Annotated in this window: 41 protein-coding genes and 2 pseudogenes (2 of these 43 running past the window's edge); 26 read left to right on the top strand and 17 right to left on the bottom strand. The window is 62.6% G+C overall.

The genetic code is table 11. The features are described 5' to 3' along the window. From DCO45_RS08740 to rpmH, 5 genes are all read right to left on the bottom strand, one after another. Positions 1 to 106, bottom strand: partial view of an ABC transporter substrate-binding protein gene (locus tag DCO45_RS08740; protein WP_116925470.1) — the 5' end (the start) only. Its footprint begins 1478 nt before the window's first position; the window shows 106 of its 1584 coding nt (coding positions 1-106); it begins with the start codon at positions 104 to 106; its stop codon lies off the left edge, out of view. Positions 107 to 238: 132 nt separating this feature from the next. Continuing rightward, the gene (gene yidC, locus DCO45_RS08735) at positions 239 to 1939 is read right to left on the bottom strand and encodes a membrane protein insertase YidC (RefSeq protein WP_116925469.1); all 1701 of its coding nucleotides are present in this window, start codon (positions 1937 to 1939) and stop codon (positions 239 to 241) included. Next, positions 1936 to 2220 (bottom strand): membrane protein insertion efficiency factor YidD, encoded by a 285-nt coding sequence (gene yidD / locus DCO45_RS08730; protein WP_084635722.1) that lies wholly within the window; start codon positions 2218 to 2220, stop codon positions 1936 to 1938. Before yidD ends, yidC begins: the two co-directional genes overlap by 4 nt. Further along, positions 2217 to 2699 (bottom strand): ribonuclease P protein component, encoded by a 483-nt coding sequence (locus DCO45_RS08725; protein WP_116925468.1) that lies wholly within the window; start codon positions 2697 to 2699, stop codon positions 2217 to 2219. Before DCO45_RS08725 ends, yidD begins: the two co-directional genes overlap by 4 nt. Before the next feature lie 59 nt (positions 2700 to 2758). Beyond that, a complete protein-coding gene (rpmH, locus tag DCO45_RS08720) occupies positions 2759 to 2893 on the bottom strand; it encodes a 50S ribosomal protein L34 (RefSeq protein WP_084635723.1) in 135 nt (44 codons plus the stop codon). A gap of 445 nt (positions 2894 to 3338) precedes the next feature. On the opposite strand from rpmH, the gene dnaA reads away from it, so the two are divergent. The 8 genes from dnaA to DCO45_RS08680 all read left to right on the top strand — a co-directional run bounded on the left by dnaA (position 3339) and on the right by DCO45_RS08680 (position 12038). Further along, positions 3339 to 4880: a chromosomal replication initiator protein DnaA gene (dnaA, locus tag DCO45_RS08715; RefSeq protein ID WP_116925467.1), complete on the top strand. Its 1542-nt coding sequence runs from the start codon at positions 3339 to 3341 to the stop codon at positions 4878 to 4880. 129 nt (positions 4881 to 5009) lie between these two features. Beyond that, entirely contained in the window at positions 5010 to 6128 is a 1119-nt protein-coding gene (gene dnaN, locus DCO45_RS08710) for a DNA polymerase III subunit beta (RefSeq protein ID WP_116925466.1), read from the top strand. Between the two features lie 118 nt (positions 6129 to 6246). After that, positions 6247 to 8823, top strand: coding sequence for a DNA topoisomerase (ATP-hydrolyzing) subunit B (gyrB, locus tag DCO45_RS08705; protein ID WP_116925531.1), 2577 nt, complete (start codon positions 6247 to 6249; stop codon positions 8821 to 8823). A 496-nt stretch (positions 8824 to 9319) separates the two neighbouring features. Continuing rightward, positions 9320 to 10156 (top strand): hypothetical protein, encoded by an 837-nt coding sequence (locus DCO45_RS08700; RefSeq protein WP_207788059.1) that lies wholly within the window; start codon positions 9320 to 9322, stop codon positions 10154 to 10156. 113 nt (positions 10157 to 10269) lie between these two features. Continuing rightward, positions 10270 to 10680, top strand: a complete 411-nt coding sequence (locus tag DCO45_RS08695; protein ID WP_116925465.1) for a DUF2251 domain-containing protein — start codon at positions 10270 to 10272, stop codon at positions 10678 to 10680. Between the two features lie 19 nt (positions 10681 to 10699). Continuing rightward, entirely contained in the window at positions 10700 to 11032 is a 333-nt protein-coding gene (locus tag DCO45_RS08690) for a hypothetical protein (protein WP_116925464.1), read from the top strand. 94 nt (positions 11033 to 11126) lie between these two features. Then, entirely contained in the window at positions 11127 to 11414 is a 288-nt protein-coding gene (locus tag DCO45_RS08685) for a GNAT family N-acetyltransferase (protein ID WP_116925463.1), read from the top strand. 201 nt (positions 11415 to 11615) lie between these two features. Next, complete coding sequence (locus DCO45_RS08680; RefSeq protein WP_165841159.1) at positions 11616 to 12038, top strand: DUF2007 domain-containing protein; 423 nt, start codon at positions 11616 to 11618, stop codon at positions 12036 to 12038. A gap of 70 nt (positions 12039 to 12108) precedes the next feature. Here the strand turns inward: DCO45_RS08680 and DCO45_RS08675 are convergent, their stop codons facing one another. Then, positions 12109 to 12924: a LysR family transcriptional regulator gene (locus tag DCO45_RS08675; protein WP_116925461.1), complete on the bottom strand. Its 816-nt coding sequence runs from the start codon at positions 12922 to 12924 to the stop codon at positions 12109 to 12111. A 129-nt stretch (positions 12925 to 13053) separates the two neighbouring features. On the opposite strand from DCO45_RS08675, the gene DCO45_RS08670 reads away from it, so the two are divergent. The 10 genes and pseudogenes from DCO45_RS08670 (at position 13054) to DCO45_RS08625 (ending at position 22520) form a co-directional block, all read left to right on the top strand. Beyond that, positions 13054 to 13785, top strand: a complete 732-nt coding sequence (locus DCO45_RS08670) for an SDR family oxidoreductase (protein WP_116925460.1) — start codon at positions 13054 to 13056, stop codon at positions 13783 to 13785. A gap of 399 nt (positions 13786 to 14184) precedes the next feature. Further along, a complete protein-coding gene (locus tag DCO45_RS08665) occupies positions 14185 to 15147 on the top strand; it encodes a LysR family transcriptional regulator (RefSeq protein ID WP_116925459.1) in 963 nt (320 codons plus the stop codon). Positions 15148 to 15264: 117 nt separating this feature from the next. Continuing rightward, positions 15265 to 16248 carry an ABC transporter substrate-binding protein gene (locus DCO45_RS08660; protein WP_116925458.1) on the top strand — a complete coding sequence of 328 codons (984 nt, stop codon included), beginning with the start codon at positions 15265 to 15267 and terminating at the stop codon, positions 16246 to 16248. Between the two features lie 41 nt (positions 16249 to 16289). Beyond that, on the top strand, positions 16290 to 17033 hold the full coding sequence (locus DCO45_RS08655) for an ABC transporter permease (RefSeq protein ID WP_116925457.1): 744 nt from the start codon (positions 16290 to 16292) through the stop codon (positions 17031 to 17033). Positions 17034 to 17053: 20 nt separating this feature from the next. After that, entirely contained in the window at positions 17054 to 17821 is a 768-nt protein-coding gene (locus tag DCO45_RS08650) for an ABC transporter ATP-binding protein (RefSeq protein ID WP_116925529.1), read from the top strand. A 13-nt stretch (positions 17822 to 17834) separates the two neighbouring features. Beyond that, positions 17835 to 19139, top strand: coding sequence for an FAD-binding oxidoreductase (locus DCO45_RS08645; RefSeq protein WP_116925456.1), 1305 nt, complete (start codon positions 17835 to 17837; stop codon positions 19137 to 19139). 40 nt (positions 19140 to 19179) lie between these two features. Further along, positions 19180 to 19542, top strand: coding sequence for a RidA family protein (locus DCO45_RS08640; RefSeq protein ID WP_116925455.1), 363 nt, complete (start codon positions 19180 to 19182; stop codon positions 19540 to 19542). Between the two features lie 100 nt (positions 19543 to 19642). Further along, positions 19643 to 19933: pseudogene (locus DCO45_RS08635) on the top strand (aldo/keto reductase); the annotation flags it as partial. A 330-nt stretch (positions 19934 to 20263) separates the two neighbouring features. Next, positions 20264 to 20788, top strand: a pseudogene (locus DCO45_RS08630) (aldo/keto reductase); the annotation flags it as partial. 472 nt (positions 20789 to 21260) lie between these two features. After that, positions 21261 to 22520, top strand: coding sequence for an Ig-like domain-containing protein (locus DCO45_RS08625; protein ID WP_133248109.1), 1260 nt, complete (start codon positions 21261 to 21263; stop codon positions 22518 to 22520). A 256-nt stretch (positions 22521 to 22776) separates the two neighbouring features. Here DCO45_RS08625 and DCO45_RS08620 read toward each other — a convergent pair whose 3' ends face one another. Next, positions 22777 to 24798 (bottom strand): IPTL-CTERM sorting domain-containing protein, encoded by a 2022-nt coding sequence (locus DCO45_RS08620; protein WP_133248108.1) that lies wholly within the window; start codon positions 24796 to 24798, stop codon positions 22777 to 22779. Positions 24799 to 25398: 600 nt separating this feature from the next. On the opposite strand from DCO45_RS08620, the gene DCO45_RS08615 reads away from it, so the two are divergent. The 5 genes from DCO45_RS08615 (at position 25399) to DCO45_RS08595 (ending at position 30595) form a co-directional block, all read left to right on the top strand. Beyond that, positions 25399 to 26358 carry an MBL fold metallo-hydrolase gene (locus DCO45_RS08615; protein ID WP_116925452.1) on the top strand — a complete coding sequence of 320 codons (960 nt, stop codon included), beginning with the start codon at positions 25399 to 25401 and terminating at the stop codon, positions 26356 to 26358. A gap of 5 nt (positions 26359 to 26363) precedes the next feature. Continuing rightward, a complete protein-coding gene (locus DCO45_RS08610) occupies positions 26364 to 28073 on the top strand; it encodes an FAD-dependent oxidoreductase (protein ID WP_243419293.1) in 1710 nt (569 codons plus the stop codon). Next, on the top strand, positions 28070 to 28279 hold the full coding sequence (locus tag DCO45_RS08605; RefSeq protein ID WP_165841158.1) for a DUF2783 domain-containing protein: 210 nt from the start codon (positions 28070 to 28072) through the stop codon (positions 28277 to 28279). Before DCO45_RS08610 ends, DCO45_RS08605 begins: the two co-directional genes overlap by 4 nt. Before the next feature lie 118 nt (positions 28280 to 28397). After that, positions 28398 to 29726, top strand: coding sequence for an MFS transporter (locus DCO45_RS08600; protein WP_116925451.1), 1329 nt, complete (start codon positions 28398 to 28400; stop codon positions 29724 to 29726). A gap of 104 nt (positions 29727 to 29830) precedes the next feature. Further along, complete coding sequence (locus tag DCO45_RS08595; RefSeq protein WP_116925450.1) at positions 29831 to 30595, top strand: LuxR C-terminal-related transcriptional regulator; 765 nt, start codon at positions 29831 to 29833, stop codon at positions 30593 to 30595. A 173-nt stretch (positions 30596 to 30768) separates the two neighbouring features. Here DCO45_RS08595 and DCO45_RS08590 read toward each other — a convergent pair whose 3' ends face one another. After that, on the bottom strand, positions 30769 to 36066 hold the full coding sequence (locus tag DCO45_RS08590) for a DUF5979 domain-containing protein (RefSeq protein ID WP_165841157.1): 5298 nt from the start codon (positions 36064 to 36066) through the stop codon (positions 30769 to 30771). A 1065-nt stretch (positions 36067 to 37131) separates the two neighbouring features. On the opposite strand from DCO45_RS08590, the gene DCO45_RS08585 reads away from it, so the two are divergent. After that, positions 37132 to 37380: a TIGR04438 family Trp-rich protein gene (locus DCO45_RS08585; RefSeq protein ID WP_116925448.1), complete on the top strand. Its 249-nt coding sequence runs from the start codon at positions 37132 to 37134 to the stop codon at positions 37378 to 37380. Between the two features lie 180 nt (positions 37381 to 37560). Next, positions 37561 to 39009 (top strand): SLC13 family permease, encoded by a 1449-nt coding sequence (locus DCO45_RS08580; protein WP_116925447.1) that lies wholly within the window; start codon positions 37561 to 37563, stop codon positions 39007 to 39009. A 46-nt stretch (positions 39010 to 39055) separates the two neighbouring features. On the opposite strand, the gene DCO45_RS08575 is transcribed toward DCO45_RS08580, so the two are convergent. Beyond that, positions 39056 to 39310, bottom strand: a complete 255-nt coding sequence (locus DCO45_RS08575) for a hypothetical protein (protein ID WP_116925527.1) — start codon at positions 39308 to 39310, stop codon at positions 39056 to 39058. A 635-nt stretch (positions 39311 to 39945) separates the two neighbouring features. Between DCO45_RS08575 and DCO45_RS08570 the strand changes: the two genes are divergently transcribed. Continuing rightward, a complete protein-coding gene (locus tag DCO45_RS08570; protein WP_116925446.1) occupies positions 39946 to 40860 on the top strand; it encodes a LysR family transcriptional regulator in 915 nt (304 codons plus the stop codon). Positions 40861 to 40961: 101 nt separating this feature from the next. Here DCO45_RS08570 and dld read toward each other — a convergent pair whose 3' ends face one another. The 8 genes from dld to DCO45_RS08535 all read right to left on the bottom strand — a co-directional run. Next, the gene (gene dld, locus DCO45_RS08565; RefSeq protein WP_116925445.1) at positions 40962 to 42716 is read right to left on the bottom strand and encodes a D-lactate dehydrogenase; all 1755 of its coding nucleotides are present in this window, start codon (positions 42714 to 42716) and stop codon (positions 40962 to 40964) included. A 25-nt stretch (positions 42717 to 42741) separates the two neighbouring features. After that, a complete protein-coding gene (lldD, locus tag DCO45_RS08560; protein ID WP_116925444.1) occupies positions 42742 to 43878 on the bottom strand; it encodes an FMN-dependent L-lactate dehydrogenase LldD in 1137 nt (378 codons plus the stop codon). A gap of 61 nt (positions 43879 to 43939) precedes the next feature. After that, the gene (lldR, locus tag DCO45_RS08555) at positions 43940 to 44716 is read right to left on the bottom strand and encodes a transcriptional regulator LldR (RefSeq protein WP_116925443.1); all 777 of its coding nucleotides are present in this window, start codon (positions 44714 to 44716) and stop codon (positions 43940 to 43942) included. Between the two features lie 66 nt (positions 44717 to 44782). Continuing rightward, positions 44783 to 46465 carry an L-lactate permease gene (gene lldP, locus DCO45_RS08550; protein WP_116925442.1) on the bottom strand — a complete coding sequence of 561 codons (1683 nt, stop codon included), beginning with the start codon at positions 46463 to 46465 and terminating at the stop codon, positions 44783 to 44785. An 862-nt stretch (positions 46466 to 47327) separates the two neighbouring features. After that, complete coding sequence (locus DCO45_RS08545; protein ID WP_133248107.1) at positions 47328 to 47735, bottom strand: hypothetical protein; 408 nt, start codon at positions 47733 to 47735, stop codon at positions 47328 to 47330. Positions 47736 to 47738: 3 nt separating this feature from the next. Further along, complete coding sequence (locus DCO45_RS22635; protein ID WP_133248106.1) at positions 47739 to 48428, bottom strand: hypothetical protein; 690 nt, start codon at positions 48426 to 48428, stop codon at positions 47739 to 47741. A gap of 7 nt (positions 48429 to 48435) precedes the next feature. Further along, the gene (locus DCO45_RS22630; protein WP_133248105.1) at positions 48436 to 49113 is read right to left on the bottom strand and encodes a hypothetical protein; all 678 of its coding nucleotides are present in this window, start codon (positions 49111 to 49113) and stop codon (positions 48436 to 48438) included. A 2-nt stretch (positions 49114 to 49115) separates the two neighbouring features. Next, positions 49116 to 57671 carry the 3' portion of a putative Ig domain-containing protein gene (locus DCO45_RS08535; protein WP_165841156.1) on the bottom strand. Its footprint extends 1155 nt past the window's final position, so the window shows 8556 of its 9711 coding nt (coding positions 1156-9711); the start codon falls outside the window, past its right edge; its stop codon occupies positions 49116 to 49118.

Raw genomic sequence — 57671 nt, 5'->3', positions numbered from 1 at the left:
TGTCATTGGCACCTGCCCAGCGCAAGGTGGCTGCCTGGGCCGCGCCCGCACAGAGCAACACCGCCAGCGCCAGCGCGCTAGGTCGAAAAACCGATACTTTCGCCATACCTGAACCCCTATTTTGTTGAACACATTTTCAAACAACTCATGCTAACGAAAAAACGGTCGCTAATGCGACCGTTTGGGAGGTGTATCCGGGAATGCCCGCCTAGGCAATCCCTGCATTGACAAATGCTGGCTACTTGAACTTTGGCAGATTGAACTGCGGTGGCACACCCATGCGGGTATTGATGATCCACTGCTGGGCAATCGACAGCACGTTGTTGGTCAGCCAGTACAGCACCAGACCGGCCGGGAAGAAGAAGAACATCACGCTGAACATCAGCGGCATGATCCACATCATCTTGGCTTGCATCGGATCCGGTGGTGCGGGGTTCAGCGCCGTCTGCAGCAGCGACGACAGGGTCATCAGCACGGGAAGGATGAAGAACGGATCGGGCACCGACAGGTCATGGATCCAGCCGATCCAGGGCGCATTGCGGATTTCCACCGACGACAGCAGCACCCAGTACAGCGCGATGAACACGGGAATCTGGATCACGATCGGGAAGCAACCGCCCATGGGGTTGACCTTCTCTTCACGGTAGATGCGCATCATCTCCTGCTGCATCTGCTGGGGCTTGTCCTTGAGGCGCTCACGCATCTCCATGATGCGGGGGTTGATCGCCTTCATCTTGGCCATCGACGCGTAAGCCTTGGCATTGAGCCAGTAGAACGCAATCTTGAGCAGCAGCACCAGCGCCACAATCGACCAGCCCCAGTTGCCGATGAAGCCGTGCAGCTTGTCGAGCAGCCAGTACAGCGGCTTGGCCAGAATCGTCACCCAGCCGTAGTCCTTGACCAGTTCCAGGCCAGGGGCGATGGCTTCGAGCGTCTTTTCGATCTGCGGGCCCACAAAGAGGCGCGCATCGATGGCCTTGCTCTGGCCGGGAGCGATCTCGCCCAGGTGGGTGATCTCGCCGACCGAGTACAGGTTGGTGCCGGCCTTGCGCACATAGATGTCGCGCTGCGTGCCCTGGGGCAGCAGCCAGGCGCTGGCAAAGTAGTGCTGCACCATGGCCACATAGCCGTTGTCCGCTGCCTTGTCCACGCTGTCGGTCTTGCCGTTTTCGATGTCCTTGAAGTCGACCTTGTGGTACTTCTTGGCCTCGGTGTAGACGGCCGGGCCGGTAAAGGTCGAGTAGAACGAGGATTCGCCAGCGGGCTTGTTGCCGTCGCGCGTCAGCTGCAGGTACAGCTGGGGGTTGACCGCGGCCGAGCCGGTGTTGACGACTTCCTGCTTCAAGCCAATGGCGTAGTCGCCGCGCTTGAGCGTCCAGGTCTTGACCAGCTTGACGCCGCCCAGGTCAGGCGACTCGAACACCACGTTCAACTCGTTCTGGCCCTCGGCCAGCTCGCGCGGGCCGGGCTTGAGGGTCATCGCGGTCTTGTGGGTCGGGAAGTTGCCACCGATCAGACCCGTCTGGGCCACGTAGACGCGGTTGGCGCTCTCGTCGAGCAGCTTCACGGGCTTGGTCTTGTCGTCCTGGTCGGCGTACTTGAGCAACTCGGCACCCACCAAGGATGCGCCTTCGCTGTCAAAGGTCAGGCGCAGCAGGTCGGACGCCACGGTCAGCTTCTCGCGTGCAGCAGCAGGGGCTGCCGCATCCGCAGCAGCCGTGCCGGGCACGTTGCTGGCGTTCGCAGGCGCCGCAGGGCTGGCGCTGGCAGCGGGCAGACCGTTGTCGGTGCTGACTGCATCTGCAGGCGCCTGGGCCGTCACCTCAGGTGTGGGGAAGAATGTGGGTTTGCGACCATTGTGGATTTGCCACTTGTCCCAGAGCAGGACCAGGGAGAAACCAAATATCACCCACAAGATGGTGCGGCGAATATCGTTCATGAAGACTTCTCAGAGGGGGAAGAGGATGAATCGGCGGGAGTCACCAGACGACTGAACCAGCGCGGATGCGCGGGGACCGGATCGTGGCCGCCCTCGCACCAGGGATGGCAGCGCACCAGGCGGCGCACCGTCAAATAGCTGCCCATGGCAGCACCGTGCTGTTCCAGCGCCTGCAATGAATAGGCAGAGCACGTGGGCTCGAACCGGCAGGCAGAACCTAGCCAAGGGCTCAGCAGCAGCCTGTAGCCGCGCACCAAACCCATGAGCAAGCGTTGCATCATACGCTAAGCACCTTGGCGCCTTCGCTGCGCTCGGCTTTGGCCGGCTGGCTGTTCTTGTGCGCCCGGGCAAACAGCTGCATCAGCTCGGCACGCACCGCCTGCTTGAGCACGTCGGAGCTGGGGCTGATGAACTGCTTGCGGTCGAACGTGCTGCGCAAGCGCACCACGTGGGCGGCGGCTGGCAGCTGCGCCTCATGCAAGGCAGCGACGGCATAGATCTGCCGCTTGATGGCGTTGCGGGTGACCGCGCGGCGCGCCCAGCGCTTGGGCACCATGGCACCCAGCCAGGTCGCCTCCAACGCAAAAAGAGCCTGCGACCCAGCCTTGACAGCTGGATCACCAGGCCCTGATGGGGCAGCAGCGCTGCCCGAGGCGTCGGCAGACAACACCAGCCTGTGCAGCGCAAAGTGCGCTGTACGGGCGATGGTGCCGCCTGCCATGGCGGCTTGGAATTGAGGGCGAGTCTTAAGGCGATGCATAAGTGTCACCCACTGGTGCACTACCTGGCACCCGAGAGGTGCCCGTCACCCTGTCAGCCTTACAGGCCCAGACGCTTGCGGCCCTTGGCGCGGCGTGCGTTGATAACAGCGCGGCCACCCTTGGTCTTCATACGGACGAGGAAACCGTGGGTACGGGCGCGGCGAACTTTGGAAGGTTGGTAAGTACGTTTCATGATGCAATTCCTAGAGAGGCTTGGTTCCGGTTTGTTGGCCGCTTGCATCCAAAAATGAACACAAAAGCAACCAAGCTCAAGCCCTGCTCAAGCGCAACACCGGTGAAATAGTGCGGTCCACCCCCATGGCAAGGACACAAGGTCTGTTGCCAGCGCGAGGGGACACGCGCGTAAAATTCGCCCTGACATGCAGGGAAACCGCAAATTATCGCAGTGTTTACTGTCCTTGGCAATTACTTGGCTTTGTCCTCGGTTTTTTCTGTAATATGCGCAGACTTTTGCCGAGTCTGCGGCCAGCCCATCGAGGAAACCCGAGCATGGGGTTTGTGCAGACCAGTCCGTTGTGTGGATAACTTTTGCACAAGCTACAATAGGCAGCCGATCAACCTTCCCCCTTATCCACAACAACAACAGCGTGGGGGATGAATCTTTCCGTGGGATAACAATGGATGAAGCCAGCCTGGGCCAAGGTTTGTGGCGTGCAGTTGTAGAGCAACTCGCCCAAGAAATGCCCGAGCAACAGTTCAACACCTGGATCAAGCCGCTGACCGCTGTCGTGTCGGACGACTTGTCCAAGGTCACGCTCTATGTGGCCAACCGTTTCAAGCTCGACTGGATTCGCGCCCAATACACCGGCCGCCTGGCCGCCATGCTGGAGGAAACCTACGGACAACCGGTGGCCATCGAGTTGGCCATTGCCCAGCGAGATGCGGCCGTGCGCACCGTCGTGCGCCCACCGGTGCGCAGCGGTGGTGCGCTTGCAGCGTCGGCTCAGGGCAGTGGCACCTCGTCAGGCATGGGCCTGGGGCCGTCCTACGGGCCAGCTAGCCGCAACCCCGGCCAGGCTGCCGCCAACGCGGCCGAGCAGTACCGCAACAGCATCCAGATCAGCGACGCCAGCCCCGCGCCCCATACGGGCCAGGCCAGCAGCGCCGAGGGTGATACCGGCAATGCCAGTGGCAACTTCCGCAACCGCCTGAACCCGGTGCTCACGTTTGACACGCTGGTCGAAGGTACTGCCAACCGCATGGCGCGCTCGGCGGCCATGCATGTGGCGGCGTCTCCCGGACATCTGTACAACCCCTTGTTCATCTACGGCGGCGTTGGTCTGGGTAAGACCCACCTGGTGCATGCCGTGGGCAACAAGCTGCTGGCCGACAACCCGGACGCCAAAGTTCTCTACATCCATGCCGAGCAGTTCGTTTCGGATGTGGTCAAGTCCTACCAGCGCCGCACCTTTGACGAGTTCAAGGAGCGCTACCACTCGCTCGATCTGCTGCTGATCGACGATGTGCAGTTTTTCGCCAACAAGGACCGCACGCAGGAAGAGTTCTTCAACGCCTTTGAAGCGCTGCTGGCCAAGAAGAGCCACATCGTGATGACGTCCGACACCTATCCCAAGGGTCTGGCCAACATCCACGAGCGCCTGGTCTCGCGCTTTGACTCGGGCCTGACGGTGGCTATCGAGCCGCCCGAGCTGGAGATGCGCGTTGCCATTCTGATCAACAAGTCGCGCGTCGAAGGCACCGAGATGCCCGAGGAAGTGGCCTTCTTCGTGGCCAAGAACGTGCGCTCCAATGTGCGCGAGCTCGAAGGCGCGCTGCGCAAGATCCTCGCCTACTCGCGCTTCAACCAGAAGGAAATCTCCATCCAGCTGGCGCGCGAGGCGCTGCGCGATCTGCTCTCGATCCAGAACCGCCAGATCAGCGTGGAAAACATCCAAAAGACCGTGGCGGACTACTACAAGATCAAGGTCGCCGACATGTACAGCAAAAAGCGCCCGGCCAGCATTGCCCGTCCGCGCCAGATTGCCATGTACCTGGCCAAGGAGCTGACCCAGAAAAGCCTGCCGGAAATCGGCGAGCTTTTTGGCGGCCGCGACCACACCACCGTGCTGCACGCGGTGCGCAAGATCGGTGGCGAGCGCCAGCAATTGACCGAGCTGAACCAGCAATTGCACGTGCTGGAGCAGACCCTCAAGGGCTAGCCGATGGAATTTTTTGATTTCGCCAATTGCCTGCGCGCCGCAGGCACAATGGCAAATGGGACAGGTGCAGAGGGGGCTCCGTGCACAACTGCCGTCCACAACAACACCGCAATTTGACAAGAGGTTGAAATGATTGTTCTGAAGGCCACACAAGACAAAGTCATCGCAGTACTGCAGTCGGTCGCCGGTATTGTCGAGCGGCGCCACACTTTGCCGATTCTGGCCAACGTGCTGATCCGCAAGACCGGCAATGCGCTGCAGCTGACCACCAGCGACCTGGAAATCCAGATCCGCACCACGGCCGAGCTGGGCGGTGACATGGGTGACTTCACCACCACCGTGGGCGCGCGCAAGCTGATCGACATCCTGAAGACCATGCCCAGCGACCAGACCGTGAGCCTGGAGACGCAGCAGTCCAAGATGATCCTCAAGGGCGGCAAGAGCCGCTTCACCTTGCAGACCCTGCCGGCAGAAGACTTCCCGCTGGTGCAGGAAGCACCCTCGTTCGGCCCCGTGTTCAGCGTGCCGCAAAAGGTGCTCAAGGACCTGATGGGCCAGGTCTCGTTCGCGATGGCTGTGCAGGATATCCGTTACTACCTGAACGGCATCCTGTTCGTGGCCGAGGGCAACACGCTGAGCCTGGTGGCCACCGACGGCCACCGCCTGGCCTTTGCCAGCGCCACCCTGGATGTGGAAGTGCCCAAGCAGGAAGTGATTCTGCCGCGCAAGACCGTGCTGGAGCTCCAGCGCCTGCTGTCGGACGCCAGCGGCGACAACCAGCCCGTCATCGAGATGCAGTTCGCCAGCAACCAGGCGCGCTTTACCTTTGCCGGCATGGAGTTCGTCACCAAGCTGGTCGAGGGCAAGTTCCCCGACTACAACCGCGTCATCCCGCGCAACCACCCCAACAGCATCACGCTGGGCCGCGCGCCACTGCTGGCCAGCATGCAGCGCACGGCCATCATGACCAGCGACAAGTTCAAGGGCGTGCGCCTGACCATCGAGCCCGGCACCCTGCGCATTGCAGCCAACAACGCCGAGCAGGAAGAGGCGGTGGATGAGCTCGACATCGACTACGGCGGCCCGGCCGTTGAAGTCGGCTTCAACGTCACCTACCTGATCGATGTGCTCTCCAACATGGGCCAGGACATGGTACGCATCGACTTTGCCGACAACAACAACTCGGCGCTGATCACCAACCCGGAAAACGACACCTTCAAGTACGTGGTCATGCCGATGCGCATGTAAGCCACGCAGGCGACCCGCGCGCCGGTTTGCAGCAGCAGGCCGGCGCAGCACCGAGATTTATTTGATTCAAAGACATGGCAGGGCGCCGCGCCCGCCAGTGCAGTACCAAGGCAGCTTCATGACCGCAGAAAACCAGCCGGAACAATCCCCCAGCACGCCAGGCCCCGATGCCAGCGGCTATGGCGAAGGCGCCATCCAGATCCTGGAAGGGCTGGAGGCTGTGCGCAAACGCCCGGGCATGTACATCGGCGATACCTCGGACGGCACCGGCCTGCACCACCTGGTGTTTGAAGTGGTGGACAACTCCATCGACGAGGCCCTGGCCGGCTATTGCGACGACATCCTGGTGACCATCCACGCCGACGGCTCGCTATCGGTGGTGGACAACGGCCGGGGCATTCCCACCGGCGTGAAGATGGATGACAAGCACGAGCCCAAGCGCTCGGCCGCTGAAATCGCGCTGACCGAGCTGCACGCCGGCGGCAAGTTCAACCAGAACAGCTACAAGGTCTCGGGCGGTCTGCACGGCGTGGGCGTGTCCTGCGTGAACGCGCTGTCCATCAAGCTCAAGCTCATCGTGCGCCGCGAAGGCCAGGTGCACCAGATCGATTTCTCGCGCGGCTTTGTGCAAAACCGCCTGGTCGAAGTGGTCGACGGCGTGGAAGTCTCGCCGATGCGCATTGTGGGCGCCACCGAGAAGCGCGGCACCGAAGTGCACTTCCTGCCCGACCAGGAAATCTTCAAGGAAAACTACGAGTTCCGCTACGAGATCCTGGCCAAGCGCCTGCGCGAGCTGTCCTTCCTGAACAACGGCGTGCGCATCCGCCTCAAGGACGAGCGCGATGGCAAGGAGGACGACTTCTCCGGCGCCGGCGGCGTGCAGGGCTTTGTCGAGTTCATCAACGGCACCAAGAAAGTGCTGCACCCCACCGTGTTCCACGCCGAAGGCAGCCGCCCGGCCGAGACCTATGGCGGCATCCCCGGCACCGAGATCGGTGTCGAAGTGGCCATGCAGTGGAACGACGGCTACAACGAGCAGGTGCTGTGCTTTACCAACAACATCCCCCAGCGTGACGGCGGCACCCATTTGACCGGCCTGCGCGCGGCGATGACCCGTGTCATCGGCAAGTACATCGCCGACCATGACCTGGCCAAGAAAGCCAAGGTCGAAGTCACCGGCGACGACATGCGCGAAGGCCTGTGCGCGGTGCTCAGCGTCAAGGTGCCCGAGCCCAAGTTCAGCAGCCAGACCAAGGACAAGCTGGTCTCCAGCGAAGTGCGCGCGCCCGTCGAGGACATCGTCGGCAAGCTGCTGACCGAGTACCTCGAAGAAAAGCCCAACGACGCCAAGATCATCTGCAACAAGATCGTTGAAGCGGCCCGCGCCCGTGAAGCGGCCCGCAAGGCCCGCGAAATGACGCGCCGCAAAGGCGTGCTCGACGGCATGGGCCTGCCCGGCAAGCTGGCCGACTGCCAGGAAAAAGACCCAGCGCTGTCTGAAATCTACATCGTCGAGGGTGACTCCGCAGGCGGCTCGGCCAAGCAAGGGCGTGACCGCAAGTTCCAGGCCATCCTGCCGCTGCGCGGCAAGATCCTGAACGTGGAAAAAGCCCGCTACGAAAAGCTGCTCTCCAGCAGCGAAATCGTGACCTTGATCACCGCGCTGGGCACCGGCATCGGCAAGGTGAGCGAAGACTCGGGCAAGAGCAGCACCGACGACTACAACCTCGCCAAGCTGCGCTACCACCGCATCATCATCATGACCGATGCGGACGTCGACGGCGCCCACATCCGCACCTTGCTGCTGACCTTCTTCTACCGCCAGATGCCCGATCTGGTCGAAGCCGGCCACATCTACATTGCGCAGCCGCCACTGTACAAGGTCAAGAACGGCAAGGAAGAGCTGTACCTCAAGGACGGCCCTGCCCTCAACCAGTTCCTGCTGCGCGTGGCCCTGCAAGGCGCCAGCGTCAGCACCGGCGGCGCCAACCCGCGCACCATCGATGGTGAAGAGCTGGGCCGCCTGGCCGGCATGCACCTGGCCGCCGAAACCGTCATCGACCGCCTCTCATCCTACCTGGACGCCGAAGCGCTGCGCGCCATCGCCGACGGCGTGCAGATCCGCCTCGACACGCTGGACGACGCCATGGTCTGTGCCCCGGTGCTCGAAGCCAAGCTGCGCGAGTTGACCACCACCGGCGTGCCCGCCGAGGTCACGGGCGAGCTGGACCCGCACACCGAAAAGCCGATCCTGCGCATCAGCCGCCACCACCACGGCAACATCAAGAGCTCCATCCTGACGCAGGAGTTTGTCGAAGGCCAGGACTACGCGGCGCTGGCCGCCGAAGCCCAGAACTTCCACGGTCTGCTCGCCGAAGGCGCCAGGGTCACCCGTGGCGAAGGCGAAAAAGCCAAGATGGAAAAAGTGACCGACTTCCGCCAGGCCATGCAGTGGCTCATCAGCGAAGCCGAACGCACCACCGCCCGCCAGCGCTACAAGGGCCTGGGCGAAATGAACCCCGAGCAGCTGTGGGAAACCACGATGGACCCCCAAGTCCGCAGCCTGCTGCAGGTCAAAGTCGGCGACGCCATCGAAGCCGACCGCGTCTTCACGATGCTGATGGGCGACGAGGTCGAGCCCCGCCGCGACTTTATCGAGACCAATGCATTGCGGGCGGGGAATATTGATGTGTGATGGGTGTCAGCGGTCAAAGGTGGCGGCGCTGTTTTAGAGCCTCCCTCTTTTGACGGATACTTCGGACTAGTCAGAAACCTCCATAAAACAGCCGCGAAAGCGGCTGTTTTTGCGTGTGCTGGCGCGCTCGCGATTCATGCCTGCTCTCGCAATCTGCCTGCGACTGACAGACTGGGATTTCCATCAAACCCGAACTACTATCCAGCCATAAATCCTAATGCACTAGGATTTTTTATAAACACTGAAGAAGAATAAAGATCCTATTTTGCTAGGCATTTTTGCAAACGTTATCAATGCCTTTCCATAATTCCTAGTCAACCAGGAACTATGAAGCTCGACATCAAGTCTTCGTCAGACCTTGGCCATGCCGTCCGAGCCATGCGCAAAGCCTCCGGTATTCGGCTGGATGGTCTCTCCGGCATCGTTGGTATCAGCAAGCAGACGACGTCCAATCTGGAGCTACACTGCTCCCGACCTCACTCCCCGCCCTTTCGCCTTGGCCCAAGCACCCCACAACCGCGCCGCCCAGCGCAAGCGCAAGTCCAGCTGGTCATCGCTGCGCATGCCCCAGCACATGGCATCCACCCTGCAGAAAAAACACTGGCTGCGTCTGCATGGCCTGTGCATGGGGCTGCTGGTCTTGCTGGTGATGTGGGCGGTCACGGCAGCACTGCTCCATTCCGGGGTGACATCGATGGCGCTGCGCTATGCCATCAGCCTGGGCGTGGGCTATGCCGTGTACCTACTGGTGCTGCGGCTGTGGGCGGCCTACCTGGTGCGCAATGCCTATGCGCGCAAGCGCGAAGACTCCTGGGCCGATGGCATCGACCCGGTGCCCGATCTGCACGTAGACAAAGGCGCGCCCGATTGGCAGTCAGGCGGGGGCGGCAATTTTGGTGGTGGTGGGGCGTCAGGAGATTGGGCGGAAGTGGACCTGTCGTCGACTGCATCAGGTGCTTCCAGCTCCTGGACCGATGCCGTCGATGTGGTCGATATCGGGGGCGGCGATGAGGGCATCATCATCGTGCCCATCCTGGCGGTGTTTGCCGCCCTGCTGCTGGCCTTCTTTGGCTTTGGCGCGCTGCTGTGGCTGTACTTTGGCGTGGATGTGCTCCTGACCGTCGCGGTGGAGCTGGCCTTTTCGATGATGACCGCCCGCGCCCTGGTGGGGGTCGAGCGCGCAGGCTGGCTGGCCTCGGCCGTGCGACTGACCTGGAAGCCGCTGCTCGGCGCCCTGGTCTGCGCCGTGGCGCTGGGTGCGCTGGCAGACTGGTGGGTGCCAGAGGCCACCACCTTGCGCGAAGTGATCGCCCATATCCGGGGCACGCGATAACAAGGGCCATAGCGCTGGCTACCTTGGCCTACCCAGCGCTGCCATAAAGCCAGTTTATGCTGGTCCTTTGCTGGCCGCCACGGCTTCCCTCTCATTCATGACAAGGACTGTTCATGCCCATCGTCGTTACCGCCCAGAGCACCATCCAGATCGGCGCTGCCGAGCCTCTTCAAGGCAATGCGCCCGAAGGCAGCTATGCGGCCGTGTTTGAAGACGATGGCGACACCGCCTACTTCTATGCGCTGGATTTTGCGAACGCCGAGCAACCCATCCAGAACGCGCTGCACATCTACAACGTAGCCGATGTCTCCGACAAGCACCTGCCGTCCGAGGTGACGATTGGCTGGTCCACCGACGGCAGCAAGGTCGTGCTGCTGATCAATGGCAACCCGCATGCCGTGTTTGATTTTGCGGCCAAGCATGGCTACTGCCGCACCGCCTTTCCGCCGCCTGATGCAGATTCCGGCTGGAGCGGCCATGACTGGACGGACGACACCATCGAGCTGTTTGCCACCGAAGCCTGAGACAACGAGGAGCATCGCCATGCACAGCCACCAGTTTGACCATTGGCCCTTTGCCGATGCGCACAACACCGCCAGCTTTTCTACGACCAAGGTGGTACGCGAGCATCTGCCAGTGTTGATGGTCTCGCATGATGCCGATGGGGCTTGGCAGTTTCTGGATGCCAGCACCGACGAGCCCGGCGAGGCCCTCCTGGTCTGCATGGCTTGCATGTATGAGCGCGACCAGAGCCTGGAACAAATCGCAGACCTGCCACTGGGTTGGAGCGCCTGGCGCCAGGAAGTGGGCGGCACCTGGGAGCGGTTTGAAAACCCGCCTGAGGACGACGACGAAGACGCAGACAGCACGGATTGAAGCCCCAGGCATCAGCGCCCTGCTCCAAGCCACCTCCACCGCCAGGGCTGCCGCCATCCCTTATTCTTGGGGTTTTGTTCAACCCAAGGCCCGCATGCCCTACACCGTCCAACACGAAGAAGCCGATTCCAAAGGCGCGTTCTTTATCAACCGCGATGCCACACGCGTGGCTGAGATGACCTACAGCCGCACCAATGCCACGATGATCATCATCGACCACACGGAAGTGGATGATTCACTGCGCGGCGAAGGCGCAGGCCGCCAGCTGCTCAATGCCTTGGTAGCTTGGGCTCGCGAGACCCATACCAAGGTGCTGCCACTGTGCCCCTTTGCCAAGGCCCAGTTCGCCAAGGATGCGTCGCTGCGCGACGTGCTGTCCTGATACGCGGCCACACGCTGCATCGCGCCAGCCAGGCAATGCAGTGCACCATCGTTACCAATGCAAACCAAGCGGGTGTCGCATTTATGCATTCACCGTCAACGATGCCGAACAAGGGCCTGTAGCATCGCTGGCAGGCCCCATTTGCAAGCGCAACGCGCATTGATTCGCTCCATTGGCCGCAACTTCAGGCCTAGGAGGGGCATGGATCAGGAAGTTCGATTTATCACGGTGGAAATCCACGACAGTGCCTGGCAAGCCCATGTATGCCGTGCATTGCTGGAATCAGAAAACATTCCTGCCTATTTGCGCAGCGAACACCACATTGGTCTGCAATGGCCCATGTCGCGGGTACTTGGTGGCGTGCGCGTTGTAGTGCCTGCGCACCTGCTCCACCAGGCGCAGTCTTTGCTGGCCGAGCGCGACAACGGTACGCTGGAGCAAGCCTTGGAGCATGACTATCCCAGTGACGTGCGGGTATGCAAGCGCTGTGACGGCACGGAGTTCCGGCGCAAAACCCCTCTGAGCGCCGCATTGGCCACGTTTTTGATGCTCTGGCTGTGGTCAACACCGTTCCCGCCCGGCAAGGAATATTTCTGTAAGCAATGCGGGGCCATGGCACCATAAGACATGCGGATGGCGCGGCGCCCATGCGTCATCCTCAGCTGCGGCGATAGCCATGACGGCACCGCTCGACTCAAGCCCCCAACACCCCATCCCGCAACTGCGCCAGCGCCCCATTACCCAGCGCCTGCGCGTTGTAGCACAGCCCAATGCGGCGTTTGAGTTCCAACTCCAGCGGCTGGGTCTGCACGCCCGGGTTTGCTTGCGCCAGGGATTCGGGCACGATCGCCCGGCCCACGCCGGCGGCGACCAGGTCCAGCGCCAGCGAGAAGTTGCCGGCCAGTGCGGCGGGGGTGTCGGCGCGGCTGCCGTAGATCGGCATCAGGCGTTGGTGGCTGGCATGGGTGGGGCAGACGATCCAGTCGGTGGCGAGGTCTTGTGGGGTGCCCGCTGCGTTGTCTGGCAGCTGCGCTTGGGCCGGCAGGGCCAGCACATAGCGCTCGCTGAGCAGCGGTAAAAACAGCTCGTCCTCGCAGCGCAGCTCTTCGCTGGCCAGGCGCGCATCGCCCTCGCACTGCGCCAGCAGGTGCAGCTGCAGGCCGGGCACGCAAGCACGGGCGGTGGCGGCCAAGTGCTGCACGGTGCTGCGGGCCACATCTTCTTCGACGCCAATGGTCAGGCGCGCACGCGCGCCGCGCTGGCGAAAGCGCTGGGCCAGGTCATCGGCCTCGGCCACCATGCGGCGCAGTTGGGGGTAGAGCGCGCGGGCGTCGTCCGTCACCTCCACCCCCCGCGCCTTGCGCACAAACAGCGCCGTGCCCAGGGCCTCTTCCAGCAGGCGGATGCTGCCTGACAGCGCCGGCTGGCTCAGGTGCAGGCGCTGCGCGGCGGCGGTGATATTGCGCTCTTCAAAGACGGCCACAAAGGCGCGGAATTGGCGATAGTCCATCACAAGCCATAAGTAAAACGCATGAGTGAAAGAAGAATAAACCATTTTTCAAACACCATACGGCGGAAATACACTGCATTTTGTACCTATTCATCAGAAATATCTATCTCTTTAGAAAGCCACAACCCTATGCAAAACCGCCAACCCCTGATCGTTATCACCGGTGCCAGCTCGGGCATTGGCCTGGCTACCGCGCAGCTGTTTTCGTCGCTGGGCCACCCGCTGCTGCTGCTGGCGCGCCGGCTCGAGCCCATGCAGGCGCTGAACCTGCCCGACACGCTGGCGCTCTCCGTCGACGTGACCGACCGCGCCGCACTGGCCGCCGCCGTGCAGCAAGGCGAAGCGCGCTTTGACCCGGCCGATGCCATCGTCAACAACGCCGGCGTCATGCTGCTGGGCGAGATCACGCGCCAGGACCCGGACCAGTGGGACCGCATGCTCGACGTGAATGTCAAAGGTGTGCTCAACGGCGTGCATGCCGTTGCCGCCGGCATGGTGCAGCGCCAGCGCGGCAGCATCATCAATGTGAGCTCGGTCGCCGGCCGCAAGACCTTCCCCAACCATGTGGCCTATGTCGGCACCAAGTTTGCCGTGCATGGCCTGACGGAGAACCTGCGCGAAGAACTCGCTGCCCACCATGTGCGCGTGACCACCATCGCCCCCGGCGCGGTGGAGACCGAGCTGCTCGGCCACACCACGGATGCAGCCATCAAGTCCGGCTATGAGGACTGGAAAACCGCCATGGGCGGCAAGGTGCTGGCGGCCCAGGATGTGGCCAACGCCATCCACTACGCCTATGCGCAGCCGGCCGGCGTCTGCATTCGCGAAATCGTGCTGGCCGCAACGCGCCAGCAAGCCTAAAAGCTCCGGCTCCACCCCGGCCACAGCCTCCATCGCCGCCAGCATGTTGCGGCCTTGGAGGCTTTTTGTGGACGACTGAAGATGCCCCACCCAAGCGAAACTGATCCTAAGTATTAGTTTTAATTAAGTTGTTATCAAAATCTCCGCTTAATGGCTAGTATTTGTAGAAATACTAATACTTAACGACCCTCTGTAAAACTCCCTGCCGTGGTCTGATCGCGGGCTCGGGCGATCCGCTGTGTTGTCTTTCTTGTCAATAGCGCGCTATTGACTGCAAAAGACGCCTTGCGCCTCATCCCGATCCGCGTCCATCCCGCTTGGCGAGGGTTTTGCAGAGGATCCTTAAAAATCCACCGCAAAACGCCTCAGCTGCTGCAGTGGATCCACAACGGAGACGACATGAAGACAACCTCGGGTCTCGATGTGCGCGCCTTGAAGATTTTCGAGGCCGTGGCGTCTTCGGGCAGCCTGTCCAAGGGGGCGGCGGCGCTGGGGGTCACGCAATCGGCGGTCTCACAGACGATCACGCAGATCGAGGCGATCTTGCAGACGCAGGTGTTTGACCGCTCGCAGCGGCCGTTCAAGCTCACGCCGGCAGGCATTGCGCTCAGCCGCCGGGCCGGGCAGATTGTCGAAGACATGGAGCGGCTGGTGGTGCATGTGCGCGATGCCGACCTGGCCAGCCGCCCGGCAATGCGTGTGGGCATGATCGACTCCTTTGCCGCCACGGCAGGGCCGGCCATCGTCAAGAAGGTCACCGAATCGGCCAGCCAGTTGCTGCTCTGGTCGGGCCTGGCCAACAGCCATGCGACGGCGCTGATGAAGCGCCAGCTCGACCTCATCGTCACGACAGACACGCTCGATGACATTGACCACATCGTGCGCCGCTCGATCTTCTCCGAGCCCTTTATCGCGGTGATCCCCAAGGTGCGCGAGAAAGAGTTCAAGAACGCCGACCTCACCACCTTGATCGAGAAGATGCCGCTGATCCGCTTCAGCGCCCGCTCCCACTTTGGCGCGCTGATCGAGCGCCACCTGCGCCGCCAGGGCTTCACGCCCCGCCCCTATCTGGAGATCGACACCTCCGACGTGGTGATGGCCATGGTCGCCGCCGACCTGGGCTGGACCATCACCACCCCCATCTGCCTGCTGCAGGGCCGCACCTACAGCGGGCAGATCACTGCCATTCCGCTGCCCGGCGCCAGCCTGCACCGCACCATCTACCAGCTCTCCCGGGAGGGGGAGTATGTAGACATGGCCGAGAACTGCTTCCAAGTGAGCAGAAGCGTCATGGAAAACGACATCTTTCCCGATGTACGCCAACTGATCCCCTGGCTCAGAAGCGGGATCGCGCTGAGCTAGCCCGCCCTTGCACAAGCCGCTGTCCATGGCTGGGATGCCGCCGCATCCGCGCCAGGGGAGTGTCTTGTCCAGCGATTGGCCAGCTCTTTAAAAAACAGGAAATCCAAGGAGACACATATGACCCTCAACCGCCGTTCTTTTATCCAACAAAGCGCCGCCGCCTCATTGGCCAGTGCGCTGTCGCTGCCCAGCTGGGCGGCCGATGCGACCGTCAAATACGGGGGCTCACCCTGGCTGGGCCACTACCCCGCCCACCTGGCGATGGCCGAGGGCTATTTGAAGGAGGTGGGCATCACGCAGGACTGGCAGTCCTTTGCCACCTCGTCGGCCCGCATGAGTGCGTTCATGTCCGGCGGCGTCGATATCGGCTGCGCCGGCATTGTCTCGGCATTGGCGCTGATGTCGCGCGGCGCCAAGCAGTTCGCGATCATTGCGATTCCGGAAAACTTTGGCCGCGTCGAAGGCCTGGTCGCCCGCAAAGGCATCGACTCCGTGGCCGATCTCAAAGGCAAGAAGATCGGCGTGACCTTTGCATCCAGCACCCACCTGCTGGTGCTCGATGTGCTGGAGCAGGCGGGCATCAAACCGGGCGGGGCCGATGTGCTCAACATCCCCGGCCCGGAGCTGCATGGCGCGATCAAGACCGGCCAGATCGATGCGGCCGCTGCCTGGACCCCGCACTTTGACAACATCCTGCGCGAGCCCGGCGTCAAACTCTTGGCCGATGACTCGCAGTTCAGCCTCTACAAGTCCTTCAAGGTCACGCCCGGCCCCGATGTACTGCTGGTGCGCCGCGAGTTTGCCGCCAAGAACAGTGAGCTGGTCAAGCGCTACCTGTCGGCCTACTTCAAGGCCAGCGATCTGCTGCGCGAGCAGCCCGAGAAGGCCTCGCAGGCGCTGCTCAAGTTCACCGGCCTCACCATGAAGGAGCAGATGTCGGCCGTCACCGGCTCGGACTGGTACCCACAGGCCCAGCAAAAGGAGCTGCTGACGGGCGAGTTTGTGCAAGGCCTGCAAAAGCTCGCCGAGATGCTGGTCAAGCACAAGCAGATTGACAAGGCCCCGGTCGTCAAAGACTGGATTGATGCCTCCTTTGTCTGAAGGCCGGAGCACACCCCGTGATCGCCAAACCCCCTTCTTCCATGGCGCTGGCCGCCACCAGTGCAGCCTCCGTGCTGCTGTTCATCGCCGTCTGGGAGGCCGTGTGCCGTGCAGGCCTGGTCGACCCCATCTTTCTGCCCCCGCCCAGCGCCGCGCTGGGCAAGGCCGCCGCCATGCTGAGCGATGGCACCTTCTGGCCCCACATCCTGGCGTCTGCGCGCCGGGTGATGATCGGCTTTTTGGCGGCCACCGCCGTCGCCATTCCGCTGGGCATTTTTCTGGGCACCTCGTCCTACGCCCGGGCGGCCTTTGATCCCATCCTGTCGTTTCTGCGGCCGCTGCCATCGATGAGCTGGATTCCGCTGTCCCTCTTGTGGTTCGGCATCACCGAAACGCAGAAGTACAGCATCGTCTTCATGGGCTGCTTTGCGCCGGCGATGGTCTATGTGATCGAGGCCACGCGCAATGTCGATCCGCTCCTGGTGCGCGCCGCGCAAAACCTGGGCGCCAACCGCTGGCAGGTGATGAAGGAGGTGATCCTGCCGGGCAGCCTGTCGCAGATCCTGAGCGGCTTCAAGGTGATCCTGGGCCTGGCCTGGACCTGCGTGATCGCCGCCGAGCTGGTCGCCGCGCGCGAAGGGCTGGGCTTTCTCATCATGAATGGCAAGGAGTTCTTCCAGACCGAGGTGGTCGTGCTGGGCATGGTGCTCATCAGCACCACGGTGCTGATCACCGACTTTTTCTTCCGACTGATTGAAAACTGGGTACTGAGGTGGAAACAATGAACGCGCAACACAAAGGCCCGATGATCTCCATCCAGGGGATCGCCAAGCACTACGGGGATTTCAAGGCGCTCGAGCGCGTCGATCTGGAGATTGAAAAGGGCGAGTTCGTCGTGCTGCTGGGCGCCTCGGGCTGCGGCAAATCCACCTTGCTCAACCTGGTCACCGGTTTTGACAAGCCCACGGCCGGGCGCATCGTCGTCAACGGCCGCGAGGTCAACAAGGTCGATCCGCACTGCGGCATGGTGTTCCAGCAGTACGCGCTCTTCCCCTGGCTCACGGTGCTCGACAACGTCGCCTTTGGCCTCAAGATGAAGGGCATTGCCAAGGCCGAGCGCCTGCAGGTGGCGCGCCGCTTTATCGACATGGTGGGCCTGCAGGGCTTTGAGGACAAGTACCCCAATGCATTGTCGGGCGGCATGCGCCAGCGCGTGTCCATCGCCCGGGTGCTCGCCAATGACCCGGACGTGATCCTGCTCGACGAGCCCTTTGCCGCGCTCGATGCGATGACGCGCCAAGTGCTGCAGGACGAGTTGCTGCAGATCTACGAAAAGAGCAAGAAGACCATCATCTTCATCACCCACTCCATCGACGAGGCGCTGCTGCTGTCCACCCGCATGCTGATCATGAGCGCGCGGCCTGGCCGCGTGGTCACCGACATCCGCAACGACCTGCCCATGCCGCGCAATGCGCAGGTGCAGCTCTCGCCGCGCTACAACGAACTCAAGGGCCAGATCTGGGACACCGTGCAGTCCGAGGTCATGCGCAGCCTGCAGGCCACCCGCCACTAACCAACACCACCCCATGTCCAAGCAACCTACTTTCCCGAGCTACCAAGCGGGCTCGGGCTGGAATACCTTGCTCCCCAAAAGGCAGGCCCACACGCAGGCGCCCACGGAGCGGCACTTTGATGCCATCGTCATTGGCGCCGGCGTCACCGGCCTGGCCGCTGCCCGTCGCATTGCTGAGCTCGAGCCCCAGGCACGCGTGCTGCTGGTCGATGCCAGCACCGTGGGCGACGGCTCCTCGGGCCGCAACTCGGGCTTTTTGATCAACCTGCCGCACAACACCGGCATGTCCGGCCATGGCAGCCCCATCGAGGTGGCGCGCAAGCAGATTGCGCTCTACAACACCGGTCTGGCCTGGCTCAAATCGCTGATCGACCAGCACCAGATCGGCTGCGGCTGGAACCCTGTGGGCAAGTACCACGCAGCCGCCACGCCCGATGGTGCCGCCCGCCTCAAAAGCACGCTCCAGCAGTACCAGGACTGGGGCGTCGCCTATACCGAGCTGGAGCGCGATGCCTTGCAGCAGCAGCTGGGCACCACGCACTACCACTACGGCTACCACTCGGACAACAACGTCTTTGTGCAGCCCGCCGCCCTGGTGCGCGGCCTGGCCGACAGCCTGCCCGCCAATGTACAGCTCTGGGAGGGCGAGCCCGTGCTGTCGCTGCACGAGGGCAAGCCCCACCGCGTGCGCACCGCCACGGCCGAGCTGAGCGCCCCGCGCATCGTCATCGCCAACAACGGCTTTGCCCGCAAGCTCGGCTTTGCGCGTGACCGCGTGTTCACCATCTACACCTACGCGGGCCTGACCGAGCCGCTGGACGAGGACGAGCTGAAAAAACTGGGCCCCGCGCCGGAATGGGGTGTGATCCCCGCCAACCGCCTGGGCACCACGTTGCGCAAGGTCGCGGGCGGGCGCTTCATGGTGCGCAGCTCGTACTCGTACGACAGCGAAGAGCCGCTCGCCGAAGTGCGCCAAGCGCTGCAGGGCTGCTACCAGATGCGCTACCCGCAGATGCGCTCGCATGCGCTGCCGCTGGTCTGGGGCGGCGTCACCGCTCTCACCCGCAACGGCGCGCTCTACTTTGGCCAGGTGGGCGATGGCCTCTACATTTCCATCGGCTGCAATGGCGCGGGCATGCTCAAGGGCAGCATGTTCGGCAAGCTGCTCGGCGAGATGGCCTGCGGCCAGCAGTCGCCCCAACTGGCCGATGCGCTGGGCTTTGAGCGCCCCAGCTGGCTGCCACCCGAGCCGCTGCGCCGCATCGCCGTGGTCAGCACCATCCAGTACCAGAAATACAAGGCCGGCATTGAGCGCTGATAAAGCACCCGCCTTTTGCCACCATTCAGGAGAACACCCCATGAGCAACAACACCATCACCCGCATCGGCGGCAACCACCGCATGTCCCAGGTCGTGCGCCACGACCACACCTTGTACCTGGCCGGCCAGGTGGCCGACCAGGTCGATGCCGGCATCAGCGGCCAGACCCAAGAGGTGCTTGCCAAGATTGACCGCCTGCTGGCCGAGCATGGCAGCCACAAGGAGCGCATCCTGAGCTGCCAGATCTACCTGGCCGATATGCGCCACTTCGCCGAGATGAATGTGGTCTGGGACCAGTGGGTCGCCGCTGGCCATGCACCGGCCCGCGCGACGGTGGAAGCGCGCCTGGCCAGCCCGGCCAAGCTGATCGAGATTTGCGTGGTGGCCAGCGCGGCCACTTGATGCCGCCGGCATGGCGCCCGCCATTGATGAGCCCCGCTCATGATGGCGGGCCATGCCAGCCGTCTAGTCATCACGGGGCTACATACCTACGTTGATAGGCATGAACTCTGATACCCACACCCCCATCCCAGCCCGCCCACTCAGTCGCAGCGGCCTGCAGGTCTCCGCCCTCGGCCTGGGCTGCATGGGCTTGAGCTTTGGCTATGGCCCCGGGGTTAGCCGCAGCGCAGGCGTGCAGCTGATCCGCGATGCCGCCGCGCAGGGCGTCACCTTTTTTGACACGGCCGAGGCCTATGGCGCCTTGAACGAAGAGATGGTTGGCGAAGCACTGGCGCCGGTGCGCAACCAGGTGGTGATTGCCACCAAGTTTGGCTTCAAGGATGGTGACTCTAAGAACCTGTTCAAAGTCTCCTCGCGCCGCGACAGTGTCTTTGCGGGATGGGATGCGAGGGGGGCGCCCAGCCGCGCAATACCGCAGCAATAGCCCAGCTATTGCGAGGATTTGCAACGACGCAGACCGCCCCTGCCCGGGCGGCCCTAGCCGGGCGCCCCTTCCCGGGCAGCGCAAAGCCACTGTCCCTAAGGGTTGGAGTGAAATCGGGCGATTTCTGCGCGCTGGCCCTTGCTTGCACCCCGGTGCAAGCTGCGTTCCATCCCTTCGAACTCATCCCGATTGCACTCCAACGCGGCTGCGTAGTGACTTTGAACAGGTTCTAAGGCCGGGCTCGACAGCCGGCCCGAGCGCATCCGCGCGGTGGTCCATGCCTCGCTGCAGCGCCTGCGCACGGACCCTATCGATCTGCTCTACCAGCACCGCGTCGATCCTGCCGTGCCGATGGAAGAGGTAGCCGGTGCCGTCAAAGACCTGATTGCCGAGGGCAAGGTCCGCTACTTTGGCCTGTCCGAAGCCGGCGTCGATTCGATCCGCCGCGCCCATGCGGTGCAGCCAGTTGCAGCGCTGCAAAGCGAATATTTGCTGTGGTGGCGCGAGCCCGAGCAGGCCACCTTGCCGCTGCTCGAAGAGCTGGGCATCGGCTTCGTACCCTTCAGCCCGCTGGGCAAGGGCTTTTTTACCGGAGCGATCCAGGCAGACACCGCCTTCAGCCCGGATGATTTTCGCAACATCGTGCCGCGCTTTAGCACCGAGGCGCGCCAGGCCAACCAGGCGCTGGTCGATGCGCTGGGCAGCATGGCGATTGAAGGCGCACGCTACCTTGGCCATCTGGCCAGTCGGTTCAGCCGTTGACACTTGCGGCCATCGCCCCAAGTGGCGCGTGCGGGTGCAACACCCCAGGGGCCTATGCCAGCGCTGCGCTCAGGCGGCCATCAACAGCCATATGCAGCCATATGCAGCCGGCCACCCACATAAATACCGCCCATCAATGGGCGGAATGTGCTGCAGCCAGCATTGCGCCCCCTCTACAGGTCAAAAACGACGACTTCTCCTCTCGCCTTGCGCATCAAATGCGCAGGCATTGCAATGCGTTGCAATCCCATTTTCATGACCTATATCAAGAATATTTGATAGCAAGATTTTGACAATCTTTAACAAAGTGAATAATCACATTCTTTTAGAAAATTGAATTTAGAAATATGCATAAGTACTTGTTTTTATGGACTATTGATAGCTCTATGCGTTTGGTATAGTAATTTTCTCATCTCTTATAACTATGATAAAAAACCTCATCATAAATTTAAATACTAAATGAGGTGAGAGCATGAAACTAGGACAACTGTTGGCGGGAGTGCTGGTCAGCGTGCCAGCCATCGTTTTGGCCCAGGCCAATATCGACAACGGCACCTTGCGGGTGGGGGTGCGCAACGATGGCTCGTTGATGCCCGAAGAAATATCGCCACTGACGGGCATCACCTATTTGGCCAACGGCGCCGATGGTCTGACACCAGGGTGCTATTGCGAGGCCTGGGGCATTGCCGATGCCCTGAGCAATACGTCGGGATTTACCGGCGCCAGCGTGGGCATCCAAGGGATTACGTCAGAGTCGTTCACCTCTACGGCCACGACCGCAACCGCCGTGGCCAATGCCTTTGGCACCTTCCGCGTGACCCACGCTTTCGCGCCTTCTACGGCCACCAGCAATATTTACGAAGTCAAGGTCACAATCGAAAACATCTCGTCCGCACCGGTCGAGGCGCTGTATGGCCGCGCGATGGACTGGGATGTTTTCCCCACCCAGTTCAACGAATACACCACCATCCAGCGCGGCAGCAGCACGGCGCTGGTCTTCTCCAGCGACAACGGCTTCCATACGGCCGACCCGCTCGAGAGCGATTCAGGCATCCTGTTTGTCGACCAGGATGTGGTGGACAGTGGACCGACCGACCACGGCGCGCACTTTCGCTTCAACTTTGGCACCATTGCGCCCGGCGCCAAGGTCGAATTCACCATCGGCTACGGCGTTGCGGGCAACCAGGTCGATGCGCTGGCCGCATTGGGCAGCTTTGGCGCCGAGGCCTATTCGCTGGGCAAGCCCAGTGAGAACCCTCCCGGCACCCCGAACACCGATGGCACGCCCAACACCTTTATCTTTGCCTTCAAGGGCATTGGCGGTGTGCAGCTGATTGGTGTCGATGCCGTAAATGACGCCGCCCCCGCCATCACCCGCCCCACCAGCGGCACGGTCACCGCTGTCAATGTGCTGGCCAATGACACGGTCGATGCGGCACCCGCCACCACCAGCAATGTGGCCCTGACGCCCGTGGGCACCTGGCCCACCGGCATCACCGTCACGCCCGATGGCAATGTGCTGATTGGCGCGACCGCCACGCCGGGCGCCTACACGGTGAGCTACCAGATCTGCAGCACCGTGCAGGCCACGCAATGCGATACGGCCACCGTCACCTTGGAGGTGACTGCCCCCGTAGTGGTCGTGCCCAAGGCGGTGCCGGTCGGCCACCCCCTGGCGCTGGCGGGCCTGGGTTTGCTGCTGGTCGGCCTTGCCCGCCGAAAACTGGTCTGAGTCTGCGGCGCGTCGCGGCCTAGCAAGACCCCAGGGTGCGCTGCACGGCCACCCTGCTCCGTCATAGTCAATGCCCCGTGGCCTGCGCCCGGGGCATTTTTATCGCTGGTGCCCAGAGCGCCGTCGCCGCTACGGCGCCCTGGCGCGGGCACAAAAAAGCCGGGGCAGCTGCCCCGGCGGTTTGGCGTATCGGCGCTCAGCGGCCCCGGTGGAATGGGCCACCTAGCCCCTGCTGCCGCGCAGAGGCTTAGTGCATTCAGCCCTGGCGCCGGCGCAGCGTGGCAGCGCCCAGCAGCATCAGCGACAGCGCCACCAGCGCCCATTGCTGCAGCGTAGGCACGGCAGCGGGCACGGCGGGCACCGTGCGCACAAGGGTGTAGACAAAGGATGCCGTGTTGCCGCTGGCGCCAGTCACCAGACCCACCGATACCGGCAGCGTCTCGCTCCAGACATAGTCTGCGGGGGCCGCTGGCATGGTGGGCGTTTGTTCTACCGTGCAGTTGGCACCCACAGGCACATTGGTGATGGCAATGGCTCCAGCGCTGCTGCCGCTCAGGTTCACGGTGGCGCTAAAGCTGCCATCGGCACCGCAGTTGGCGGTATAGCCAAAGCTGCCGCTGATGCCCGCTGCCGGGCCACCGGTCACGGTAATGCTGATGGTGATGTCGGTATTGGCACGTGCCAAGGTGTTGACCAGCAGCGCATGGTTGGCCGCTGGCGGCGCGGCCATCGCGACCGAGACGCTGGGCGCCGGGTCTTCCACCCAGATATGGTTGGCGGGGGGCGCGGGGCGTGTGCCCTCGGTCACCACGCAGCTGCCGCTGGCGATCACTGGCGTGACGGTGACACTGCCGGTCTTGGGCGTATCCAGCGTGATCGAGGTGTCGATCGCGGGCAAGGCCAGCCCGTCGCTGCCGGTGCAGAGCACCGAGACGGGGAAGCTGCTGCCGGTCAGATCCACCGGCGTGATGTTTGCCGGCCAGACCACTTGCTTGGCGATGGAGAGTTGCGCGGGCTGGCAGGCCAGCGTGGCCGTCGCTGGCGTGTTGACCTGGCCAATCGGCGAGACAAAGTCTGTGCCCGGCGTGATGGTGTTGGTCAGCACCGGGGTGTTCACGCAAGCCTGGCGGCCAGCATCGGTGTTGGGCCAGACCACCGGCACCGTGATGCTGCAGCCGCCGGGCGGAATGGTCACACCGCTGCTGCGGATGACATTGGCGCCAGCGACGGCACTGAGGCTGCCGCCCGTGCAGGTATTGCCGACGGTGCCTGCCCCCACCACCAAAGGCGCTGGCAGGTTGTCGGTCATATCGACATGGATGATAGGGTCGCGCGTGCCATTGGACAGATCGATCGTCAGCACGGTGCTGTTGTCGCTACCGCCCAGGTAGATATCGCTTTTGTCAAAGCTTTTGCTGACCTTGGGCAGGCCGCAGGCGCCAGTCTCTGAGGTCGCGGCATGAAGGAAGGCGGGGCCCACCTTGCCTCGGTTTTCAGTCCAGGTGGGGTAACCAGCGAATGCCGATACGAACGGCGACACATCCACCACCGCGAACACACAGGCGCCCGTACCTTGGTTGGATTCGGCGGTAGGGATTAGCAGTCCATAAACATCATCGACTGGGGAGGTGCCAGCCGGTGGAAAATTGCCTGGCGCGGTACCCGTTGCCAAATAGAGCGCGTTGTTCGCAGGCACCTGGTTGATATAGGTGATATCGCCGCCTGCAAAAGGACTCAAGCCCGCAAACGAGGGGGCAAAAGGAGAATTGGTGTTGAGCGGAAACCGGGCAAAGCGCCAGGCAGAACTTCCGAGGGAGAAGGCGGTTCCTGCGCCGCCATTCAAGGTGGCGACCAGTCGCCGCGCATTGCCTCCATTCTGTGCATCACAGCACCCATCGACAAAGAACACGATGGAATTGGCCCAGCGGTTGGCTATCGCATCTTGCAATACGGCCCAATTGGAGGGATCTATCGCCTTAGCCCCGCTGGCGACGATGACAATGTCATAAGGCGCTGGCGCATCGGTAAAGGTGCGCTGCGAGATGGAGCCTGCAGTGTTCAGCACCGACAGGCGCGTCAGATCACTGGGGTTGGCCAGTTGCGAAGTAAATTCACTTTGCAGGTTGTCGAAGCCCACACGCTCAGGAGCGCCCTCCGCATTGGCACCCGTGATATTGGTCGTCAGCAGCAGCACCTTTTGTGCCCAGGCCTGCTGCGCACCCGCGCTTAGCAACAAAGCCGCCAGGCATAGCCTGAAAAAATGGGGGAAATTCTTCATTTCGTCCTCTCTGAACTTGTCCATCTAAAAAACAGATCTGCAAGGCAAACCGATGGAGCGTCTCCCGAGCGGCTGTTGCAGCTGGCTCTTGCAAGCGCCTGCGGTTGCATAGCCCGGTGGCGCACCAAGCAGGAAGGTGGCGGGCTTGCGTTGCAGAGACATCGTGTGAGAGGTGATCATACATATTCAAAAGCTATTAGGAAAATTTACCAAACGATCAAATGCAATCTATTGCAATTTTGTTGTTAATTGATTAAAAGCATCATTGGAAATCGGCGGGCGATCAGGGGTGGCCGGCGTGGGCGCCGCAGCACGGACGGCCCAGAGCAGCCAGTGCACAGCGCAGCGGTTGTACCCACGCAAGGTTTCACAAAGCTAGGGATATACCCGTGTGCTCGCAAAAAATCTGAGGCGAATCAACACCGTATTGCCCGATCTGTGCTGCCTGTCCATAGACCTAGGGACAGACAGCGCTGGATAGCCACAGCAGACTGGTTGGCATGGGCGCAGACGCTGTGGCAAGGGCCGGGCTTGGCTTGGCAGGCAGCCGCGTTTGTGTGGATGAACACCATGGATGGACTACCAAGGAGCACCAAAGCGATGGCAAAACCGTTTGCATCATCGGCCGACATGACGGCCAAAACCGAGACGCTGGAGATCCTGGGCGATGGCGTCTATGCGCTGACCGCGCAAGGCGACCCCAATGTGGGCGCGATCGAGGGCGAGGACTTTATTGTGGCGATCGAGGCGCGCGCCACACCAGCGGCAGCGCGTGACTGGCTGCGCACGCTGCGGGCGCACACGCAAAAACCCATCAAATACCTGGTGCTCACGCACTACCATGCCGTGCGCGTGCTGGGCGCATCGGCCTTTGAGGCCGAGCACATCATCAGCAGCGACGTGACCCGCCAGCTGATCGAGGAGCGCGGCGAGCAGGACTGGGCCAGCGAGTACGGCCGCATGCCGCGCCTGTTCAAGGAGTTCGAAGGCATTCCGGGCCTGACCCGGCCGACCCAGACCTTTGCCACCCGCCACGAGATCGCGCTGGGAGGCGAGCGGGGCACGCTGGAGCTGCAGTTCAACGGCCGGGGGCATACGGCGGGCGACATCGTCGTCTGGCACGACAAGAGCAAAACCCTGTTTGCGGGCGATCTGGTGGAGGCCGAAGCGGCCTTGTACACGGGCGATGCCCACCACTTTGAATGGGCCGGCGCAACGCTGGACCAGCTCAAGCAGTACCGCGCGCAGAACCTGGTCGGCGGCCGGGGCGCGGTGGCCCGGGGCGAGGCGGCATGCGACGCGGCCATCGAGCAGACGCGCGCGTTCCTCCAGGGCATGATCGACCAGGTGGGGCCGGTCTACCGGCGCGGCGGCACGCTCAAGGAGGCTTTTGAGGCCACCCACCAGGCGTTGGCGCCCCAGTTTGGCCGCTGGCCCATTTTTGAGCACTGCCTGCCGTTCAATGTGCAGCGCCTGTGGGACGAGTTCGATGGCATCAGCTGGCCGCGCATCTGGACGGCCGAGCGCGACCGGGACGTCTGGGCCCAGCTGCAAGGGTGAGCGCCATGGCAGCGAGCACGATGCATCCCCTGGCGCAGGCGCGCAGTGCCACCGCGCCGCCCGCCACCCCACAGCACCGGGGCATTCCGGTGTGGCGCCATATCGGGGCCACGCCGGCAGCCAGCCGCCAGGAGCCGCGCGCCAGCGTGGTCATCGCCGGGGCCGGGCCGGTGGGGCTGGCCATGGCGCTGGACCTGGCGCGGCGCGGCCATGAGGTCGTGGTCATCAGCCGGCTGGACTTTGTGCCGGGAGGCTCCAAGGCGATCTGCTTTTCCAAGCGCTCGCTCGATATCTTCGAGCGCCTGGGCGTGGGCCAGACCCTGCTGGACAAGGGCGTGACCTGGAACGTGGGCAAGGTCTTTTGGGGCGCGCGCGCCGAGCCCATTTACCAGTTCGACATGCTGCCCATCAAGGACCAGCAGTACCCGGGCTTTATCAATATCCAGCAGTACTACGTCGAAGAGGCCTTGCTCGATGCGCTGCGCGCCCTACCCAACGTGAAATTGCGCCTGGGCCAGAACATCGAGTCTCTGCAGGTCTTGGCGGACCATGTGCGGCTGGGCGTGCAGGCGGGCGCGCAGCATTACACGCAGGAGGCCGACTGGCTCATCGCCTGCGACGGCAGCAAATCGACGCTGCGCGGTCTGATGGGGCTCGATTTCAACGGCCGGGTGTTTGAGGAGAACTTCCTCATCGCCGACATCCGCATGCCCCAGGAACGCCCTGCCGAGCGCTGGTTCTGGTTTGATCCGCCGTTCAACCCCGGCCAGTCGGCGCTGATGCACCGCCAGCCCGATGGGCTGTGGCGGCTCGATTTTCAGCTTGGCTGGGGCATTGACCGCGAGGCCTGCGCCCAGCCCGAGAACGTGGAGCGCTATGTGCGCGCAATGCTGGGGCCCGGGGTGCCGTTTACCACGGAGTGGCACAGTATCTACACCTTCCAATGCCGCCGCATGGATCGCTTTGTCCATGGCCGCGTGCTGTTTGCAGGCGACAGCGCCCACCTGGTATCGCCCTTTGGGGCGCGCGGCTGCAATGGCGGCCTGGCCGATACCGACAACCTGGGCTGGAAGCTCGACCGGGTGCTGCGCGGGGAATCGGGGCAGGCGCTGCTGGAGAGCTACAACGACGAGGCCATTGCGATGGCCGATGAGAACATCCTGCATTCGAGCCGCTCCACCGACTTCCTCACGCCCAAGAGCGCTGCCAGCAGGGCCCTGCGCAATGCGGTGCTGGAGCTGGCAGCGCGCGAAACCTGGGCCCGGCCCTTTGTCAACTCAGGGCGGCTGTCCACCGCCATCCCCTGCCCGCACAGCGCGCTCAACACCGCCGATGACCAGCCCTGGGAGGGCGGCCTGTGCCCCGGCGCGCCAGCGGTGGACGCACCACTGGCCGGGCATTGGCTGCTGCCACGCCTGGGGGGGCGCTTTGTGCTGCTGGCCCACCAGTGGCATGAGGCCCTGCCCGCAGGCGTGGAGCTGCTCGATATTGCCGCGCTGGGCGATACGGCCCTGCTCCAGGCGCGCTATGCGCTGGCGCCGGGCTGCGGCTACCTGATCCGCCCGGACCAGTATGTGGCCGCGCGCTTTCAGGCGCCGGTCGCGGCCAGCGTCTTGCAAGCAGCACTGGATACCGCTTGCGCCTGTGACAGCGCCAGCACCGGTGCCGCCCCATTGCCCACCCGATTCACCACTGCCACAGGAGCACGGCCATGACCTGCCTGATCCGCCACCCCAACCTGGAGCGCGTCGATGATATTTACCAGCAACTGTTGCACATGCACGAGGGCCTGGACGAGGCCCAAAGCCTGCAGGCCAGTGCCAGGCTGATCTTGCTGCTGGCCAACCATATTGGCGACAGCAGCGTGGTGCTCAGCGCCATCGCACTGGCCACATCGGCTGCGGGCAAAGCGGCGGACTGACCGCGCCCCGGGGACCCCTGGCCCCTGGGCTCGGTGGCCTGTTCGCAAGCCGCAACGCCAGCGCCAGCGCCAGCCAGCAAATAGGGCATAGACCCACTTTATAAAAGGAGACAAATACATGGGGAATTCATCGATCAGCAGCCTGCCCGCGTCGCCGGCAGGCACCACCACCCCGGATGAACGCCGGGTGCTCACTGCCACCTTGGTCGGCACGGCCATCGAATGGTATGACTACTTCATCTACGCGCAGATGGCCGGCCTGGTGCTGGGCACCTTGTTCTTTGGGCCTTTGGCCCAGCACAACCCGGCCCTGGCACAGATCATTGCCTTCGCCACCATCGGCATTTCGTTCTTGTTCCGGCCGCTGGGCGCGGTCGTCTGCGGCTCGCTGGGTGACCGGCTGGGCCGCAAGGCCGTGCTGGTGATGACCCTGGTGCTGATGGGGGGCGCAACGATGCTCATCGGCCTGCTGCCCACCTATGCCCAGATTGGGGTATGGGCGCCCATTTTGCTGGTCGTGCTGCGCGTGGTGCAGGGCTTTTCGGCCGGCGGTGAATGGGGCGGCGCGGCCCTGATGGCGGTGGAACACGCCCCGCGCCACCGGCGCAGCTTTTTCGGCTCCTTTCCGCAGATCGGGGTGCCCATTGGCCTGCTGCTGGCCACCTTGGTGCTCAGCATCCTGACCTCGTCGATGTCCAGCGAGCAGTTCATGGCCTGGGGCTGGCGCATTCCGTTCCTGCTGTCGATCGTGCTGATCGGGGTCGGCACCTTGATTCGCCGCAGCGTTGGCGAGTCGCCGATCTTTGAGCAGATGCATGCCCGCAAGGCCGCTTCATCCGCCCCGCTGCGCAGCCTGTTCCGCCACCACGGCGGCACCGTGCTGCGCACGGCGCTGATCTTTGTCGGCAACAACGCCGCCGGCTACTTGCTCATTGCGTTCTTTGTGGCCTATGGCCGCAACAAGCTGGGCCTGTCGGCCACGCCGCTGCTGGTGGTGACCATGGCCGCCTCGCTCAGCTGGCTGGTGTTCACGCTGGTGGGGGGCATGATGGGAGACCGCTTTGGACGGGTGCGCACCTTCCAGATCGGCTATGTGCTGCTGGCCCTGTGGGCGGTGCCGATGTGGTGGCTGGTGGATTCGGGCAGCCTGGCTCTGTTCTTTGTCGCGCTGGCGCTGCTGAGCATTCCGCTGGGTCTCACCTATGGCCCGCAGGCGGCGCTCTATGCAGAGATGTTTCCGGCCCATGTGCGCTACTCGGGCGTGTCCGTGGGCTATGCGCTGGGAACCATCCTGGGCGGGGCCTTTGCCGCCTCCATTGCGCAGTGGCTCATCACCAGCTATGGCCAGTCCTTCTATATCGGCATCTATATCATGGGGCTGGCCCTGGTGTCGCTGGTCGCCGTCAGCACCACGCGCGAGCGCATGGGGGTCGATCTGCAGCAGTAGCGGGTGCACAAGCGGGTCAGCGCACTGCGATGGCCCGCGTCGTTCCACGATGCCACCCACAGAGCCCCTAATGGCTGCCCAGGCCGCAGCAAGGAGTCGCCACCATGCAAGCGTTGATGTTTGATCCCTCGATGGGGCAGTCGCTGCTCGACGCGGCGCTGTCACCCGATTTTGCGCAGACGCTGCTGGGCGCCTCGCGCGGCCTCGACCAGGTCGAAGAGATCTTCGCCTACCAGGTCGATGCAGCGGGCGGCGTGCACGAGGTCCTGGCTGCCGGCGAGCGCCGGGGGATTGCCGAGCGGACAGGCGCCTACGCCCGGCGCTTCCATGCGATGGACCCGGTGCTGCAGGCGCAGGCCTTGCGGGGCAAGCGCAGCGGGGGTTTTTCGCAGCAGGTGCGGGCCTGCCATCTGCCCTCGGGGGAGTACCGCGAACTGTGTTTTGAGCAACCGGGCTTTGTCGACAAGCTCAGCTTCAGCTGGGTCGATGCTTCGCAGCGCTTGCTGATTCTGAGCTTTTACCGGGGTCTGCATGTGCAGTCCGCCAGCCCCAGTCCGCAATTGGCCGCCTTGGGGCAGTTGGCGATGGTGGCCTTGCATGCCCGGGTCCGGGAATCAGCCGCCCCCACCCGGCCGCAAGCCGATGCCGATGCCCAAGGTCTATTGCTGGCGCGCCTGCAGCGCAGCTTTCCGTCCCTCACCGCGCGCGAGCGCCTGGTCATTGCGCGCTCCTTGCTGGGCGACAGCGCCCAGGACATTGGCACCGCGCTGTCCATCAGCACGGCGACAGTGCATACCTACCGGCTGCGTGCCTATGCGCGTTTCCGGTTTCGCCGGGCCAGTGATTTTTTGCCAGGGCTGCTGAACTAGCGCCTGCCGTCTTCAGAGCAGTTGAGGCGCTCGCAGCGCGCAATGAGCCTGCCTTTGCGCACACGGGCATCCAACCAACAGGCATAAAAAAACCGGGGCCTCAAGCCCCGGTTTTGCTGGTTGTGCTCACCCAGCCAGCAGTGCGGAGTGGCCCGCCCTGCTGGATGGCTGATTTAGCGCTTGCGCAGTTGCAGGCTGGCGCCGGCAGCCAGCAGCAGTGCCAGCAGCAGCAGTGCTACGCGGCTGTCCACTGGCACGGGCGTTGGCGTGCCCGCTTGCGCCTTGACCAGGCTGTTGCTCACCGTCACTGGCACATTGGTGTTGGCCGCGATGGTCACCGGGCTGCCTTCCAGCGTTGGCGCATCCCACTGGTAGCCAGCCGGTGCGGCAGGCAAGGTTTGCGCAATCGTGCACTCAGCGCCGGCCTGGGCACCGGTGATGGTGCCGGTCGCGCTCGCTGGTGGCGACACGATGGTCACGCTGTGGGTGGTTCCCGCTGTGGGCAGGTTGCAAGTGGCGGTCACGACAAAGCTGAAGGGACCGGCCACGCCATCGGGCAGGGTGGTGTTCAGGTTCACCAGGATGTCACCGGTCTGCCCGGTCAGCGCATTGGTCACACCGACTGCCACCGCACCGGTGCTGGGCACCACCACGGGTGCGGGCACCGACGGAGCCGCCCACACGTAGTTGGCAGGCGCCGTTGGCAGCGGCTGGTCTTCCACCACCGTGCAGTTGGCACCGGCTGGCACATTGGCGATCGTCACCTTGGTGTTGGTCGGGTAGTCGGCCAACGTGGCGGTGTAGACCGTGCCAGCGCTAGGCAGGTCGCAGGTGGCGGAAAAGCCAAAGCTGAAGGGGCCGGTCACGCCGCTGGGCAGTGCCAGGGTCTTGGTCACTTCAATGCCCGCTTGCTGGCGCACCAGGGTGCTGGCCATCGTGGCGGCAACGGCGCTGTTGGCAGACACCGTGACGTTGACATTGGCCGCCGCAGGGCCCCAGCTGAAGTTGGCAGGTGGCGTGGGCAGGGGGCCTTCAGCCACTACGCACTGGGCGCCAGCGGGCACATTGGCGATGGTGGCCGACGTCGCGGTCGGGTAGCTCAAGCTCGCAGGGAACACCGTGCCGGCACTGGGCAGGTCGCAGGTGGCCGTGTACGTGAAGTTGAACGGACCGGTCACGCCATTGGGCAGGGTCAGCGTCTTGTTGATGGTGATGCTGCCAAACTGCTGGTTCAGCGCATTGGTCACCGCCACCGAAGCCACGCCACTGCTGGGCACCGTGACCGGAGCAGGCACGCTAGGCGCTGCCCATTCGTAGCCATCCGGTGCGGTTGGCAGCGGGGTGTTTTCCGTCACCGCGCAGCTGGCGCCCGAAGGGATGCCAGGGATCGTCACCCGGGTGTTGGTCGGGTAGTTGGCCAAGGTCGCAGTGAAGGTCGAGCCCGCGCTGGGCAGGTTGCAGGTGGCGGTAAAGCCAAAGCTGAAGGGGCCGGTCACACCGCTGGGCAGCGCCAGGGTCTTGGTCACTTCAATACCGGCGGTCAAGCGCACCAGGCTGCTGGCCATCGTCACCGGGGCCGAGGCATTCAGCGGCACCGTCACATTGGCGTTCGCTGCCGCTGGGCCCCAGGTGTAGTTCGCAGGGGCTGCAGGCAAGGGGCCTTCCGCCACGACGCACTGCGCACCGGCGGGCACATTGGCAATGGTGGTCGACGTCGCGGTCGGGTACGTCAGGCTGGCGGGGAACACCGAACCGGCCGTTGGCAGATCGCAGGTCGCCGTGTAGCTGAAGGTGAACGGACCAGGGGCGTCACCTGGCAACACCAGATCCTTGGTGATCGTGATGCTGCCATACAGCGCATTGAGCGTATTGGTCACCGTCACCGCCGCGTTGCCGTTGGCAGCGATCACCACGGGCGCAGGCGCCGAGGGGGCCGCCCATTCGTACGAGGCAGGGGCCGCGGGCAAAGGGGTGTCTTCGGTCACCGTGCAGTTGGCAGTGGCGGGCACCTCGTCAATCGTCACCGAGGTATTGGCCGGGTAGCCGGTCAGGGTCGCAGGGTAGGTGAAGCCAGCGGTGGGCAGGTCACAGGTTGCGGTAAACGCAAAATCAAAAGGACCGGTCACACCCGCGGGCAGCACGAGCGCCTTGTTGATGGTCAGGCTGCCCTGCTGGCGCTCGGCAAACAGGTAGTCCACCGCCGTTCCGCCCGTGGGTACCACGATGCCGCTGATGCTGCGGTCCACCGCCGTGCCAGACGCTGCGCCATTGACGGTGCCGGGGGTGGCACCAACGGCCAGCCACTGCGCACCGGGGGCAATGCTCAAGGTCCAGGAGCCGCTGGCAAGACCTGGGAAATTGGCCTGTCCATCGACCGTGGCGCCCGGCGCAAAGCTGTACACGCCCGAGGCGTCGGTCACTGCGCTATGCGTTTCGCCCGCCGTGCAGGCAGGGCCGGCATCGCAGGTCAGCGTGGCCGTGATGCCCGCTACTCCCGCTTCACCAGCGTCCAGCGTGTTGTTCATGTTCAGGTCGTTGAACACCAGGCCCGTCAGGCTGGCAGCCGCCTGGCCACGCAGCTCCACCTGTCCGCTTGCCGTCAGCACCAGGCCCCCGGGGCTCAGCTCGCGGCCAAACACGTCGTTGTACAGCTCGGTGGTGGGCGCCAGCGGGGAAGCGCTGCGCATCGTCAGGTTGGCAATACCGCTGTAGCCCGGTTGCAGCGTCGAGCTGGTGGTAAAGCGCAGCGCCGTCACACCCGCGGGGAAGGCACCGCCGGCGTAGGCCGTCCAGGCCACGCCGGTGGCTGCATCTTCATTGCCCGGGGTTTGGACGGCAGCGCGCACCGTGGCCGCTGCCGTGGTGGTGTACTCAATGCCGATCGTGCCCTGGCCGGAGCCACCCATGGCGGCGGTGGCGCTGACCATTTGCAGCGGGCCCAGGCCCGTGGTGCCGCGGTCGTCGCCATCAAAGGGCAGCACATCGACCATGCGCAACTGGCCCTTGGCCGTGCTGGTGGCATTGCCAAACGAGATCGCATAGGTAAAGGGCTGTCCAGCGGTGATGCGGGTGACCGGATTGGCCGGGTCGCTGTTGTCGACCGTGCCGCCACTGACCAGCGCCTTGCTCATCTGGAAGCCGGCAACGCCCGACACCGTGGTGCTGACCCGCTCATTGCGGTCTTGCAGCAAGGCGGCCGGCACGATATTGGGCACACCGGTGTAGTCGGCAAAGCTCAGGTCATTGTTGGCTGCCACCAGGCCCACCAGCGGGTAGGTGCCCACAGGAGAGATATAGGCTGCCTGAGCCTGGAAGGTGATGGCCGGGTGGGCCGTGGCATGGCCCTGGTACGGGGCCGGGCCCACCGCGCCACCGGGTGCTGCCAGGTCGCCCAGGTTCAGCACCAGCTTGGCGGGAGCGCCATCGTCAGCCGTGCCGGGCAAGCCGTCCGGGCCCAGATTGGCGGGCGTGAGCACATAGGTTGCCCCGGGCGGCAAGGCCGGTGCAATCGAGCTCTCCAGCGGCTGGATATAGGTGTTGGGAAAGTCAAGGGTGATCTGCACATTGCGTGAGACGCCATTGACCCCGGGCGTGGTCGCGCCAATGGTGGTGGGCGTGACGCTGATCGGGAAAATATCGCCAGGCGAGACGCTGCCGGGCAGCGCAATGCTGTGCCGCACCAGCGCAGACGCCGCCTGCACATAGCCGCCACCGTTGGCGCCAACGGTGCTGCTGTTGCCGTCAAAGGTCGAGTACACGCGTCCGCTGGCTGCCGTGAAGTACTGGGAGAACCAGGGCAGCGGTGCATCATCGGCCAGCGCCAGCGATGCCGCGCTGCTGCTGCGCTGCAGCGGCAGCACCAGGCCCAGCGTTTGGCCAGGTGTCAGATTGGGGCTGTAGGCATAGCGCACGCTGGTGATGGTATTGGGCGGCAGCGATGCGTAGTTGCTGGTCCACAGCGGATTGCCATCACCGGCGACCCCGCAGTTGGCCGCGCGGCGCGCCGCATCATCGGCATAGGGCTGGGCCGAATACTCCATCACCATATTGGCGGGCGCTACATCGGGCGACAGCAGATTGGTTGGCTGGTAGAAGACCGCCAGGTTGCTCAGCTTCAGGCTGGCGGGCGCGCGCAACTCCAGCAAGGCCGGGTTCCAGGCCACACAGGATTGCGCATCGGTGGCCGGGTCTTCGGAGGTCGGGCGGTTGCCCACGCCCATCAGCGCATTAAAGGCCTGGCCGGGCACCACCTTCTCAAAGTTCTGGGTATAGCCATGGCCATCGCCGTAGATCAGGTTGACGTTGTCATACACCGCGCCGCCACTGATGGCCAGCTGCAGGGTTTGGGTACGGCTGACCGTTGCAGTGGCACAGGTTTGCGTGCCGTTCGCGCCAGCCGGGCAGACATAGCCGGGCTGGTAGCCAGGCGCTGGCACCGCATCGGGCTGGCCGCCCAGGCCCAGTGGTGCAAAGTTGACCAGCTGCGCCGTGATAGCGCTGTTCTGGCCTGCCGGGAAGTTGGGAATCTCAGGCACACCAATTTGCACAATCGCCGTAGCGGTTTGCCGCCATGTCGCCTCATAGCCGCCGGGATTGACTGCATCAAGGAAATGGGTGGTGGGGCTAGTGAACTGCACCGTTACATCGGTGCCCGGCCCGCCGGGCTGGCTACAGGTAGCGCCAGCGGGGCAGGTACGGACCACGGCGCCCGTCTGCACCTTGATGGTGACGGACACCGGGTTTTGCAGCGCCTCATAGCCCTTGAAGTTGCCGCTGGCGGGCAGCAAAGCGCCCAGGCTGATGGTGACCGGCATGCGCCGCTCCCACACGTTGGAGCCGGTGGAGGTTTCCGCACGCACAATATTGGCAGCCTCTACCCGCACCCGGGTATCGGTTTTTGGGGTGGCGGATACGGTAACCGGCGCCGATGTGACCGACGAGCCGCTGGACGCGGCGGTCAATGCCACCGATGCGCCATTGCCGACATTGCCCACCCAGCTGAGCACCTGGAACGACTCTACGCCCGCACTGGCGGGCTGGCGGTTACAGGTCAGCACGGTTCGGGCAGCATTCAAGCTGCCGCCGCCAGGGCCATTACACACGGAGGCAGCAGTGGCAGTGGGATCCCAGCGCATGCCCGCAGGCAAGGTCGCGGTGATCACGCTGTTGCTGGTGTCCGAAGCGTTGTAGCCGATGGTGTAGAGGACGGTGTCCTGGCTGCGCACGACGCCATTGGCAGGCCCGCTGTCATTGCCGGGGTTGTTGTCGGCGTCGAATGGGCCGCTGCCGTCTGCACTGACCACCGCGCTGGTGATGGTGATGGCCGCTTGCGCCGGGCTGGCCAAGGCGCACAGGCCCGCCAGGGCCAACAGGGCCCTGCCAATCACCGCGCCACGCAGGGCGCCTCCTTTGGGCCGGGTCGCAGGCCCTTGCGCCTCCCAGCGCATGCGATGCAGATAATTTTTTATCACATCAACTCCATTCATTGGAAATATTAATATGTACAAATTTTAATGGCCTCGTTACCTAAATTAGCACCGCGGACAAGGGCTGGCACAAAAACCACTGTTTTCGTCTTGGTTTGAAAAAATTAACATTCATACGTTACATATGCCACAACCTAGGGTTTACGCGGGCGCTCTGGGTCGGCTGTTCGGCGCCTATTTTGTCGCCACCAAAACTTCGCAAACGCCTATGGGATAAGGGTTCTACCTCTGACATGCGACATCGCTGCAAACCCATCCGCCAAGGCGTTGGGTTAACAATTCGTCGCCAAAATGGCATAACGCTTTCTTTGGTTTATTTCGTAACCTTTCGTTTTTTATGCATGCAACCCACAGTATTTACCGTTTATCAGCACGCGCACAAAAACTACCACTTCTCGAAAAATTTGTTGTATTAGCAATGCTCTAGGCATCTGCCGATTTTCATAAGTTCTGATCAGAAAAGTGTCAGATATGACTGGCTAGTTATTCAGTTAATGACTTTATCTATACACTTTTGATTTGTTAACTTCTGACAACCCAGCGCTGTACCTGACTGGCACCACAGGGCTCTAAAACCCTAGAAATTCACAGCAAAAATCGCATTTGACGCTTGCCAGGTCACTGCACCTGAACGCGCCCAATGGGCTGTAAAAAAAACCGCGCCCCCGCCATCAAACCCTGTAGCTCCAAGGGTTTGGCCACCTGCAGGCATGGTATCGACGGCCTTTTTCCGCCCACACACCCAGCAGCAGCGCCAGCACAGAATGCGCATTCAACATAGCTGTTAATGATTTGATTCATTGATTTATTAGCATAAAGCTATAATTTATGCGCATGTGTCGCTGTATGCCGCCCAGTCTCTACAGATGGCGTCCCAGACACGCTTTCTTCAGGTCTGCAGGCACAGGGTGGGGTACCGCCCAGCCATTGCCGGCCTGATTCCCCGTTTCATCCCGGGTGGTGAGGTCACCGCCCGCCTTGCGCTACCGCTGCCTGCGGTCGTACCTATCCGCCCCTCGCAGGCAGCACAACACGCCCCTTCTTTCTGCCATGTACCTCTTGATCATTGCTGTCAGCCTGTTGATGCTGAAAATCTATGAAATTCCACCGATAGATAGCTGGCCATGGCCCCATGTGCTGGCGCCCTCGTTGCTGGCCCTGCTGTGGAAGCTGTGGGCCGACTGGTCCGGCTACACACGCCGGCGCAGCCGGGCGCGGCGCGCCCGCAAGCAATCGGCCCGCTATGTGAAAGACAAGGACCTTTTCAGATTCAACGCGACCCGGTCCCGCGACAGATAAGAGCGGCCCACACCGCCCCGGCAAACCCACCCCGTGTTTGCCCTGGAGACGAGAGGCGAGCCGCTGGCGGTGCCACAAGCACCGCCGGGCCTGGCTACCGGGCATGTGTGGGCCACTCAGCGCCGGCTGCATACCGCGCAAGGTATGCGCCATTTCCCCCACGCACTAGAAGAAGTAGTTATGCTCACCTTGATTGGCTTAGCCATTGTTGTTGTCATCGTCGCCTTGCTGCTGAGCGAGAAGGTCTCGCCCGTGATCAGCATGGTGCTGGTGCCCCTTGCCGGCGCCCTGATCGCTGGCTTCAGTACCAGCGAGATCACCGGTTTCTACCGCCATGGCATCAGCTCCGTGGTGCAGGTGGTGACCATGTTCATCTTTGCCATTTTGTTTTTTGGCGTGATGAACGATGTGGGCTTGTTTGACCCGCTGATTCGCGCCATGGTGCGCATCACGCGCGGCAATGTGATTGCCGTGGCCGTGGGCACGGTGCTGATATCGGCCATCGCACAACTCGATGGCGCAGGCGCCTCCACCTTCTTGCTGGTGGTGCCGCCTTTGCTGCCGCTGTACCAGCGCCTGAAGATGAGCCCCTACCTGCTCTTTTTGCTGCTGGCTGCCAGCGCCGGCGTGGTCAACATGCTGCCCTGGGGTGGGCCGGTGGGCCGCGTAGCCACCGTGCTGGAGATGGATGCCGTGGCGCTGTGGCGCGAGCTGGTGGTGGTGCAAGGCCTGGGCCTGGCCTTGCTGCTGGTGCTGGCGGTGTTTTTGGGCCTGCGTGAGCAGCGCCGCATTCGCCGCCAGGCGCTCAAGGCCGAGCTGGCGCAAGCCATGCCTGCTGCGGTGTCCGGCTCTGCGTCTGCAGCTGCGTCTGCGTCGGTGGCGACATCGGCGCCCGCATCCGCCCATCCCAGCCATGTCGACGAGCTGGCCGCGGCACTGCAGCCCCATGCCGCCACCGAACTGGCCATGCAGGCGGCTGCGGCCAAGGCGGCCGATGAGGCGCGCGCGCAGCTGTTGCGCCCCCGGTTGCGCTGGGTCAATGCGCTGGTGTTTTTGCTCACCCTGGCGGTGCTGGTGATGGGCGTGTTCCCGCCCGGCTATACCTTCATGATTGCGCTGTGCGTGGCCCTGGTCATCAACTACCCCCAACCCAAGGTGCAGATCGAGCGCATCAATGCCCACGCGGGCGGCGCCATCATGATGGCCAGCATCATCTTGGCGGCCGGTACGTTCCTGGGCATCCTCAAGGAGTCGGGCATGCTCAACAGCATTGCGCGGGCCTTGGTCGATGTGCTGCCGGCCGTGCTGCTGCCCTATATGCACCTGGTCATTGGCGCCATCGGCATTCCGCTGGAGCTGGTGCTGAGCACCGATGCCTACTACTTCGCGCTGTTCCCGGTCGTCGAGCAGATCACCTCGCAGGCGGGGGTGCCGTCGACTTCGGCAGCCTACGCGATGATCATCGGCAGCATTGTGGGCACCTTTGTCTCGCCGTTCTCGCCGGCGCTGTGGATGGGCCTGGGCCTGGCCAAGCTGTCGATGGGCCAGCATATCCGCTACTCGTTCTTCTGGATCTGGGGCTTGTCGCTGTCACTGCTGGTGCTGACCTGGATGCTGGGCATTATCTGACCGGCACGGCGCCAGCCCTGCCCCGGGGCAGGGCTGGCGCACCGTGCTAGCGGCGCAGCAGACGGCTCGCTGCAGCGCGCGCAGGCGCACTCTCCTCAGCCGGTGCCGGCCGCGCCTGCAGGGACTGCCGGAAATCGCGCGCATAGCCAAAGCTGGGCGCCGGGTGGCGCGCAGCAAACCAGAAGGTGGTGGCCGCGGCAATCTGCGGCCTGCAGTACCAATAGGCATGGCCATCACCATCCATGGCCCACCAGCGCGCATCCTCTGGCGCCTGGCTCCAATCGATGCATGAAAAATTCATAGTTGAGCTTGTAAAAAAATAAAAGACATTCCCGCGCCGGCTGTCCGGCCCGTCGATGGGCCCGGTCTGCTGCACCAGCAGCGGAGTTTCGGAAAAGCACCAGGGGACGCCATTGCGCAGCGGCAGCGCCGGCCCGGTCAAGACATGGCATCCGGGCAAAGGGGCAGGCTGCTGCGGGCATGCACAGCGCATCGGCAGCATGGGCAGCAGGCTGCGGCAGGCAGTGCGCTGGCCCAGGGCCAGGGAGGCGCTGAACGCCACTGGTCAAAACGCCCTGTGGGCGGCACGCCAACCTCGGGTCGATCTGTGCGAAAAAACCAACTTAAATAATATACTATATCTATCGTTAATAAATAGCGATAAATTCAACAAATGTTAGGTATGCCTACGATCTACCCCATCTGTGGCACAGTCGCTACCATCCCGGCGCCATCACTTCGCCATTCATCGGTAAAAACACCGATGAAACAGAGGCAATTTCGTAAAAATCTCTGGAACTTTTACGCTTCTGTTGGTGCAATCCAGCTGCCATCGGCGACCGTTCCCACCCATTTTTTTACGCATCTGTAAAAAATTTAATTACATAGCAATTTACAATTGGAGTAATTATTTTGATTTGAAAAAATGAATTCATCATGACCCACGTTTACCAGCCGCAGAGATCGGCATCCATCCCCACATTGCGGCAGCTCAGCTGCTTCAAGCAGGCCGCTGAGCACCCCACCTTCACCCAGGCTGCCCAGTCGCTGGCGATGAGCCAGCCGGCCTTTTCCTCCGCCATCCGCGAACTCGAAATCACGCTGGGCGTCACCTTGTTTGACCGCAGCATGCGGCGCGTGCGGCTGACACCAGCGGGCGAATCGGTGCGCGCCCAGGTCAGCTGGATGATTGCCACCTTTGACCAGGGCATGGAGGAGATGCTCCAGCGGCTGCAGCACCAGAGCCGCTCTATCCGCATCCACTGCATCCCATCGGCATCGCAGTGGATTGCGCCGTACATGGCCCAGTTCCAGCAGCGCCACCCGGAGGTGCATTTCGTGCTCGACGACATGCACAGCGACACGCTGATCGATTCGATCACGCAAGGGGATGCGGATATTGCGGTCGGGCTGCATTTCGATATGCCTGCGCACATTGATTCGCGCCTGATCACCAGCGATGAGATCGTGGTCGTGGTCTCCCCGCGCCATCCGCTGGCCCAGCAGGCCAAGCTGCACTGGCACGATCTCAAAGACCAGCCGCTGGCGGTGCTGCGGCGGGGCAATACCTATGACATGATCACCACCGTGCTGCGCGAGCAGGGCGTGCATGTCAATGTGCCGCACAACCTGTCGTCGATCGAATCGCTGTACGCGCTGGTGCACAGTGATCTGAAAGTCGGGCTGATATCCAGCCTGAGCAAGCAGGCGCACACTGACCCGCAGCTGTGCTACCTGCCGATCGCCCGGCCACAGCTGGCCAGAAAAATCTGTCTGATGAAGCACGGCAAGCAGGCCGACACCCCGTTGCTGGTGCAAGCCTTCTGGGACATGCTGTGCGAGACGCTGTGAGCCCGTCCAGACCACCGCCTATTGGCTGCAGGCCAGCCATTGCTTGCCCTTCCTTCCCCGGCGCCAGTGCGTTATCGCCAGCGCCACAGCCCCGCCCTGCGCTAGTCTGAATACCCTTTGGGCCAGGCACTTGGCCGCTCACAACAAGCCTCCCAGTTCTTGCCCCGCGCCGTATGGCCAATGCCGGGGTTCAAGCTGTTACTGGGGTCCAGCTGGCGGTAAAAATCGGCCAATGCAGGCTTGGCCACATAGAGGTGGCCCACATTGTGCTCGGCCGGGTACTCGGCCCGGCGCGCATCGAGCAGCGCCCACATGCGGTGCTCCATGGCCAGCGGATCGACGCCCTTTTTCACGATGTAGTCCTGGTGGAAGACATGGCAGAAAAAGTGGCCGTAGTAGAGCTTGTGCACTATGTCGGCCTCGACCTCGGCGGGCAACTGCTCCACCCAGTCACGGTCATTGCGGCGCAGGGCGACATCGAGCGCGACAATGTCTTCGACCTGGGCGCGGTGCACTTCGCGGTAGCGGATGGCAGCGCCGGCAATCGCAAAGCGGTGCAAAAAGGCCTTGCGCCCTTCATCGGCATCACACTCAAACCAGCCGCCACTGGCGCTGCCAGCAAAATGCGTGCTCAGAAACGCGCGTGTGGCGTCCGCCGTGTCGTTCGATACGCGCAGCAGCAGGTGGTGCTCATAGCGCTCGCGCCACTGGCGCATGCGCGCGGGCAGGTGGCTGGGCAAGAGGTTGGTGAACGCCTGGATGATGCGGTCGCTGACGCCGCGCAAGCCCAGCCGCTCAAAGAAGCCATCGACCCGGCTTTTGAGCGCAAAGGCCGCAGGCACGCGGGCGGTGCCAAAGCGGTCGATCAGCAAGAAGGTATCCTTGCCGTATTGCTCGCCAATGTCGTAGGCGGTGCGGTGGATGTACTCACCGGCAATCGGCAACTCCGGCAAGGCGGTGAGCAGATGGCGGCGCACCGTGGTCAGGTCGTCGGCCGCATTGCTGCCGATATAGAAGACGGTGCTGGGCACTTTCGGAAAAGTATCGAGCCGCACTGCAAACAGGCAGAGCTTGCCGGCCGAGCCCGAGGCCTCAAACAAGCGCGAGGGATCGGCATTGAAGCGCGCGGGCGAATCCTGGTCCACATCGCGCACGGCGGCGGCGTAGCGCGGGTCGGAGGCGGCGCGCTGCGCATCGTGCGTGATGTCGGCCTCGCGGTAGTCGCCGTTGTGCAGGCGGGTCAAAATCTCTTGCGGGCTATCCCCCAGCGCAATGCCCAGGTGGTTGACCAGCGCCAGCGAGCCATCGGCCCGCACCTGGGCGTAGAGCGCCAGCTCGGTATAGGCCGGTCCGCGCCGCACCAGCGAGCCGCCGGAGTTGTTGCAGATGCCGCCGAGCACCGAGGCGCCGATGCAGGACGAGCCGATGACCGAATGCGGCTCGCGCCCCAAGGGTGCCAGCACCTGCTCCAACTTGTCCAACGTGGCCCCGGGCAGGCAGATGACCTGGGCGCCACCGCCAATCACCTGCACTCCGGTGATGCGCAAGGTGTTGATCAGCACGATCTCGCGGTCATAGCCGCTGCCATCGGGCGTTGACCCGCCGGTGAGCCCGGTGTTGGCCGCCTGCATGATGACAATGCGGCCTGCGGCCACAGCGGCCTCCAGCACCTGCCACTGCTCCCACAGGCTGGCCGGGCGCACCACCGCCAGCACCGGGCCTTCGCCAGTCCGGTGGCCTTTGCGAAAACGGCGCGTGGCCTGGTCGCCCGTCAGCACATGGGCGGGGCCGACGGCGGCGCGCAGTTGGGCCAGCAGCGCTTCGCGCGATACGGAGGTGGTGGTGGCAGCGGTCATGGCAGGTCTTGGTAGGGTGCGTCGTTTACTGGCGCACCAGCAGATCGCCGTTGATATCGGCGACCTTGGCCACGCTGGTCAAGGTCATCGCCACGCGCATTTCCTTCTCCATCAGCTCCAGCAGGTGCTTGACGCCGGCCTGGCCCGACGTGGCCAGCGCATAGATAAAGGCGCGGCCGAGCAAGGTGGCGTCCGCCCCCAAGGCAATGGCGCGCACAATGTCGAGCCCATTGCGGATGCCCGAGTCCGCCAGAATCTTGATCTGGCCCTTGACCGCATCGGCAATGGCCGGCAACGCGCGGGCCGACGACAGCACGCCATCGAGCTGGCGGCCCCCATGGTTGCTGACCACAATGCCATCGGCGCCAAAGCGCACGGCATCCTTGGCGTCTTCCGGGTCCAGGATGCCCTTGATGACCATCGGGCCCTTCCAGAAGTCGCGGATCCATTCCAGGTCCTTCCAGGAGATCGATGGATCAAAATTGCTGCCCAGCCAGCCGATGTAGTCGGCCAAGCCGGTGGGGCTGCCCCGGTAGGCGGAGATATTGCCCAGGTCGTGCGGTCGGCCGTTCAAGCCCACATCCCAGGACCAGGCCGGGTGGGTGACGGACTGCCAGTAGCGGCGCATCGCGGCGTTGGGGCCACTCATGCCCGAATGCGCATCGCGGTAGCGGGCGCCGGGCACGGGCATATCGACGGTGAACACCAGGGTGGAGCAGCCGGCGGCCCGCGCGCGCTCGAGCGCATTCTTCATAAAGCCCCGGTCCTTGAGCACATAGAGCTGGAACCACATGGGCCGGCCCAGGCCGGGTGCCACCTCTTCAATCGGGCAGACCGAAACGGTGGACAGGGTGAAGGGAATGCCATGGGCAGCGGCGGCGCGTGAGGCCTGCACCTCGCCCCGGCGTGCAAACATGCCCAGCAGGCCCACGGGGGCCAGGATGGCGGGGATAGAGAGCTTCTCGCCAAACAGCTCGATGCTGGTGTCGAGCTGGCTCATGTCCTTGAGCACGCGCTGGCGCAGGGCCACGTCGGCGTAATCAGCCACATTGCGCTTGAGCGTTTGCTCGGCATAGGCGCCGCCATCGATGTAGTGGAACAGAAACGGCGGCAGGCGCTTTTGCGCGGCGGCGCGGTAGTCGGAGGCGGAAGAGATGATCATGGTGGCGCTCTCAGGGCTGGGAGGTTTGTCTCGGTTTGTTGGTTGTCAGGGTCCGCGCAGATCAGGGCGCCCCGGGCGGGCTGGGCATCAGCTCGGCCGGCAGGCGCATCGATCGCTCGCGCCGCGCGCGCTCTTCGTCCATCTGCAAGATGGTGTGGCGCACATGCTCCAGGTGCTCGCCAATGCAGGCGCGGGCGCGCTGCGGGTCGCCCTCCAAAATCGCCTGCATCAGGCTTTGGTGCTGCACGGTGAGCTGCTGCAGCGTGACGGGGGCGCTCAAACGGAACATGTCATGGCGGTTGCGCTCCACGGTAGAGAGCACCACGGTGAACAGGCTTTGCATCACCTGCACCAGCACCAGGTTGTGCGATGCCTCGGCAATCGCCAGGTGGAACTGCGCATCGGCGCGTGCGGCCAGCTCGGCATGGCCGCTTTGCTGGTGCTCGATCATCACGTCAAAGCAGCGCTGGATGCGTTCCTTGTCTTGCGCGGTGGCACGCTGCGCGGCCAGCCAGGCGGTGCTGCTCTCCAGCGCATGGCGGGTCTCCAGCACGTCATAGCGGTAGTTGGGGTCCGATTCAATCAGTCCGGCCAACGGCCCCATGGCCTCTTGCAGCCAATCGGCCGATGGCACCGTTTGCACATAGGTGCCATCGCCGCGCCGGGCCGACAGCACCCCCTGGCTGATGAGCTTTTGCAGCGCCTCGCGCACCGATGTGCGCGACACCCCCAGCTCCAGCGCCAGTTGCCGCTCCGCCGGCAGGCGCTGGCCCGGCTGCAAGCCACGGGCCTGCACCAGGGCAAGCAGTTTTTCGACAACATGGTCAGCGAGGCGCATGGGAGAGCTTTCAGGTGGTATGTGTTGCCGTCGCGGGCTCCATCAAGGGCGATGGCGCAGCGACGCTCAATGACCCGGAATCATCCACGGAAACACATAGGCCTGCAGCGTAGTCATCAAACCGATGATGACCGCAAAGATCAGGCTGTGCTTGACCGTAAAGCGGAACAGATCCGATTCGCGCCCCGCCAGACCCACGGCCGCGCAGGCAATGGCGATGGACTGGGGCGAGATCATCTTGCCCGTCACACCGCCGGTGGTGTTGGCGGCCACGGTCAGCACCTGGGGCAGGCCCAGCTGCTGCGCAGTAGTGGCCTGCAGCGCGGCAAACAGTGCATTGGCAGAGGTGTCCGAGCCCGTCAGGAACACCCCTATCCAGCCCAGGAAGGGCGAGAAGAAGGTAAAGGCCTGGCCGGTGTGCGCCAGTGCCAGCGCCAGGGTGGCCGACAGGCCCGAGTAGTTGGCGACAAAGGCAAAGGCCAGCACCATACCGATGGAGTAGATCGGCACGGCCAGTTCCTTGAAGGTCTCGGCCAAGGTTGCCACTGCCTTGGACGGCGACAGGCGGGTGAAGGCAATGGTGATCAGCGCCGCAATCAGGATGGCGGTACCGGTGGCCAGCAGCCAGTTGAAGGTGTAGACGGCGCCGTAAGGGGCGGCAGCGGCCACGACGGGCGGTGTATTCTCGACCAGGTTGTGCAGAAACGGCACCGGAATATTGATGACGGTGGACGCCAGCGGGCCACCCGCGGCAAACAGCGCCTTGAAGGGCTTGATGCTCCAGACCGTGACCATGGCCGTCAGGATGATGAACGGCGACCAGGCCTTGATGACGGCAACAGCCGTCAGCGGCGCGCCCGACGACACAGGCGCTGCGGGCACGGCCGTTGCAGCCGGCTCACCCGCCTCAGGTGCGAAGCGGAAGATGCGCTTGGGCTGCCAGACTTTGAGGAACAGGGTCAGCGCAATCAAGGACACGATAGCCGAGGTGATATCGGGCAGCTCCGGGCCAATGTAGTTGGCGGTGAGAAACTGCACGATCGCAAACGAGCCGCCACCGACCAGCACCGCAGGCCAGGTCTCCTTCACACCGCGCCAGCCATCCATGATGGCCATCAGCCAGAACAGCACCAGCACAGTCATGAAAGGCAGCTGGCGGCCGGCCATCTGGCCAATCGCAAAGGCATCGACGCCTGAGACCTGGCCGGCGACGATGATCGGAATACCCATCGCACCAAACGCCACCGGCGCAGTATTGGCGATCAGGCACAGACCAGCGGCATACAGCGGCTTGAAGCCCAGGCCCACCAGCAAGGCCGCCGTGATCGCGACCGGCGCGCCAAAACCTGCCGCCCCTTCCAGAAACGCGCCAAAGCAAAAGCCCACCAGGATGAGCTGCAGGCGCTGGTCCGGCGTGACCGACAGGATCGACGAGCGGATCACATCGAACTGCCCCGTCTTGACGGAGATCTTGTACAGAAACACCGCAGCCACAATGATCCAGGCAATGGGCCAAAGGCCATAGAAGAAGCCATAGACGGCCGAAGCCAGCGCCGCACTGACGGGCATGCGGTAGAACAACAACGCCACCGCCAGGGCCAGCACCACCGTGATAGTGCCCGCCTGGTAGCCCTTGAGCCGCAACTTGGTTAATGCCAAAAAGAAAAACAGGATCGGAATCAATGCCACCAGGGCCGACACCCAGATGTTGCCAGCCGGGTCGTAGTTTTGCTGCCAGAGAGTTTGCATGGCGATGTCTCGAAGTTATTGGACGGGCGCATGGCGCGCCTTGTTCTTGGGCTGTTCACTGGAGGCTTGGCGCTGACGGGCTGCTAGGGCTGCCCTGTTCTTGGCCTTGCCTGGTGAATGGCTTGTTCGCTATGCCGTTGGTTGGACCTTTGGTCTAAATTGGTATTACCAATAAACCATGAAATCGCCAATCTGCGGCAAAGTTGGGCGATTATTGGGGAATCATGCAAATTTATTGCCAGGGTAAACCCTTAATTTGACAATCTAGTGTGCCATTTTCCATATTGGTCATACCAATATGAAGCAATCAAAGCGCAATGGCTTTGCATGGAACACGTCCGGGTTCCATCAGGCATGGCCTGCCCATGTGCATGTCCAGACGCCGCGGAACCTGCGGTTTTGAGGTTGACTGGATGTGGATGGGGTTGGCGTCGCTGGCAGCAAGAACTTGTCTTGGTTACTGGCGCATGGCGTGTTCAGAGGAAAGCATGCCGAGGGAACCGTAAGCATGCGGGCCTGCGGCTTTCCAACTGGCATGCCGCATCGAAGAAGCGTTGCGCTTCTCCGGTTTTCAACATGGGGCTGAGCTGATCAGCCCCATGCAGCACGTTCATCAGCTTCTGCATACGTCACTGCCTTGGCGTATCAATTCTCAAGAGACTAAATTACCGCGTCTTTATAGGCAGCCATCGTGATATTTTTCATTTGCGCCCAATCCTCCAACGAAATGGACTGTCCACACCAAGACCAACGAGGGGCCGGATCATACTTTTCAAAATCATCTGGATATAAAAATTCAGAGAATTTCATAGGATTTGGGAAAGCAAAATTATCCAACAGACCGTATTTCGTCAAAAATAATCTAGATCTCTCTCAAATCTTGCCAGCACGCTCCGTTCTCAAAACCTTCCAACGATGTATTAAATTCAAGATTTTCAAAAAATCTATTTGACACCTCATCATCAAACAGATTTTCTCGTTCATTGTTTATCTCGCGATATATATCACCACCACCAAACAGGCCCTCCAATAGCGGCATTATCTTTAGCGAATTCAGAAAACAAGATATAAACAGCTGATACAAAGGGTTTATAATGTTCGAATTGAAATCATGATCCAGATCGATGGCTTGAAAGTGCGACTCTGCACAAACAGGCATAATCCTCTTAACGTAGAAATGCGCCAGCTGTGATTCAGGCTTAATCAAAACAAAGTTCATTAAACAATAAACTTCGTATTGGTAAAATCCCTCGTCACTTAGAGAAAGCATTTATCACATTCCAGGCGGTAACTGCAGACGCAGCGGGTTCAAAACCGGATCTTTTAAATATTCTTCACGGCTGTAGTAGTCGCACTTCCCTACAAAGAAGGGATGGTTCTTAAGTTGCTCCACAACCTCAATCTGCTTACAAAAAAGAATGGGGCGAAATGGATCATCGCCTCCCATATCCCCCGTCAAATAAAAATCCAATGCCTCACCAACCATATCCATATCCTCAAATACAGTTAGTACTGAGTCATAGGCATTTAAGGCATTGAGCTCCAAATCAAAATTCAACGCATTTATTGCAAGTGCATGAAATTTTATCGCTATGTCTTTTGAGCAATCAGTACAAGAGTAAGCAATAAAATTAATATCCCAGCAATACCAAAAAGAAATCAACCACAAGAAGGATGAATTCACCTTGGTCAGCACATCAAAAGAGCATACACCTAGGCGTGGAAAATCAGCCAATTCCCAAACTGGTCCAATTGTCGGCCAGTTCTCCCTCAAAAATCTAGGTGGGTCGTAGTCTGCATCATACGACGCAACATTTTCCATTGCCTCTTTAAAACACGACTGCCAGTCCTCTTGGTGCTTTGAAATCAAACTGAAATGAGGAAATTTGCCATTCAACTCTGACAGCAAAATATTCATTTCATCGGTTGTCAGCTTCTCAAAAATAAGTGCATTTTTATTCATGGCATGCCTATTTTGCGCAGTGATAATGATATGACCCTCCTGCAATAGGAAAGCACAAACTTTGGGAGTTATGGCCCACAGCGCTATGCCAATCCTGCCGGAACCATTGCAAATTCCCTTCGCGGCTCCATCGATGACCGGCGCCGAGCATGCGGCCCCCTTGCTGCGATCTAACGCCAAATTCAACATATATGTCTCGATGCGATTTGCTGAGAGACAACGTGCCCACCTTAACCTGTTTAACCGGAAAAGGAGAAACTTTACCTGGTATTTCGGGGGTTGGCCCATAAATCAGCAGCGCATTTCTGGTACCTCTAATAAATTCCCCCATAGCTTTATCGACCCCCTTATTTGCAAATATTGCAGCAGACTTCCCTGCCAGCTCTGCAACCGCTACATCAAAATTTTCCATGGCATTCACAAAACCCTTTTGATTTTTTGCATCCTTCATGGAATTTTGCCACTCTGGGCCTTGGAAAACACTCCATACCTGTTGGTATGCATGTACCAACTGCAGCAAGGTCAGCGCATGGTCTAGCTTGTCCAAAATCCCGAGCGCTCTGGTACCTGCGGAAGTTACGCGCATCAAATGTCCAAAATTGGGCATCGCCATGGATATAAAAATGTTCCCACTCGGATCCACCGTATTCACCGGGTCCGCATTGCCATACAGGTACTTGTTCAAAGTCAGCGGATGCGACTCGCGCCGGGGTGCTCATCCATCGAGATAAAGCGACCAACTTGCGGATCGTAATCACGCGCACGGAGATGCAGCAGACCCGTCTGGCTGTCGGCATATTCGCCGGTGTAGCGGTGGCTGGTGGCAGCGGCATCGGCCGCATTGGCGGGCATGCCTTCAGTGGCGCCCAGCGCAATGCCGAATGCGTCGTAGCTGAAGACATGGCTGGTGGCAGCGGTTTGGGCCACACGCACGCTGCCCAGGCCATCGCTGAACAGCTGGGTTTGCGCGCCAGCCGAGGTGCTGGCGATCAGCTCACCTAAGCCATCGGGGGTGTGCACATGCACGGTATCGACCCAGGCGCCGCTGTTGACCTTGGTGCTCTCGACCAGGATCTCGCTGTAGCTTCGCTGGTGGTCGACCTTGTAGTGGGTCTCCGTGGTGGTGGCGCCCTCTTTGACCAGGCGCTTGATGCGGCGGCCGCTACTGTCATAACCGTACTCAACCGTTTTAGCGCCGGTGCTGACCTTGGCCAGGCGGTTGTCCACCGTCCAGGCATAGGTGGTGGTATCGGCGGGTGATGCCTTCTGCACCAGGTTGCCGCGCTCGTCCCACTGGTAAGTGGTGGTGCCGCTCAGGCTATCCACACTTTGCGTGAGGCGGTCATGGCTGTCGTACTGGTAGGTGGTGACCTGGCCGTTGTGGCTGACGCTGCGACGGCTGCGGTTGCCCACGGCGTCGTAGACGTAGTCGATGGTCGAATCAAACACCGCAGGTGCGGTTTGTGCTACGCGCTCTTGCAGCAGCTTGCCGGCGGCGTCGTACTGGTAGCGCACGGTGCGCTCCACCGTCTCTGCCGGGCTGCCTACCCCCACCATGCGCTCGGCCACCTGGGTGCGCTGGCCTGCGGCATTGAGGGTGTAGACAAAGCTGGCAATGTCTGCACCGTCTGCCTTTTTGTGCAGCACGGCTGTCAGCTGGTTGGCCAGGTTGTACTGGTAGTCGGTGGTGCTGCCATCGGCCCGCGTCACCTGCACGCGATTGCCGGCGTTGTCGTAGGCAAAACGGGTGGTGCTGCCATCGGGGTGGGTCAGGGTTTCAAGCTGGTTGAGCGTGTTGTAGCCGGCCTTGATGGTCTGGCCCGAGGTGCTGACCTGGGTGCGGTTGCTGTTGGCGTCCCAGGCGTAGTCCAAGGTCGCACTGAAGCTGGTGCCCAGGCTGCTGTGGCTCCAGACCTCGCGGGTGACGCGGTCGTTGCCGTCCAGGGTCAGGCCCAGGTTGCCATAGGCGGTATCGGTCTGGCTGTTCATGCGGCCAAAGCTGTCATAGCCTTGGCTCAGGCTGCGGCCATCGCTGCGCGTGACTTTGCTGAGCTTGCCGCCCACGTCATAGCTGTAGATGGTCTGGCTGCCGTCAAAGTCAGTACGGGTCACCAGGCGGCCTTCGCTGTCGTAGACCAGGCCTTCGCTCTTGCCGCCCGGCAGCGTGCGTGCCACGCGACGGCCAGCGCTGTCGTAGCCATAGCGGGTGGTGTGGCCGTTGGCATCGGTCTGGGTCAGCAGCTGGTTGCTGCCATTCCAGGTGTAGCCGGTCGCCTTGCCCAGTGGGTCGGTCACAGTCTTGAGACCGCCCAGCGGATCGTGGCCAAACTGGTAGGCATGGCCCAGCGGGTTGGTCTCGCTCAGCAGCACGCTATTGGCGTCATACGCAAACTGCGTCACCGCGCCATTGGCCAAGGTGGTGCTGGTACGCTTTTGGGTGTTGTTGTAGACGTGGACTGTCGCCCGGCCCAAGCCGTCGATGGTCTTGACGAGGTTGCCCGCCAGGTCGTACTCGCGCGTCACCGCAATGCCAGCGGCATTGGTCTGCTTGGTTTCACGGCCAGCCAGGTCGTATTCAAACGCCGTGCTGTTGCCGCGCGCATCCTGGCTGGAGCTGAGCTGGCCTGCTGCGTCGTACACGCTCTCGACGACAAAGCCCATTGGGTCGGTGACCTTGGTGGCGCGGTCCAGCGCATCGTAGGCTGTGCGCGTGCACAGGCTACCGATGCAGCTCTGGGTTTCGTTGCCGTTGTTGTCATAGGCCCAGCTCTCTACCCTGCCATCCGGGTAGGTGGTCTTGGACTTCTCACCACGCAGGCTGTACTCATGCGCTGTCTTGCGGCCCTGGCTGTCGGTCTCTTGCACCAGCTGGCCCGCCGCATCGTAGAGGTAGGTGCTGGTGTCGCCCACCGCATTGGTGCGGCTGGTGACATTGCCCTTGGTGTCGTAGCTGCTCTTTTCTACCACCGTGGTGGCAGGTTGGCCCGGCTGGGTGACGATGGCGCGCGTAGTGGAGATGACGTTGCCTGCGCTGTCGTAAGCGTAGGTGGTCACCGTACCGTCCGGAGCCGTCTCGGTCTGCTTGAGCGTGGTGCCATTAATCTTGGCATAGGTGTAGCGGGTGGCATTGCCGACCTTGTCGGTCATGCTGCTCAGGCTACCCGTCGGGCTGTAGCCCATGCCAAAGGCCTTGCCAGCAGCATCGGTGATGGCTGTTAGATCACCGCTGGCGTTGTAGCCATTGGTGGTGACGTTGCCTGCCGCATCGGTGATGGTGGTGACATTGCCTTGCGCATTGAAAGCCGTCTTGGTCACACGGCCGGCGGGATCGGTTTCGCTGGTGACATTGCCGAAGGCGTCGTAGCTGCGCGTGGTCTTGCGGCCCAACGCGTCGATCACCTCGATCTCGTTGTCATTGGCGTCATAGGCGTACTGGGTGGTGCCGCCTGCGGCATCCAGCACGCGGGTGATGTTGCCCCGGTCATCAAAGTCATACACGGTGGTGTTGCCGTTGCGGTCCTTGATGGTCTGCTTGTTTGCCGTGTTGTCGGTGCTCACCGTCACGGCCTTGCCGGCGGCATCGGTCTGGCTCAGCACGCGCCCGGCGTCATCGTACGTGGTCTTCAGCGCCAGCTGGCCCAGTGGATCGGTATAGCTGGTCAGGCCATGCGCCACCTTGGGGTTCTCGTAACGGAAGTCGGACGCCGCATTGCTCTGGTCGACCACCGAGATCAGGTTGTCGGCCGCATCGTAGCCATAGTTCAACACCTGGCCGCCGGGGCCGCTGATCTTGCTAATCTTTCCCTGCGCATCGCGGGTAAAGGCCAGCGCCCAGCCGCCAGAGTGGCTGATACCGCTGCGCGTGAACTGCAGGCTGTTGCCATTGCGGTCCTTGATCTGCTGAATGCCGAAGTCCTTGTTCAGGATGTATTCGATGCCATCCAGAGTGGTGAGCTTGTACTGGCTGGGGTTGAAGGTCTCGGTCGTGCCCATGTCGAACAGATCACCACCGGCCAGACGCAGATCGCTGTAGCCCAGCGCTTCGAGCTTGCTGCCGCTCTTGTTGCTGGCCTTGGCGCTGAATGCGAGGCTGACGCTGGGGTTGGACGCCCACTGCAGCACGCTCACGCACTCCGGACTGGCCCGCAGGTCGAACTGCTCAAGCCTGCCGTCCGGCATACGCACCGATGCCACGCGGGAGCCTTGGGGCCGCACGCAGATCTTGCGGTTGAAGCCCGAGCCCGTCTCCTGCATCACCCAGGAGCGGCCCAGTACGCCATTGGTCTGCAACCAGACGTCCTGGTAGTCCACCGACCAGCCGTAGCCAAAGTCCATGCGCTGCGCGCGTTTGAGCGAGTCATAACTGCGCCGCACAGTGAGCGGCAGGCCTTCGATCTCAAAAGCCATATCGGTAAAGGTCAGCTGCAGGGGCGCCGTCTTTTGCTCTCCGCTGATAGCCACCGTCACCTTGGCGCTGGTCTCATTGCCCGAGATATCGCGCACGACCAGGCCCAGGTCGTACAAGCCGTTGGCCAGGGTCTGGGGGTTGAGGTCGCCCAACTTGGCGGCCGTCACGCTGGCGCTGCCGCCGCCAATCTTGCTCCACTGGTTCTGGCCCGCTGGCGAGATCATCAGCAGGTACTCAGCCAGGTTGGCATCGGAGGCCGTGCCCATGATGGCCGTGGGCTCGAACACGTCCGTCACCGTGATGTCGTCCGAGCTGCCCGGCGCGGTGATGGCCGCCAACGGCGCCAGCACATCGCTGGGGTCCTTGACGCCGAACCAGTCGTCCACGGTCACGCTGCTGCCCTTGGCATCGCGCAAGGTGAGGCGCAGGTTGTGCTTGCCCATCGCCGTGGGCGTGAAGATGGCCTGGTAAGCGGCGTTTACCGTCACGGCACGGCCGTTCACGGTCAGACTGCTGACGGTGTAGGGCGCTGTTCCGCCCTGCGCAAACACCTGCAGGGTGGTCGATTCACCCAGGTTCAGGTATTTGGGCGATGGCGTCACGCCCGCCTCCAGCGGTCCGCCCGCTGCGGGCTCGGTCACGCGCAAGGTCCAGCTCTGGGTGACGGAGGCCTGGCCGTCCGACACCGTCACGGTGATCGCATGCGTGCCTTGCGAAGTCGGCGTGCCCGAGATCAGGCCTGTGGCCGACATGGTCAAGCTGGCCGGTGCGCCGCTCATTCGGTAGGTGAGGAAGTCACCATCCGGGTCTGTGGCCACCACCTGGTAGGCATAAGGCGCAGCAATGGCCGCAGTGGGCACGGGCGCGCTGGTGATGACCGGCTCGCGGTTGGCCGCAATCTGCAAGGTATAGCTTTGCACCACATAGGCGCCACGGCTGTCCTGCACCTTGATCTCTACCGCATGGCTGCCCAGCACCGGGCTGTTCCAGGTCAGCAGGCCGCTGGCCGATATGGCCATGCCCGCAGGGGCCTTGTCCAGCGCATATGTCAGCGGGTCGTTCTCCGGGTCGGTCGCCGTAACCTGGTATTGATAAGGCACGCCCGGGGCCCAGCGCAGCGCGGGCTTGCTGCTGATCTGGGGTGGGTTGTTGGTTGGCAGCTGCACGTAAACGCCAAAGCTTTGCGTGGCATAGGCCCCCTTGGCATCGGTGGCGCGCACGGCTACTGCATGGGTGCCGCCTTGCGCCAAGGTGGGCGTCCAGCTGATGGCGCCCGATGTGGCATGGATCGCCATGCCGGCGGGGGCTGAGACCAGCGTATAGCTGATGGCATCGCCATCCGGATCGGTCGCCCGCGCCGTGTAGGCGTAGGCCGAACCTGCGGTGGCCGAAGTCACCGGTGTGGAGCTGAATGCGGGTGCGCGGTTGGAGGCGCCTGAGACCGAGATGGCGTAGCCCTGGGTGGCGATGCCACCCTTGCCGTCCGTCACCTCCACCATCACAGGTGCCAGCCCAGCCACATTGGCAGGAGCGCTCCACTGGATGGCACCGGTGCTGCTGTCAATCAGCATGCCCTGCGGGAACTCCGTCAATGCATAGACCAAGGTATCACCATCGGCATCCACGGCCTTGAGCGCATAGGTATAGCTGGCGCCCGAGACAGCGCTGGTGCCAGGCTGCGTGGTCACCCGGGGTGGGCGGTTGCCGGGCTGGCCCACGCCAATGGCATAGGTCTGCGATGCGGTGCCGCCCTTGCCGTCGGTCACCTGCACGGTCAGCTGCGCCTGTCCGCTCGTGCCTGCCGGCACGGCCCAGGAGACCCGGCCCGTCTGCGCGTCCACGGTGATACCGGGCTCGCTGGTGGAGACGCTGTAGGTCAGCACATCCGCATCGGGATCGCTGGCCAGAATCTGGTACAGATAGGCCGCGCCGGCCGTGCCGGTGGCGACCGGGGTCGAATTGATCAGCGGCGGCCGGTTGGCGGTAACGCCCACGCCTATCGCATAGGCCTGGGTCACTTCGCCATCCCGGCCATCGGACACTTTAATCTCCACCATCTCGCTGCCGGCAAAGCCAGCGGGCACGGGCCACTCCAGCTTGCCGGTGGCAGAGATCGTCATGCCTGCCGGGCCGGTCAGCAGCTGGTAGCTGAGCGGGTCACCATCGCGGTCGGTGGCAACCACCTGGTATTCATACACCCCACCGGCAACGGCCGTCACCTTGGGGGTGGAGCTGATCACCGGCGGCTGGTTGCCGCTGGCGGGCAGCACTTCGAGCTGCCAGTTCTGCTGCGCGACATTGCCGGCGGTATCGGCCACCTCGATCAGCAGCGCATGCACGCCCACATCGGCCACGCTGGTGGCCCAGCTCAGCTGATTGCCAGCCCAAGCGGCTGCGGCAGGCCCGGAGGCGAGGCGGTAGCTGAGCGTCTCGCCCTCAGGGTCAGTAGCACTGACCGAGTAGCTATAGATGGCGCCAGCGCGCACCTGGCTAGGCGGGCGGCTGGTGATGGCGGGGGCGCCATTGCCATACACCGGCAGCTGGATTTCAAACGCCTGCTCGGTCTGGCCACCACGCTGGTCGTCCACTTGCACGCGCACAGCAAACTTGCCAGCGACGTTGCTGGCAAACTTCCAGGCGATCGCGCCCGTGCGCTCACTGATCGTCATGCCAGCAGGTGCCTGCAGCAGCTTCCAGACCAGGTTGTCACCATCGGCATCGCTGGCCGAGGCCGTGTAGCCGTAGGTGGCGGGGTAGGCCACATAGGTGACCGGTGTGGCGATAAACACCGGTGCCCGGTTGGGCGTTGCCGTGGTGCGAATGCTGAAGCTTTGCTTGCCCTGGTTGCCATCCGGATCAGTGGCTGCCAGGACGACCGCGGCCGTCCCCGCCACAGGCGATGGCCAGGTCACGGCGCCGCTGCTGGCGTTGATCACCAGGCCTGCAGGGCCACCGAGCACGCTGTAGACAATAGCGTCACCATCGCGGTCGCTGGCCAGCGCCTGGTAGGTATAGGGCTGGGCCACGGTGGCCGTCAACACCGGCAGGCTGGTGAATGCCGGGAACGCCTGCACGGACACCACCACGCGCTGCACATCACGGGCACCAAACTGGTCGGTGACCTGGATCACCAGCGGATAGGTGCCGGGCTCGGGGTTGGTCCAGTAAATGCCTCCAGAGGCATTGATGCTGATCCCCGCCGCCTGGCTGCCCAAGGTGTACTGCAACGGCCCTCTCTCGGGATCTGTGGCGGTGACCTGGTGGGAGAAACTCACACCCGCAGGTACCTTGGCAGGGAACTGGCTGGTGATCTGCGGCGGCAGGTTGCCATCCACCACATGGATGGAGAAGGCCTGGCTGGCCAGCAGCCCCTTGCCGTCGCTCACCTGCAGGTTCACGCGGAAATCCCCCATCAAGCCTGGCTGCCAGCTGATCTTGCCGGTGGCGGCATCCACGGTCATGCCCACGGGGGCATACATCAGCTGGTAGCTGAGCGGGTCGCCATCGGCATCGATGGCCGTGGCCTGGTACTCATACAGTTGGCGCACATCCCCAGCAAGCACCGGCTGGCTGGTAAAGATCGGCGGGCGGTTCACCGGGTCGCCCACACTCCAGTGCGCAGGCACATAGGTCGCTACCTCGCCAGAGCTGCACAGCGCATGGCCATCCACATCCAGCGCCCGGATGCTGTAGTAGTAGGTTTTTTGCGCCTGCACCGTGCGGTCCAGCCAGGTAGAGTGGCGCGACTGCGTGGTGCCCAAACGCACAAAAGGACCTTCCAGCTTGTCTGCGCGGTAGACCGCATAGCTGGCGGCGCCGGTATCGGCCCAGGTCAGCTGCACATTGCCAGGTTTGGCGCGCAGTTGCAGGTCATTGACGCAGGCGCCCTGCGGCGGAATGCTGACCGAGCCAAAGGCATCGACATAGACATAGCCGCCATGGCCGCCTTGGGAGCAATCGGCACCCACTACGCGGATCTGCAACTCGTTGCCCAGGCTGCTGTCGGGCACCTCCAGGTCCACATCGATAAAAGGGGTGGATAGCCATTTGCTGCCCTTGTAGACCGTGGTGTAGAACACGCGGCCGGGCTGGTTGGCAAAGGCAAAGTCGTAGTACAGCGTCTCGCCCTTGGTCAAATCCTTGATCTCGACAAAGAAGTAAGGCTGGTTTGTGGGATTGTGGCTGGGGTCCTCCAGCACGGCGGCATAGCTGAAGCGCACATGCAGCTTGCCGTCACCCGGGTCGCGGTCGGTTTCGGCAATCACACCCTTTTGGCTGATCTCGTTGATGTGTGCGCCGTTGTCGTCGTCGTTGACCTTGGCCGAAAAATTGCCCTGGCGCGGCAGTACCAGCTGCGGTGCGCGCGGGTCAAAGCGGCCATCCACCACGCTGACCTTCTCCACGCCGCCGCCATTGAAGCGCACATCGCCAACTTGAAAAGGCGGCGCGCCGGTCAAGCCCGGGTTCAGGCCAAAGCGCTTGGTCCAGCCCGTCACCGTTTGGCTTTCAAAATCGCCATTGACAAAGATGGCGTGCGAATCACCCCCCGCGCCCAGGCCCAGCACCAGCAGCAAGGCCAGCATCCAGCTGCGCCGGCTGCCCAGCCCTCCTTTGCGCTGCAGCCACCGTGCGCCCAGCAACAAGGTGCAGCCCGACAGCAAACTCAGCGCCAGCCAGCCCATGGTGGGAATGGATTTGAGGGCGCCCGCAGGTGCATTGACGGAGGCGGATGCGCTGTTGTTGGACAACACGGGATCGGGCAGCTCGGACGCGACTGAAGCGGTATTCACCAAGTGGCCACCGGCCTGCGCCATGGCGCCCGCCACATCGATGGT

The sequence above is a fragment of the Comamonas sp. JNW genome (genome assembly GCF_003105075.1).
Lineage (GTDB): Bacteria > Pseudomonadota > Gammaproteobacteria > Burkholderiales > Burkholderiaceae_C > Comamonas > Comamonas squillarum.
The sequence above is the reverse complement of the archived record's forward strand: the minus strand, read 5'-3'. Positions and strand labels throughout refer to the sequence as shown.

Bases quoted from the DNA above. Each gene is read 5' to 3' on its own strand.
- lldR (WP_116925443.1), bottom strand. From the start codon at position 44,716: ATGCGCCTCGCTGACCATGTTGTCGAAAAACTGCTTGCCCTGGTGCAG.
- DCO45_RS08670 (WP_116925460.1), top strand. From the start codon at position 13,054: ATGCAAAACCGCCAACCCCTGATCGTTATCACCGGTGCCAGCTCGGGC.
- DCO45_RS08675 (WP_116925461.1), bottom strand. From the start codon at position 12,924: ATGGACTATCGCCAATTCCGCGCCTTTGTGGCCGTCTTTGAAGAGCGC.
- DCO45_RS08615 (WP_116925452.1), top strand. From the start codon at position 25,399: ATGGCAAAACCGTTTGCATCATCGGCCGACATGACGGCCAAAACCGAG.
- DCO45_RS08570 (WP_116925446.1), top strand. From the start codon at position 39,946: ATGACCCACGTTTACCAGCCGCAGAGATCGGCATCCATCCCCACATTG.
- DCO45_RS08580 (WP_116925447.1), top strand. From the start codon at position 37,561: ATGCTCACCTTGATTGGCTTAGCCATTGTTGTTGTCATCGTCGCCTTG.
- dnaA (WP_116925467.1), top strand. From the start codon at position 3,339: ATGGATGAAGCCAGCCTGGGCCAAGGTTTGTGGCGTGCAGTTGTAGAG.
- DCO45_RS08655 (WP_116925457.1), top strand. From the start codon at position 16,290: ATGGCGCTGGCCGCCACCAGTGCAGCCTCCGTGCTGCTGTTCATCGCC.
- DCO45_RS08650 (WP_116925529.1), top strand. From the start codon at position 17,054: ATGATCTCCATCCAGGGGATCGCCAAGCACTACGGGGATTTCAAGGCG.
- DCO45_RS08610 (WP_243419293.1), top strand. From the start codon at position 26,364: ATGGCAGCGAGCACGATGCATCCCCTGGCGCAGGCGCGCAGTGCCACC.
- DCO45_RS08725 (WP_116925468.1), bottom strand. From the start codon at position 2,699: ATGCATCGCCTTAAGACTCGCCCTCAATTCCAAGCCGCCATGGCAGGC.
- dld (WP_116925445.1), bottom strand. From the start codon at position 42,716: ATGACCGCTGCCACCACCACCTCCGTATCGCGCGAAGCGCTGCTGGCC.
- lldD (WP_116925444.1), bottom strand. From the start codon at position 43,878: ATGATCATCTCTTCCGCCTCCGACTACCGCGCCGCCGCGCAAAAGCGC.
- DCO45_RS08685 (WP_116925463.1), top strand. From the start codon at position 11,127: ATGCCCTACACCGTCCAACACGAAGAAGCCGATTCCAAAGGCGCGTTC.
- DCO45_RS08620 (WP_133248108.1), bottom strand. From the start codon at position 24,798: ATGAAGAATTTCCCCCATTTTTTCAGGCTATGCCTGGCGGCTTTGTTG.
- yidD (WP_084635722.1), bottom strand. From the start codon at position 2,220: ATGATGCAACGCTTGCTCATGGGTTTGGTGCGCGGCTACAGGCTGCTG.
- yidC (WP_116925469.1), bottom strand. From the start codon at position 1,939: ATGAACGATATTCGCCGCACCATCTTGTGGGTGATATTTGGTTTCTCC.
- DCO45_RS08575 (WP_116925527.1), bottom strand. From the start codon at position 39,310: ATGAATTTTTCATGCATCGATTGGAGCCAGGCGCCAGAGGATGCGCGC.
- DCO45_RS08625 (WP_133248109.1), top strand. From the start codon at position 21,261: ATGAAACTAGGACAACTGTTGGCGGGAGTGCTGGTCAGCGTGCCAGCC.
- DCO45_RS08695 (WP_116925465.1), top strand. From the start codon at position 10,270: ATGCCCATCGTCGTTACCGCCCAGAGCACCATCCAGATCGGCGCTGCC.
- DCO45_RS08640 (WP_116925455.1), top strand. From the start codon at position 19,180: ATGAGCAACAACACCATCACCCGCATCGGCGGCAACCACCGCATGTCC.
- DCO45_RS08605 (WP_165841158.1), top strand. From the start codon at position 28,070: ATGACCTGCCTGATCCGCCACCCCAACCTGGAGCGCGTCGATGATATT.
- DCO45_RS22635 (WP_133248106.1), bottom strand. From the start codon at position 48,428: ATGAATAAAAATGCACTTATTTTTGAGAAGCTGACAACCGATGAAATG.
- lldP (WP_116925442.1), bottom strand. From the start codon at position 46,465: ATGCAAACTCTCTGGCAGCAAAACTACGACCCGGCTGGCAACATCTGG.
- DCO45_RS08585 (WP_116925448.1), top strand. From the start codon at position 37,132: ATGTACCTCTTGATCATTGCTGTCAGCCTGTTGATGCTGAAAATCTAT.
- rpmH (WP_084635723.1), bottom strand. From the start codon at position 2,893: ATGAAACGTACTTACCAACCTTCCAAAGTTCGCCGCGCCCGTACCCAC.
- DCO45_RS08595 (WP_116925450.1), top strand. From the start codon at position 29,831: ATGCAAGCGTTGATGTTTGATCCCTCGATGGGGCAGTCGCTGCTCGAC.
- DCO45_RS08645 (WP_116925456.1), top strand. From the start codon at position 17,835: ATGTCCAAGCAACCTACTTTCCCGAGCTACCAAGCGGGCTCGGGCTGG.
- DCO45_RS08690 (WP_116925464.1), top strand. From the start codon at position 10,700: ATGCACAGCCACCAGTTTGACCATTGGCCCTTTGCCGATGCGCACAAC.
- DCO45_RS08665 (WP_116925459.1), top strand. From the start codon at position 14,185: ATGAAGACAACCTCGGGTCTCGATGTGCGCGCCTTGAAGATTTTCGAG.
- gyrB (WP_116925531.1), top strand. From the start codon at position 6,247: ATGACCGCAGAAAACCAGCCGGAACAATCCCCCAGCACGCCAGGCCCC.
- DCO45_RS08660 (WP_116925458.1), top strand. From the start codon at position 15,265: ATGACCCTCAACCGCCGTTCTTTTATCCAACAAAGCGCCGCCGCCTCA.
- DCO45_RS08680 (WP_165841159.1), top strand. From the start codon at position 11,616: ATGGATCAGGAAGTTCGATTTATCACGGTGGAAATCCACGACAGTGCC.
- dnaN (WP_116925466.1), top strand. From the start codon at position 5,010: ATGATTGTTCTGAAGGCCACACAAGACAAAGTCATCGCAGTACTGCAG.
- DCO45_RS08600 (WP_116925451.1), top strand. From the start codon at position 28,398: ATGGGGAATTCATCGATCAGCAGCCTGCCCGCGTCGCCGGCAGGCACC.
- DCO45_RS08545 (WP_133248107.1), bottom strand. From the start codon at position 47,735: ATGCTTTCTCTAAGTGACGAGGGATTTTACCAATACGAAGTTTATTGT.